Source organism: Cellulosimicrobium sp. BMG9.22 (assembly GCF_059159975.1).
Genome location: NZ_JBZGBY010000008.1, coordinates 1 through 55,890, shown reverse-complemented (window position 1 = coordinate 55,890; position 55,890 = coordinate 1). Strand labels below are relative to the sequence as shown.

Below are 55,890 nucleotides of genomic sequence, written 5' to 3'. Positions count from 1 at the left end.
GCAGCGCCTCGACGTGCGCCGTCGCCCCGTAGCCCTTGTTCTGGTCCCAGCCGAACGCCGGGTACTGCCGCGCGAGGCTCGTCATGAGCGCGTCGCGCTCGGTCTTCGCCAGGACGCTCGCCGCGGCCACGGACGCGCACTGCAGGTCGGCCTTGACCAGGGTCCGCACGCGGGGGTCGACGATCCGGTCCTCGTCGACGGGTTCGAGCTCGAACGCCTCGAACAGGTCGACCGCGGACGGACGGCTGAGCCAGTCGTGCTTGCCGTCGAGCAGGACGGCGTCGACGTCCCCGACGCTCCGCCGCACCTGGGCGAGCGCCCGCCGCCCCGCGAGGCGCAGGGCGCCGACGATGCCGTGCGCGTCGATCTCGGCCGGCCCGGCGTGGCCGACGGCCCAGGCGAGGCACCACGCGCGGGCGAGCGGGACGAGCGCCTCTCGCGCCGCCGCCGTGAGGAGCTTCGAGTCGGTCAGACCGGGCGGGCACGGCTTGGTCCCGAGGTCGACGACCACGACGCCCACGGAGACAGGGCCCGCGAGGGCTCCGCGCCCGACCTCGTCCATGCCGGCGACGAGCCGCGCGCCGTCGCGCAGCATCGTGCGCTCCTGGCGCAGGTCCGGTCGCCGCCGCATGGTGCCCCGTGCGGCCGCCGCGCGGGGCGACGACGGCCGGACGGGCCGGGCAACCTCGCCCAGGGTCACGGCTCCACCTCGGGCACGCCGGCGAACACGTCGCCGGGGTTGCGCAGGAGCCCCACGTGCGAGAGCGGCCAGACCTTGACGAACGCCGTCCCGACGACGTTGCCCATCGGCACGAACCCACCCCCGGGCTTGCCCGTGTTGTAGCGCGAGTCTGCCGAGCTCGACCGGTTGTCCCCCATGACGAAGAGCATGTCGGCGGGCACGGTCGTGTCGAAGGCGAGCTCGCTGGCGGCCGCACCGGCCTTGATGTAGGAGGACTCGTCGATCGACTCGCCGTTGACGCTCACGCGCCCCTCGGCGTCACAGCACACGACGTGGTCACCGGGCGTCCCGATGACGCGCTTGATGAGGTGCTCGCCCGTGTCCTGGGGCAGCAGGCCGACGAACGTCAGGGCCGCTCGGACCGCCTCGCCGACCACGCTCTCGTCCTGCGGGGCCGGCGGCGGGAGCCAGCCGCCCGGGTCCTTGAAGACGACGACGTCGCCGCGGTGCACGTCGAAGGCGCCCGGCACGAGGCGCGACACCATGACCCGGTCGCCCTCCGTGAGCGTGTCCTCCATGGACGCGCTCGGGATGAAGAACGCCTGCACGAGGAAGGTCTTGATGAGGAGCGAGAGCACGAGCGCGCTGACGACGATGATCGCCGTCTCGCGCAGGAGCGACGACTTCCGCGGTGCCGGGGCGTCGTGCCTGGTCGTCGCTTCCTCAGGATCGTCCGGGACGCGGCCCGCCGGCTCCTGGGTGGGCCCGACGTCGTTCCTCGCCTCGTGGGGGTCGCGCGCCGCGCGCTCGGTGCTGGCGTCGGGTCGCGGGCCTCGGGGCGGGGCGCTGTCGGTCACGCGTTCACAATGCCACCTCGGGAGGTGATCCGGGAAACGGGGCCGTCCCGCGGACCGCGTGTCGACCCGTGCGGGAACGCGAACGGGCGGCCGCCCCGGAAGGACGGCCGCCCGTCGTGTCGAACGGGTCGATCAGCGAGTGTGCGCGGTGTCGCGCTTCTCCTTGATCTTCGCCTTCTTGCCGCGCAGCGCGCGGAGGTAGTACAGCTTGGCGCGACGCACGTCACCGCGCGTCACGACCTCGGCCGACTCGATGGAGGGCGAGTGCACGGGGAACGTGCGCTCGACACCCACGCCGAAGCTGATCTTGCGGACCGTGAACGTCTCGCGGACGCCGCTGCCCTGGCGCGCGATGACGACGCCCTGGAACGCCTGGACGCGGGAGCGGGTGCCCTCCACGACCTTGACGTTGACCTTGAGGGTGTCACCGGGACGGAAGTCCGGGACGTCGCTGCGCAGCGATGCTGCGTCGACGCTGTCCAGCGTGTGCATGATGCTCTCCTCGCCCGCCACAGGTCGGACGCGCTCGTGGCCGGGCGGCAAGCCTGGCCGTTCTCGTCAGGAAGGTGGGCGGCGCCGTGCGGGTCGCGTCGCGAGTCGCACGTCCCGATGCGTCCCCTGTGGCAGAGACCGGGAGTGAGCGCACACCGATCGACCATTCTGCCACACGGACGCGCTCAGCGTTCCCCGGGCGGGCTCCCGAGCAGGAGACGACCCTCCTCGACGAGCCAGCCCGCCTCCGCGAGGACCTCGAGGTCGTGCCGGTCGAGCGCGTCCGCGTCGAGCGCGCGCACCATGTCGGGCCGGCGGGCCGCCGTCCGGCGCAGCGCCTGGTCTCGCCGCCAGCGGTGGATGCGGGCGTGGTGACCCGAGAGGAGCACGTCGGGCACCTCGAGCCCGTCCCAGGCCGGCGGCTTCGTGTACACGGGGTACTCCAGCAACCCCGCGGCGCCGTGGGACTCCTCGACGAGCGACTCGGGGTTGCCGACGACCCCGGGCAGCAGCCGTGCCACGGCCTCGACCATGACGAGCGCGGCGACCTCCCCGCCGTTGAGCACGTAGTCGCCGATCGACAGCTCGCTCACCCGCAGCCCCGCCGCGCGGTAGTGCTCCGCGACACGCGCGTCGATGCCCTCGTACCGGCCGCACGCCACCACGAGGTGCTCCTCCTCGGCCAGCGCCTCGGCGGTGCGCTGGGTGAACGTCGCACCCGACGGCGTCGGGACGACCAGGTGCGCGGGAGCATCCGGGCGGGGGATACCGGCGGTCGCGGAGGACGTCGGCGCGGCCGACCCGAGCCCGGACACCTCGTCGATCGCGCGGCCCCATACGTCCGGACGCATGACCATGCCCGCCCCGCCGCCGAACGGGGTGTCGTCGACGGTGCGGTGGCGGTCGGTCGTCCAGTCGCGCAGGTCGTGGACCCGGAGGTCGAGGATCCCCGCGGTCCGCGCCTTGCCCACGAGCGACAGGTCGAGCGCGGCGAGGTAGTCGGGGAAGATCGTGACGACGTCGATCCGCACGTCAGGCCTCGTCCTCGTCCGTCGCCCGCGCGGCCTCGTCCTCGGGCACGGGGCCCGGGAGCGCGACCTCGAGGTGCTCGGCGTCGGAGGCGAGCAGCCCGCCCGGCGGGTCGAGCACGACACGACCCCCGGCCACGTCCACGACGGGCACGATCTGGCGAACGAACGGGACGAGCGTGCGTGTCCCGTCGGGCTCACGCAGCACGAGGGCGTCGTGCGCGGGCAGGTGCTCGAGGCCCTCGACACGGCCGAGGTCGCGCCCGTCGGTGTCCTCGGCGCGCAGCCCTGCGAGCTCGTGCGGGTACCAGGCGTCCTCCTCGGCGGAGGCCTCGGCCTCCACGACGAGCTCGACACCGCGCAGCGCCTCGGCGTCGGTGCGGTCCCGCACCCCCTCGAAGGCGACGAGCCAGCGGCCCTGGTGCACGCGGACCCCGCCCACGGTGAGCGGCCCGGCACCGACGGGACGCGTCTCGAGACGCGTCCCGACGGCGAGGCGCGCCTCGGGGTCGTCGGTGCGCAGGTCGAGCGCGACCTCGCCGCGCAGCCCGTGCGGCTTGCCGACACGGGCGACGGTCAGCTCCATCGTCGTGACTCCTCCGGTGGTCGTCTCGTCCCGCCCCGGCCGGGGCGGGACGCAGGAAGGCCCGGTCCGCCGGTCGGCGGGCCGGGCCTTGCCCGTCGCCCCACGAGGGGGCGGGGTCGGTGCGGGCGTCAGCGGCGGTCGACGTCCACGACGTCGACGCGCACGGGCCCGTCGGTCGCGAGAGCGCCGATCACCGTGCGCAGCGCGCGCGCCGTGCGCCCACCGCGGCCGATCACACGGCCGAGGTCGTCCGGGTGGACCCGGACCTCGAGCAGGTCACCGCGCCGGAGCGACTTCGCGTTCACCCGGACGTCGTCCGGGTTGTCCACGATGCCGCGCACGAGGTGCTCGAGGGCCTCGGCGATCATCAGGCCTGCTCGTCGCCGGCGGCTGCGTCGTCAGCAGCGTCCGCGGCGGCCGGGGCCTCGGACTTCTTCTGCGCGGCGTTCGCCTTGACCTTCTCGGCGTCCGCGGCGGCTGCCTCGATCGCAACGGCCGGGTCGGCCTTCTCGCCCTTGACCCGGAGGGTGCCCTCGGTGCCGGGCAGACCCTTGAACTTCTGCCAGTCACCCGTGATCTTGAGGAGCGCGAGCACCTGCTCGGACGGCTGTGCGCCGACGCCGAGCCAGTACTGGGCGCGGTCCGAGGTGATCTCGATGAACGAGGGCTCCTCGGTCGGGTGGTACTTGCCGATCTCCTCGATGACGCGACCGTCACGCTTGGTGCGCGAGTCCGCGACGACGACACGGTAGTACGGCGCTCGGATCTTGCCGAGACGCTTCAGACGAATCTTGACGGCCACTGTGGTGGTCTCTCCTGGTTCTGGTATGGGTGAACCCGGTCGCATCCCGTGGGGACAGGACGAGGTGGGGTTCAGGACACGGCACGCGCCGGAGAGAGGGGCCGGGGCACACCGAGTACCGGGTCATTGTGCCAGACCCGTGGGTCACCGACCAACCCGGCTCAGGACGCCGGGGCCACGATCTCGCCGCGCAGGACGACCGCCGTCGGCGCGCGCAGGACGCCCACGTCCTCGCGGGGGTCCTGGGGGTAGACGACGAAGTCGGCGGACGCGCCCTCGACGAGCGACGTGTAGCCGAGGTACTCGCGCCCCTGCCAGCTCGCCGCCGCGACGACGGCCGCCGTCGGGATTCCCGCCGCGACGAGCTCCGCGCACTCGTCCGCGAGGCGCCCGTGGCCGATCGTCCCGCCCGCGTCGGTGCCGACGAGTATCTGGATCCCCGCCTCGTACAGCGCACGGGCCTGGTCGTAGCGGCGGGCGTGCAGGCGACGCATGCGGTCGGCGAAGACGGGGTACTTCCCGTCGGCCTGCTGCGCGATCGCCTCGAACTGGCCCACCTGCAGGAGCGTCGGGGTCACCGCGACCCCCCGCTCGGAGATCTCGTACATGAGGTCGGGATGGATGCCCGTGCCGTGCTCGATGCCGTCCACGCCGGCGGCGAGCAGCGAGGGGATCACCTCGTCCGAGAAGGCGTGGACCGTCACCCGGGCGGCCTCCGCGTGGGCGGCGGCGACCGCCTCGGCGAGCACGTCGTCGGGCCACAGGGGGCGCAGGTCGGCGTCCGCGCCGAGGTCCCGGTCGATCCAGTCCCCCACGAGCTTGACCCAGCCGTCGCCGTGGCGCGCCTCGCGGCGCACGGCCTCGGGGAGCTGCGCGACGTCGTCGAGCTCGAGACCGTAGTGCCGCAGGTAGCGCTTCGGGCGGGCGAGGTGCCGGCCCGCGCGGACGAGGCGCGGCAGGTCGCGGCGCCCGTGGACCCACCGCGTGTCGAGCGGGGAACCCGCGTCGCGCACCAGCAGGACGCCGCTGTCGCGGTCCGCGGTGGCCTGCGCCTGCGCCGTCGCCGCGTCGACCGCGCCCTGGGCGCCGAGGCCGACGTGGCAGTGCACGTCGACGAGTCCCGGCAGCACCCAGCCCTCGAGCTCGACCATGTTGGTGCCCTGGGCCGACGGGCGGGTGAGGCTGATCCGCCCGTCCTTGACCCAGAGATCGCCGACCTCGCGGTCGTCGCCGACGACGACGCGGCCGCGGACGTGCAGCGAGGGGCCTTCCAGCGCGGACATGCGGCTCCTGGGTGAGGTCGGGCAGGACGAGCCCGCTCGCGGGCGTAGTGCGGCACCGGGTCGGTACCACGGACACAACCTAGCGTCCGGGCGGCTGCGGGTCGCACCCGTGGCGGGGCACGGGCGCCGCTCCGGACGGCCCCGAGGTCAGCGACCGAGCAGCTTCTCGAACCCGGGAGGGAGCTGCAGGTCGTCCGGCGTCGAGGGCGCGGGTCCGTCCGTCCTGCCCACCCCGAACGCCGAGCCGGCGGATGCCGGCGGCCCCGTGACCTCGCCCGCCGCCCGCGCCGCGGCAGCACGCTCCTGCGCCGCCCGCTTCGCCGGGTTGCCGGACTTGCCCTTGACCTTGCGCTGCGGCGCCTGGCGAGCCCGGGCCTTCTTACCGCCCATGCCCGGCAGGTTGCCCATGCCCGGCATCCCGGGCACGCCGCCGCCGCGGCTCATCTGCCGCATCATCTTCTGCGCGCCGGCGAAGCGCTCGAGGAGCTGGTTGACGTCGCTCGTCCTGACGCCGGACCCCCGCGCGATGCGTGCGCGGCGCGAGCCGTTGAGGATCTTCGGGTTGTCGCGCTCGGCGGGCGTCATCGAGCGGATGATCGCCTCGATACGGTCGACCTCGCGCTCGTCGAAGTTGTCCAGGGCCTCCCGCATCTGGCCCATGCCCGGCAGCATGCCGAGCATCTTCTTCATCGAGCCCATGTTCTTCATCTGCTGCATCTGCACCAGGAAGTCCGCGAGCGTGAAGTCCTCGCCGGAGGCGACCTTCTCCGCCATCTTGGCGGCCTCTTCGGCGTCGAACGCCTTCTCGGCCTGCTCGATGAGGGTCAGGACGTCGCCCATGTCGAGGATGCGCGAGGCCATGCGGTCCGGGTGGAACGCCTCGAAGTCCGTGAGCTTCTCACCGGTCGACGCGAAGAGGATCGGCCGTCCCGTGACGCCGCGGACCGACAGCGCGGCACCACCGCGCGCGTCGCCGTCGAGCTTGGTGAGCACGACGCCCGTGAAGTCGACGCCCTCCTCGAACGCCTTCGCGGTCGTGACGGCGTCCTGGCCGATCATCGCGTCGATGACGAACAGGACCTCGTCCGGCCGGACCGCGTCGCGGATGTCCGAGGCCTGCTGCATGAGCACGGCGTCGAGACCGAGGCGGCCTGCGGTGTCCACGATGACGACGTCGTGCTGGCGCTGGCGGGCGGCGTCGACGCCGTCGCGCGCGACCGAGACGGGGTCGCCGATGACGTCGTCGACCTCGACGCTGCTCTGGTTGCCGGGGTGCGGCGCGAACACCGGCACGCCGGCACGCTCCGCGACGACGGTGAGCTGCGTGACAGCGTTCGGGCGCTGGAGGTCGGCCGCCACGAGCAGCGGCGTGTGGCCCTGCTCGCGCAGGTGCAGCGCGAGCTTGCCTGCGAGAGTCGTCTTTCCCGCGCCCTGGAGGCCCGCGAGCATGATCACCGTCGGCGGGTTCTTCGAGAACCGCAGCCCGCGGCTCTCGCCGCCGAGGATGCCCACGAGCTCCTCGTTGACGATCTTGACGACCTGCTGCGCCGGGTTGAGCGCGCCGGAGACCTCGGAGGAGAGCGCCCGCTCGCGCACGGTGGCGCTGAACTCTCGGACGACGGGCACCGCGACGTCGGCGTCGAGCAGCGCACGCCGGATCTCCCGGATCGTCGCGTCGATGTCCGCCTCGGACAGCCGACCCTTCGCACGGAGGTTCTTGAAGGTCGAAGTCAGTCGGTCCGACAGCGTGTTGAACACCGCGTCATCCTCACCAGTCGCCGGAAGTCTCGTCCGCGGGGCCTGCGCGCCCGAGGGCGCGGCACGGACCGTCCGCGAGGGTCCAGCCTACCCGGCTGCGTGCGGGTCCTTCAGCACGCGCAGCGTCTCGCCCACGAGGTCGTCGACGAGCCGTGCACGCCACGCGGTCCACGCGCTCGGACCGAGCGACGACGCGTCGGCCTCGGTGAGCGCGCGCAGCACCTCCAGCAGGTCGGCCCGGTGGTCGACCGCCTCGGCGAGCTCCGCGACCGTCGCCGGGTCGTCCGGGTCCTCGCTCACCGCGAGCCGCGAGAGGGTGAGGTGGTGGCGGACGAGCCGCTCGACGTCGGACACGACGTCCGGGTCGAAGCCCATGCGCCCGAGGATCACGGGCACCAGGCGCGCGCCCTCGACGGAGTGGTCGGCGGCACCCGCGCGCTTGCCGATGTCGTGGAGGACCGCCGCGAGCAGGAGCAGGTCGCCCCGGTCGACGTCCTTGCGGTCGCGGGCCGCGCGCGCCACGACCTCGACGAGGTGGCGGTCCACCGTGTGGCGGTGCACCGCGGCGCGCTGCGGCCGGTTGCGCACGCCCGCCCACTCGGGGATCCAGGTCGTGACCACGCCCGCCAGGTCGAGCGCCTCCCACACCGCGACCTGGGCCTGGCCGGACCCGAGCAGGGAGAGGAGCGCCGTCCGGGCGGCCTTGGGCCACGGCTCGGGCAGCGGCGGGCACTGGGCGAGGCTCGTGACGGAGACCGGCGAGAGCGTGAGTCCCGTGCGGGCGGCGGTCGCGGCGGCGCGCAGCGAGAGCAGCGGGTCGGTGGCCGGGTGGGCGTCGACCGCGAGCACGAGCTCACCGTCGTGCTCCACGAGACCGTCCCCGACGGACCGGAGCCGGGGTGCGGCCCGGCGCCCGCGGATGAGGACCGGACGGCGCGAGACCGACGGGCGCTGGAGCGCCTGGCGTGCACGGCGGACCGTCGTGTCGAGCGCGTAGGAGATCTCGCGTCCGGCCTCGGCGAGGCTCGCGAGCAGCTCGTCGGGGTCGTCGAACCCGGAGAGCGCGGCGACCTCGTCGAGGTCGGCGAGCAGGAGCCGGCTCGTGTGCCGGCCGGTGACCACCTGGAGCGAGTCCCGCACGTCCAGGAGGTGCGCGTGGGCGCGGTCGACCGACCCGTGCGGGCGGTCGGTGAGCCAGGTCGCGGCCAGCGCGGACAGCACGACCGCGTCCCGGATCCCGCCGCGCGACTCCTTGAGGTCCGGCTCGATGAGGTAGGCGAGCTCGCCCGAGCGCTCGGCGCGCTCCCGGGTCGAGGAGAGCAGGTCGGGCAGCCGGCGTCGCGACGCCGAGCGCCAGTCGGTCAGCACGGCGGAGGACGCCCGGTGGACGACGAGCGCGTCCCCGGCCACGGCGCGGACGTCGAGCCAGCCCACCGCGGCCGGGACGTCCTTCGACGCCACCTGTCGGCACTGCGAGAGCGACCGCACGGAGTGGTCGAGGTCGACGCCGGCGTCCCACAGGGGGTACCAGAGCCGCTCGGCGACCCGCGCGACCTCCTCCGTGGAGTGGCTCCGGCCGTCGTGCACGAGGACGAGGTCGAGGTCGCTCGCGGGACCCATGTCGCCCCGGCCCAGGCTGCCGACCGCGGCGAGCGCGATCCCGTCGGGGGCGACGTCGTCGGTCGCGTCCGTCCAGAGGTGCTGGAGCGCCGTGGTGACGAGGTCGACGACGGCTGCGCGGCGGGCGACCCCGCTGCGGCCCGGTCCGCTCATGGACCGGGCGAGCTCGAGCATGCGCGCGCGGAGGCCCCGCACCCCCTCGGGGTGCGGGACCTGCACGCTCTGCTCGACCGCGAGCCGGTCCGAGCCCTCCGCCGATCCCCCCGCGACCCCGTCCGTGGCCGGGGTGTCGACGTGCTCGGTCATCCGGGGTACCGCCTCCTCAGAGCGCGCCCGGGCCGTGCTCGCCCGTGCGCACCCGGGCGACGTCGTCCACCGTGACGGTCCAGACCTTGCCGTCGCCGATCTTGCCGGTCTGCGCGGCCTTGACGATGACCTCGGTGACGGCCGTCGAGTCGGCGTCGTCGACGAGGACCTCGATGCGGACCTTGGGGACCAGGTCGACCGTGTACTCGGCGCCGCGGTAGACCTCGGTGTGGCCCTTCTGGCGGCCGTACCCGCTGGCCTCGCTGACCGTCATGCCCCGCACGCCCGCGGCCTCGAGGGCCGACTTCACGTCGTCGAGACGGTGCGGCTGGATGATTCCCGTGACGAGCTTCATGCTCGCACCTCCTTGATGACGCTGCCCTGGGGGATGTTCTCGTAGCCGGTCTCGCCGTGCACCGCGAGGTCGATGCCGCCGACCTCGGCGTCCTCGCTGACCCGCCAGCCGACGACCGCCTTGAGGGCGATCGCGATGACGAACGTGACGACGAAGGAGAAGGCGAGGGCCACGACCGCGACGATCACCTGTGTGACGAGCTGCGTGACACCGCCTCCGTAGAAGAGGCCGTTGAGCGCGCCGTCCGGGTACCACGCCGAGTTCTGGTCCGTGGCGAAGAAGCCGATGAGGACCGTGCCCACCAGGCCACCGACGAGGTGCACACCGACGACGTCGAGCGAGTCGTCGAAGCCGAAGCGGTACTTCAGGCCGACGGCGAGGGCGCACAGCGCGCCGGCGACCAGGCCGATCGCGATCGCGCCGAAGGTGTCGACCGCCGCTGCCGCTGGCGTGATGGCGACGAGTCCTGCGACGACACCCGACGCGGCACCGAGCGAGGTCGCGTGACCGTCGCGGAGCTTCTCCGTGACGAGCCACGCGAGCATCGCCACGCCGGTCGCGACGAGGGTGTTGAGCCAGGCCCGGCCGGAGACGCCGTCGGCGCCGAACTCGGAGCCCGCGTTGAAGCCGAACCAGCCGAACCACAGCAGCGCGGCGCCCAGCATGACGAACGGGAGGTTGTGGGGTCGCATGGGCTCACGACCGAAGCCCTTGCGCTTGCCGACCACCAGAGCCAGGGCGAGGCCGGCGATGCCGGCGTTGATGTGGACGACCGTGCCGCCGGCGAAGTCGATCGGCGTCGAGAGCCCGCTCGTGATGCCGTCGGCGCCGAGCAGCCCACCGCCCCAGACCATGTGCGCGACGGGGATGTAGACGAGCGTGACCCAGATCGCGGTGAATGCGATCCACGTGCCGAACTTCACGCGGTCGGCGATCGCGCCGGAGATGAGGGCGACGGTGATGATCGCGAAGGTCGCCTGGTATCCGACCGCGACGAGGGCGGGGACGCCGGTCGCCGCCATGAGGCTGTCCTCGTCCGTCATCCCGGCGAGCCCGAAGTACTCGGTGGGGTTGCCGATGATGCCGCCGAGGTCGCTCCCGAACACACCGGAGTAGCCGTAGAGGACCCACACGAGCCCGGTGACCCCGATGGCACCGAAGCTCATCATCATCATGTTGAGGACGCTCTTGCCGCGCACCATGCCGCCGTAGAAGAACGCCAGCCCCGGCGTCATCAGCAGCACGAGCGACGCGGACGTGAGCATCCACGCCGTGTTCCCAGTATCCAGCTCGAACATCGAACCGCCCTCTCTCCTCGCACTCCGACCCCTCCGGCCGGCCGAGGTCAACGTTCGAGGTCGGGCGTTTCCGGCGGACGGTCGTCGTGTTACGTCCACGTGACACGACGCGGGCGCCGGTAAACGTTGCGTTACCGACGCCCGCAGGGTGAGACGACGGGCGCTTCCGTGACCTGCCCGTGATCCGCCGCTCAGGCTCCCAGGAGCCCGTCGACGAACTGCTCGGGGTCGAACGGCGCGAGGTCGTCGGGACCCTCGCCGAGCCCGACGAGCTTCACCGGGACGCCGAGCTCGCGCTGCACGGCGACGACGATCCCCCCGCGCGCCGTCCCGTCGAGCTTCGTGAGCACGATGCCCGTGACGCCCGCGACCTCGCCGAAGACGCGCGCCTGGTTGAGGCCGTTCTGACCCGTCGTCGCGTCGAGCACGAGGAGCACCTCGGACAGCGGTGCCTCCTTGGTGATGACGCGCCGGATCTTGCCGAGCTCGTCCATGAGGCCCTGCTTGTTCTGCAGCCGCCCTGCGGTGTCGACCAGCACGACGTCCACGCCCTCGGTGCGGCCTCGGCGCACGGCGTCGAACGCGACCGCCGCCGGGTCCGCCCCGTCGCGGTCGGAGCGCACGGTCGGCACGCCGACCCGCGACCCCCAGGTCTCGAGCTGGTCCGCGGCCGCGGCACGGAACGTGTCGGCCGCGCCGAGCACGACGCTGCGGTCCTCCGCGACGAGCACGCGCGCGAGCTTGCCGACGGTCGTCGTCTTGCCCGTGCCGTTCACGCCGACCACCAGGACGACGGCCGGGACCGGCCCGTCCTCCCCGGCGACCGGGGTCGTCGCGAGGCTCCGGTCGAGCGACGGGTCGACGAGCTCGACGAGCTCGGTGCGCAGCAGCGCGCGCACGCTCGCCGCGTCCCGCACGCCCAGCACGCGCACCTTCGTACGCAGCGACTCGATGAGCTCCCCCGCGGGACCGGCACCGACGTCGGCGAGCAGGAGCGTCTCCTCGAGCTCGTCCCAGTCGTCCTCCGACAGGTGGTCGCGCGAGAGCACCGACAGCAGGCGCGCCCCGAACGGCGAGCCGGACCGCGCGAGGCGGTCGCGCAGGCGGACGAGACGCCCCCCGACCGGCTCGGGCCGCTCGACGGTGGGCGCGGCGGCGTCCGGCACGACGTCGGGCGCGGTCTCAGGAAGGACGGGCGGTGCGGTCTCGACCGACGTCGCCGCCTCCACGTCGACCGGTGCGCTGCCGCGCGGGACGGTCGCACGCGGGGCGGGCGGGGTGGGCCCACCCCGCCCGCGCCGTCGGACGGAGACGGTCCCTGCGACGACGAGGCCGAGGAGGATGACGCCGAGGACGATCCAGAGCGGGAGGAGGTCGTTCACGCGGGCAGTCTCTCAGACGAGGGCCCCGGTGGCCGCCCGGCGACGGCAGCGCCGACAGCCGGTCAGGCGTCGCGGGACCGGCCGCCGCCGGTGTGGAACGGGCGCGAGGCCCGCTCGCGCGCGTGGTGCAGGACGTCGGTGAGCTCCTCGGCGTCGACGTAGGCGCGTGAGCTCACCTCGGTCGCCGTGAAGAACTCCTCGATGCCGGTGTCCACGGGCTTCGGCATCCGCACCGTCCCGACGTGATGGCCCTCGATACGACCCCGCGGACGCCCGCGCCGCATGCCCGAGCGGAAGTTGCGCCAGAACCCCCGCAGCCCCTGGTCGTCGGACGCACTGCCCGCAGCGGGCGCGTCCGATCGCGCGACGACGCTCGCGAAGAGGAACACGACGGCGGCGACGCCGAGCGTGATCAGCAACCACACGAACATCCAGACCATGCAGCCAGTATCCGGGCACGAGGAGCGTCCGCGAGCCGAGCCACGCCGGGCCGTCCGATCAGCACCACATCTTCACAAGGCCCGGAATTGCAACGATCCTCGGCCATCGGCCCACGTCAGGGCAGGTGCCGGGAAGGGCGTGAGACGGCTCACACCGGGGCGTCCTCCAGGACCTCGCGCATCCGCTGGCTGATCACCGTCGTCACCCCGTCGCCGCGCATCGTCACGCCGTAGAGCGCGTCGGCGATCTCCATCGTGCGCTTCTGGTGGGTCACGACGATGAGCTGCGAGTCCTCCTGCAGCTCGCGGAAGATCTCCAGGAGGCGACCGAGGTTCACGTCGTCGAGCGCGGCCTCGACCTCGTCCATGACGTAGAACGGCGACGGCCGCGCCTTGAAGATCGCGACGAGCAGCGCGACCGCGGTCAGCGAGCGCTCGCCGCCGGACAGGAGCGAGAGCCGCTTGACCTTCTTGCCCGCCGGCCGCGCCTCGACCTCGATCCCCGTCGTGAGCATGTCGTCCGGGTCGGTGAGGACGAGGCGTCCCTCGCCGCCGGGAAACATGCGGGCGAACACGCGCTCGAACTGCTCGGCGGTGTCGCGGTAGGCATCGGTGAACACGCGCTCGACGCGCTCGTCGATCTCCTTGACGATCTCGAGCAGGTCGGACCGCGACTTCTTGAGGTCGGCGAGCTGGTCGGCGAGGAACTTGTGCCGCTCCTCGAGCGCCGCGAACTCCTCCAGGGCGAGCGGGTTCACCTTCCCGAGGCGCCCGAGGTCGCGTTCCGCGGCCTTGAACCGCTTCTCCTGCTGCGACCGGTCGTAGGGCACCGCGCGGGGCTCGTCGTCGTCCGGCCCCGGGCCCACAGGGACGTCGCGGTGGGGACCGAACTCCTCCACGAGCGCGTCCGGGTCGATACCGAGCTCGTCGACGCTGCGCGCCTGGAGCTGCTCGATGCGCAGCTGCTGCTGGGTCCGTGCGACCTCGTCGCGGTGCGCGACGTCGGTCAGGTCGCGCAGGCGCCCCGCGAGCGCGTCCACCTCGGCCCGCGCGGCGGTGATCGCGGCGTCGCGCTCCGCGCGGGCCGCCTCGGCCGCGTCACGCTCACCGCCGGCACGGACGAGCGACCGCTCGAGCACCGCGAGGGCGCGCGCCGCGCCGTCGCGCACGGTCGAGGAACGCTGCGCCTGACGGACCCTGACCGCCTCGCGCCGGGCCGCGCGCTCGCGCGCCTCGCGCTCAGCCGCGGCCGCGCGGGCGAGCGACTGGGCACGCCCGGCGACGGCGCGCGAGCGCTCTTCGCTCGTGCGCAGCGCGAGCCGTGCCTCCGTCTCGCGCGCCCGTGCGGCGGACGCGTGCGCGGCGAGCCGGTCGCGGTCCGCCGTCGCGTCCGAGACCGCGTCCTCCGTCTGCTCGGGGGTGGTCTCCGCGGCGTCGAGGCGCTCGACGAGCGCTGCGAGCGCCGCGCGCGCCTCGTCCAGCCCCTGCGACGCCCGCTCGAGCGTCGAGCGCGCCCGCTCGGCCTCCGCGGCGGCGGACCGCGCGGACGCGCCGAGGTGCCCGAGCTGCTCGGCCACCGCCGCGAGCCGGGCGTCGGACTCGTTGAGCCGGTCGAGCGTCTCGTCGTAGCGGGCCCGGGTCTCCTCCTGCGCCTCGCGTGCCCCGACGAGCCCGAAGCGTGCCCGCTCGGCGCGCGCGACGGCGTCGGCATGCCCCGCTCGCGCCTCGTCGAGCGCCGACTGCAGGTGCAGGACGCTCGGGGCCGACGCCGAGCCGCCCCACGCCCGCGCGGCGGCGAGCAGGTCTCCCCCGCGCGTCACGACGGCGACCCGCGGGTGCGCGGCGACGACGGCACGCGCCTGGGCGAGGTCGTCGACCACGGCGACGTCGGACAGCAGGTCGCGCACGGTGTCCCCGACGCCGCCGGCCGCCGTGACGACGTCGACGGCCCACCGCGCGCCGTCGGGCAGCGCGACCTCGGACCGCGCGCTCGCGTCCGTCGCCGTGCCCGTGCCGTCAGCGCCGTCAGTGACGAGCAGGCCCGCGCGCCCGGCGTCCTCCGTGCGCAGGTACCGCAGCGCGTCGACCGCCGCGTCGACCGACTCGACCGCCACGGCGTCCGCAGCGGGGCCGAGCGCGGCGGCGATCGCGTCCTCGTAGCCGGCCTCGATGCCCAGCAGCGCGGCGAGCGACCCGACGATGCCGATCCCGTCCGCCGCGAGGAGCGCTCCGGCGCCGTCCTTGCGGTCGAGGCTCAGCTCGAGCGCCTCGATCCGCGCCGCCCGGGCCGCGCGCTCCTGCTCCGCCGCCGCGGCCTCCTCCTGCAGGGCCGTCACGGCGGCCGTCGTCCGCTCGACCTCGTCAGCCGCGGCCTCGTGCTCGGCGTCGAGCCCCTCCTCGCCCTCCTCGACGCCGACGACCTGCGTCTCGAGGACCGCGAACTCGGTGCTCGCCTGCGACCCGCGCCGCTCGGCCTCCGCGAGCGACTCGCGCAGGCGCCCGATCTCGGCCTCGGCCGCCTCGACGCGGCTGCGCTGCGCGGCGACCTGGCCAGCGAGCCGCGCGAGACCTTCGCGACGGTCGGCGGCGCCACGCAGGAGCGTCGCCACCGCCCGCTCGGCCTCGCCCGCGTCGCGCTCGGCGTCCTCGCGCTCGCTCACGACCGCGGCGAGAGCCGTCCGCGCGCGCTCGACCTCCGCCTCGAGCTCTGCCTCCGTCACGCGCACGCGCTCGGCCTGGGCCTCGAGCTCGTCCGGGTCCTGGCCGCGCTGCGCGGGCTCGGGGCTCCCGAGGAGCCGTACGCGCTCCTCGGCGAGCGTCTGGGTGCCGCGCAGCCGCTCGCGCAGCGAGGACAGCCGGTACCAGACGTCGGTCGCGGCCCCGAGCGCCGGGGCCGCCTCCGCGGCCTCCCGCTCCAGTGCACCGAGGCGGTCGCGCGCCGCGGCGAGGTCACGCTCGGCGTCCGCCTGCTTCGCGCGCAGCGCGGCCTCGTCCGCGATCTCCTGCTCCAGCGTGGCGGTCAGCTGGGCGAGGTCGTCCGCGAGGAGGCGTGCCTTCGCATCACGCAGGTCGGACTGGATCGTCGCGGCCTTGCGCGCGATCTCCGCCTGCCGCCCGAGCGGCCCGAGCTGTCGCCGGATCTCCGTCGTGAGGTCGGCGAGGCGGGTGAGGTTGGCCTGCATCGCGTCGAGCTTGCGGAGCGCCTTCTCCTTGCGCTTGCGGTGCTTGAGCACCCCGGCGGCCTCCTCGACGAAGCCGCGCCGGTCCTCCGGCGTCGCGCGCAGGACGGCGTCGAGCTGCCCCTGCCCGACGATCACGTGCATCTCGCGGCCGAGTCCCGAGTCGGACAGCAGGTCCTGGATGTCGAGCAGCCGGCACGGCGACCCGTTGATCGCGTACTCCGACCCGCCGTTGCGGAACAGCGTCCGCGAGATCGTCACCTCGGTGTACTCGATCGGCAGCGCGCCGTCGGTGTTGTCGATCGTCAGCGCCACCTCGGCACGGCCGAGCGGAGGCCGCCCCGACGTCCCGGCGAAGATGACGTCCTCCATCTTCCCGCCGCGCAGCGTCTTGGCGCCCTGCTCCCCCATGACCCACGCGAGCGCGTCGACGACGTTCGACTTGCCCGACCCGTTCGGCCCGACGACGCAGGTCACCCCGGGCTCGAAGCTCAACGTCGTCGCCGAGGCGAACGACTTGAAGCCCCGGAGCGTCAGCGTCTTGAGGTGCACGGGCCCGAGCCTAGTGCGCGCTCCCCACGAAGCCGCGGACCCACGCCCCGCGCGGCCGCACGCGGGCCACCCGCACGACGGAACCCCTGGTTTCATGCCAGGACAGTCTCGAACTACCCCGCATGCCCGGGTTCGGCGGGTGGAGAGCCATCACCGGATTGAGGGGTGACGCGGGCGGGGCGACACGACGGGGAGCCGACGCCCGAGCGGGGGTGGGGCGGACCGTGGCGGGTCGTGGTGGGTCTGGCGGGAGCCCGCGAGGAACGAGCGGGCGGATGGTAGACCCGCCACGGTCCGCCCCACCCTCGCGCAGGCGTCGGCGGAGGAGAGGCGAAAGCGGCGAGGTGTCAGCCGAGCTCGGGGAACCAGAGCGCGATCTCGCGCGCGGCGGACTCGGGCGAGTCGGAGCCGTGGACGAGGTTCTGCTGGACCTTCAGACCCCAGTCGCGGCCGAGGTCGCCGCGGATCGTGCCGGGCAGCGCCTCGGTCGGGTTGGTCGCGCCGGCGAGGGACCGGAAGCCGGGGATGACGCCCTGGCCTTCGGCGACGACCGCGAGGATCTTGCCCGAGAGCATGAAGTCGACGAGCGGCTGGTAGAACGGCTTGCCCTCGTGCTCGGCGTAGTGCGCGGCGAGGGTCTCCGGGGAGGCGTCGAGGAGCCGGACGGCGGCGAGGGTGTACCCCTTGGCCTCGACGCGCCGCAGGATCTCGCCGGACAGGCCGCGGCGGACGCCGTCGGGCTTGACGAGGATGAGGGTGCGCTCGATGGTCTCGGTCAGTGCGGGTGCGACGTCGGTCATGGTCGCCGAGCCTACCGGCCGCGCTGCCCTGGTCCGGGAGCCGGTCTCAGCCGGCGTTGGGCGCGGTGTCGGGGTGCTCGGCGTCGTACGCAGCGCGCTCGCGGTCGATGCGCCCGCCGAGCCGGATCGCCACGATCCACAGCACGACGAAGATCCCGCCGACGACGAACATCATGGGCACCACCAGCCCGAACGCGAGCACCGGCACCTGCACGACCGAACCGGCGACGTACCCGCCGGGCGTGCCGACCATGCGGGAGAGCACGAGGAGGACGAGCGCGAGCGCCCCGCCCACGACCCAGATCGCCGTCGCGCTGGGCAGCTCGAGGGGGCCCCGTGAGTACGGGACGTCGCGCAGCCCGTAGGCGGCGAGGGTGGCGAACACCACGACGAACGCCTCGAGCACGAGGGTCGTCGAGGCGAACTGGACCTTCGCGGGCTTCTTGGGCTTGATCCGGTCGCCCGGGGACGGGCGCACCGGGCCCGCCGCGCGTCCGTAGCGGGACGGCTGCGCGGCGGGCTGCGACGGTGGGGTGCTCACCCCGTCAGGATACCGGCGCGTCGTCGCGCGCCCGGTCGCGAGACGCCCCGCCGTCGGGGGCCGTCGCCTGCGCCGTGGCCCCGTCCGACGCGGGTGCCGAGGACGCCGCCACGGCGACGGTCCCGCCCTCGACGAGGTCTCCGTGGTCGGCGACGGCCTCGCCGCGCGCGACCATCCCCGCGACGTCGGAGAGCTTGACCTCACGCAGGAACAGCGCGAGGACGAAGCCGACCAGCACGAGCGGCACGAGGTACCAGAACGCCGGGGCGAGGGCGTCCGTGAACGCGTCGACGACCCCGGTGTGGATCGGCTCCGGGAGCTGCTGGACCATCTCGGGGGTGAGGGACGAGCCCTCCGCGCCGGCGGGCACCGATCCGGCAGGCAGTCCTGCGAAGACGCCCTCGAGGTTGTCGGCGAGGCGCGACGTGAAGATGGTGCTGAACAGCGCCGTGCCGACGGCGGCGCCGATCTCGCGGAAGAAGTTGTTCGCGCTCGTGGCGGTGCCGAGCTCGTGCGGGTCGACGGAGTTCTGCACGGCGAGGACGATCGTCTGCATCACGAGGCCCATGCCGGCGCCCATGACGAAGATCATCGCTCCGAACAGCAGCATCGACATGTCGCCGGTGATCCGGGTGAGCCACATCATGCCGGCGGCGGTGATCGCGAGGCCGAGCACGGGGTAGATCTTGTAGCGGCCGGTCTTCGTAATCGCGATACCGGAGCCGATGGCGGTGAGCATGACGCCGACCATCATCGGGAGCATGAGGAAGCCGGACTCGGTGACCCCGGCGCCCGTCGACATCTGCAGGAACGTCGGGAGGAACGCGAGGGCGGAGAACATGCCCATGCCGAGCACGAGGCCGATGAGGGTCGCGATCGTGAAGGTGCGGTTCTTGAACAGGTGCAGCGGGAGCAGCGGTTCCTCGGCGCGGTTCTCCACGAGGATGAACGCGGCGACCGACACGACGACGGCGGCGACGAGGCCGATCAGCCACGGGTCGGACCAGTCGTAGCCGGCGGAGGTGGTGAGGGACTCCCAGCTCGTGACGAGGACGATGCCGGACGTGGCAACGACGAGGAAGAAGATGCCGGCGACGTCGATCTTGCGGCCCGAGCGGTGCGACGGGAGCTTGAGCGCGACCCACGCGACGACGAACGCGGCGACGCCGATGGGGACGTTGATCCAGAACGCCCAGCGCCAGCCCGGGCCCTCGGTGAACCAGCCGCCGAGGAGCGGGCCGATGACGGCGGCGATACCGAACAGGGCGCCCATGGGGCCCATGTACTTCCCGCGGTCCTTCGCGGGGACGATGTCGGCGATGATCGCCTGCGACAGGATCATGAGGCCGCCGCCGCCGAGACCCTGCACGCCGCGCCAGGCGACGAGCTCGGGGAACGACTGCGCGAAGCCAGCGCCCGCGGACGCGATCGTGAAGAGCCCGATCGCGACGAGGAACGGCCAGCGCCGCCCCCACAGGTCGCCGAACTTGCCGTAGAGCGGCATGACGATCGCGATCGCGAGGATGTAGGCCGTGATGACCCAGCCCTGGTGCTCGACGCCGTGGAGCTCGCCGACGATCGTCGGCATCGCGGTGCCGACGATCGACTGGTCGAGCGAGGACAGGAACATCGACGCCATGAGCGCGCCGAAGATCACCCACACGGTGCGCGGGGTCAGGACGATGAGCGGCTTGCCGCTCTCGGTCGGCGCCGGGGGCGACGCCGTGGTGGGGGAGGCCATGGGGTTCCGCTTCGGTTCGGGACGGTCCGGTGCGCGCCGCGACGGGCGCGAGCCGGGCCCGTCGTCGGGTGGGAGGTGCTGGACGAGGCCGGACCGTGGGGCCGCCTCGACGATTCGTGCGCGACGCCGGAGCGTCGCGCGGATACCGGCTCAGGTCCGGGCGGTGTCCTGCAGGAGCGCTCGGAGCTGGTCGACGACGTTCCGGAGGTGGGCGACCATCGCGGCGTCCTGGTCCTTGTGCCACTCGCGCGTGCTCGCGTGGAGCAGGCTCATGACGACCAGCGCGAGGAGCTCGGGGTCGGGGACGAACGGGTGCGCGTGACGACGTGCCTCGAACAGCTCGATGAGCTGCGCACGGTGGCCGTCCATCCAGGTCATGTGGTGCGTGAGGAGCCGAGGTTCGCGCTGCAGGAGCTCGAGCGTGCGGGCCATCCGCTCGGGCGTCAGGGGCTGGTGCACGAGCAGGTCGGCGACGACGACCTCGAGATCGTCGAGCAGCGCGCCGGTCGGCCCGCCCGCGACGAACGCGGCCGCGGTCTCCGGTCGCACGGCGACGTCCTCCGCGCCCAGCACGGCGTCGTCCTTCGACGAGAAGTAGTTGAAGAACGTCCGCGGCGAGACCCCGACCTGGGCGCAGATGTCCTCGACCGTCACGGCGTCGAGCCCGCGTTCGAGGACGAGCTCCTGCGCGGCGTCGACGAGCGCCTCGTGACGCTGCTGCTTCTTGCGCGCGCGCAGCCCGCCGGGCGCGGGCGCCAGGCAGGCTGCGGCGCGCTCCGTCAGCGCGGCCACCGGGCCGCGCGCAAGCGCGGGCGCGGCGGAAGAGGTCGTCTGCACGTCCACTATTCTTGCATCCCGTGCAAATTTGCATCAACTGCAATACCGCGTGACGACCGTCACACGGTCAGGCCTCTCCGAAGCCTCCGTCGACCGCCTCGACGACGGCTCGCACCGCCTCGACCGCCTGCGCGCCCTCCCCCGACACGACGAGCTCCTGCCCGCCGGTCGCGCCCAGCTTCATGAGCTCGAGCACGCTCGCGCCGTTGACACCGTTGATCGACACGCTCGCGTCGAACCCCGCGGCGAGACGGGCGAGCACCGCGGCCGGTCGCGCGTGCAGACCGAGCGGGTTGCGCAGGGTCACGGTCGCACGGGCCGCGCCGTCGCCGTGCGGCGACTCCGTCCCGACGGCGGTCGCGGCCTCGTCGACCGCGGCGACCGCGAACGTGCTCCCTGCGTGCTCGGCGGACGCGTGCACAGCGGCGACGTCCCCGCCGCCGTGGGCCGTGACCGCCGCGGCGACCGCCCCCTCGACGAACGGCGCGTCGGCGAGCCGGACGCGGCCGTCGTAGCCGTCCTCCAGGTCGAGGACCGACTCGACCGTCATGACCGCCGACCCGAGGTCCGCCAGCAGGACCACGCCGTCGGCGGCGGCGAGCGCTTCCCCGATCGCGCCGGAGACCCGGTCGTAGCTCGTCCCGAGTCCGCCGTCGTCGGTCCCGCCCGCGGCGAGCAGCAGGACGCCCGGTGCCATCTGGGCCGACAGCTCGACCGCTCCCTGCGCGAGACGCTGCGAGTGGGAGACGAGGACGAGCGCCACCCGGGCGCGCCCGACCGGGGCGATCGCGGGACCTTCCGTCACGCCGACCGCTCCGGGGCTCACGCCGCCGCCGCGTCGCGCGCGGCCTCGAGAAGGATCGCGGTGGACGTCGCACCAGGATCCTGGTGACCCGCGCTGCGCTCCCCCAGGTAGCTCGCGCGGCCCTTCGTCGCGACGAGAGGGACCGTCGCCTCGGCACCCGCACGCGCTGCCGTCGCCGCAGCGGCGAGCACCTCGGCCGTGGTGGCGCCCGCGTCGGCGGCCGACTCCGCGGCGTCGACGGCGGGCTGCCACGCGTCGACCATCGTCTTCTCGCCGACCTGGGCCTTGCCGCGGGCGGTGATGCCCTCGAGCGCCCCCTCGAGCAGCGCGACCGCCCCGTGGGCGTCGAGCTCGGCGAGCCCGGTCACCTTGGCCGCACGCAGGTACGCCGTGCCGTAGAGCGGTCCTGACGCGCCACCCACCGACGACATCAGCGTGGTGGCCACGAGCTTCAGGAGGTCGCCGATCTGGTCCGGGGACTCGGCACCGTCGAGCTTGGCGACCACCGCTCGGAACCCCCGGTCGAGGTTCTCGCCATGGTCTCCGTCACCGATCTGCCGGTCGAGCTCCGTCAGCTCGCCGCGTGCCGCGGCGATGCGCTCCGCGCTCAGCCGAGTCCATCGGTCCGCCCAGGCCACGTCCAGCGTCATGCCCCACCTCTCTCGCCGTCGAGCCGGTTGTACCACCGGCTCCGGAGACCACCCGAACAGGTCCCCCGACCCGTCACCAGCGCATCGCGGCCGTGTGGACGGGAGCGTCCCACAGAGCGGTGAGCTCGTCGTCCAGGCGCAGCACGGTGACCGAGGCACCCTGCATCTCCAGCGACGTGACGTAGTTGCCGACGAGCGAGCGCGTCACCCGTACGCCGCGCCCCTCGAGCAGCCTCCTCGCCTGACGATAGACGACGTACAGCTCGGACGACGGCGTACCGCCCATTCCGTTAACGAACAGCAACACGTCCTCGCCGTCCGTGAGACCGAGGTCGTCCGCGACGGGGTCGACGAGGCGCTGGGTGATCTCGTCGGCGGTCGCGAGCGGGATCCGGTGCCGGCCCGGCTCGCCGTGGATGCCGATGCCGATCTCGACCTCGTCGTCGCCGAGGTCGAAGCTCGGCTTGCCGACGTGCGGCACCGTGCACGCGGTGAGCGCGACGCCCATGGAGCGCACGTTCGCCACCACGCGCCCCGCGATCTCGGTGACCGCCCCCAGGTCGTCACCGCGCTCGGCGGCCGCGCCGGCGATCTTCTCGACCGCCACCGTCCCGGCGACGCCGCGGCGCCCCGCGGTGTACAGCGAGTCCTCGACCGCGACGTCGTCGTTGACGAGGATGCTCGTGACCTGCGTCCCCTCCGCCTCGACGAGCTCGACGGCCGTCTCGAAGTTGAGGACGTCGCCCGTGTAGTTCTTGACGATCACGAGGACGCCCGCGCCCGAGTCCGCGCCGAGGACCGCCGGGGCGATCTGGTCGGGCGTGGGCGAGGTGAACACCGCACCCGGGACGGCGGCGTCGAGCATGCCGAGCCCGACGAAGCCCGCGTGCAACGGCTCGTGGCCTGAGCCCCCGCCCGAGACGAGCCCGACCTTGCCCGGGACCGCACCCCCGGCGCGCGACACGTACGGTGGCGCGAGGTGCACCTCGACGAGGTCGGCGTGCGCCTGACCGAAGCCCTCGAGGGACTCCGTCACCGCGTCCTGGGGGTCGTTCAGCAGCTTCTTCACCGGTCATCCCTCCGTCGGTCCGGTCCTCCGGCGCTCCGGAGCGCCGGTGTCCCCCCGCGCGACCCGGCCGTCCTGCGGCCTCGTCGAGACCATCAAACAACACCCCGGCGGCGCGCGCCGCACGGCACGCGTCACCGGGGCACCGTACGACGGTCGGCGCGAGGTCAGCCCCGCCCGAGGAGGATCCGCGCGTCCGCGACGGTCACGACGGACCCCGTGACGAGGACGCCCGAGCCCACACCGACGCCGACGGTGTCGCCGCGCTCCGCGAGGTCGACCGCCATCTGGAGGGCCGCGTCGAGGCGCTCGGTGCTGTGCACGCGGTCCTCGCCGAAGATGTCGGCGGCGAGCTCCGCGAGCTCCGTCGGGTCGGCGGAGCGGTCGGAGCTGTTGCGGGTCACGACGACCTCCGCGAGCACCGGCTCGAGCGCGGCGAGGAGAGCCTCCGCGTCCTTGTCCCCCATGATCGCCACCACGCCCACGAGGCGGTCCAGGTCGAACGCCTCGTCGAGAGCGGCCACGAGCGCCTCGGCGCCCGCGGCGTTGTGCGCGGCGTCGACCAGCACGGTCGGGCTGGACCGCACGACCTCGAGCCGGCCTGGGGACGTCACGTCGGCGAACGCCGTCTCGACGATCTGGCCGTCGAGGGAACGCCCGCCGAGCAGCGCCTCGACGGCGGCGAGACCCAGCAGCGCGTTGTGCGCCTGGTGCGCACCGTGCAGCGGGAGGAAGATCTCGGTGTAGAGCGCAGCAGGGGTGCGCAGGTCGAGCAGCTGCCCGCCCACGGCCACGTGACGCTGCGCGACCTCGAGGTCCACGCCCTCGCGGAGCAGGTGCGCGCCCACACGCTCGGCGCGGGACCGCAGCACCTCCTCGACCTCCGGGCGCTGCTCCGCCGAGACGACGGTCGCGCCGTCCTTGACGATCCCCGCCTTGACGGTGGCGATCTCCTCGAGCGTGCTGCCCAGCCACCGTTCGTGGTCGAGCGCGACGGGCGTCACGACGGCGACCTCGGCGTCGACCACGTTGGTCGAGTCCCACTCGCCGCCCATGCCGACCTCGACGATCGCGACGTCGACGGGCGTGTCGGCGAACGCCGCGAAGGCGACGCCCGTGAGCACCTCGAAGAAGCTGAGCTGCGACTGCCCCACCGCGGCGAGCTCCGCGTCGACCACCTGCACGTAGGGGTACACGTCGTCCCACACCTCGACGAATCGCCGGGGTGAGAGCGGCTCCCCGTCCACGACGATGCGCTCGGTGACGCTCGTCAGGTGCGGGCTCGTGAACAGTCCGGTCCGCAGGCCGTGCTCGCGCACCAGCCGCTCCGCGACGCGCGCGGTGCTCGTCTTGCCGTTGGTGCCCGTGAGGTGGATGGACCGGAACGAGTGCTGCGGGTCGCCGAGCAGCTCGAAGAGCCTGCGCACCCGGTCGATCGTCGGGTCGAAGTCGTGCTCGGGCGCGCGGGCGAGGATGTGCCCGTAGACCCGGTCCAGGTCCGCCTGCGCGGCGGCATCCTCCGCTGCCGCGCGGGCGTCCCGGCGTGCGGACCCCGCGTCCTGCCGGCGCCCCGCGCCACCGCGAGCCGCGCTCACAGGTTCGCCCCCTCGACCATGTCGAAGTCCTGCGCGGTTCCCGTCGACGTGCCGTCGACCTTCTCCACGCGGACCGCGCGCGCGTCCGTCGGCGACGTCTCGACGACGACCTCGACAGCGAGAGTCTCGCGGGCGACGAGCTCCCGGTGCTCGTCGACCGCGACGAGCCACTCGCCCGGCACGTCGAGCGCGAGGCGGATGCGGTCCGCGACGTCGAGACCGGCGGCCTTGCGCGCGTCCTGCACGTCACGGATGACGTCGCGCGCGTAGCCCTCGGCGAGCAGGACGTCGTCGAGCACGAGGTCGAGCACGACGAACCCTCCGCCCGCGAGCACCGCGGCCGCGACGCCCGGCGCCTCGGCGCTGGCCGCGCCCGCGGCCGCGACGACGGTCGTCAGCTCGTACTCGGCGGGCAGCAGCGCGACGTCGCCGTCGTCCGTCGTCACGACGACGACGTCCGAGTCGTCCACGCGCCACGCGCCGGCCTTCGACGCCTTGATGACGGCCTGGACGCCGCGACCGAGCCGCGGACCCGCCGCACGGGCGTTGACCGCGAGGCGCTGCGTGACGCCGAACCGCTCCGCGGCGTCGGAGTCGGTCGACTCGAGCTCGACGGCCTTGACGTTGAGCTCGCGCGCCAGCAGGTCCGTGTACGGCGCGAGCGCCTCGGGGTCGTCGACGACGACGGTCAGCCGCGCGAGCGGCTGGCGCACCCGGAGCTGGTGGGCCTTGCGCAGACCGAGCGCTGCCGACGCGACGGCGCGCACCTCGTCCATCGCGGCGACGAGCGCGTCGTCCGCCGCGAGGGCCGCGTCTGCCCCCTCGCCGGGGGTGGCCCAGTCGGTGAGGTGCACCGACCGCCCGCCCGTCAGGCCGCGCCACACCTCCTCCGTGAGCAGCGGGGCGAGCGGCGCCATGACGCGCGTGAGCGTCTCGAGCGCGGTGTAGAGCGTGTCGAACGCGTCGGCGTCCTCGGCCCAGAACCGGTCGCGCTGCGTGCGCACGTACCAGTTGGTCAGGACGTCGAGGTGCTCGCGCACGCTCTCGCACGCGCCCGCGATGTCGTACGCGTCGAGCTGCTCGGTCACGCGCACCACGAGGTCGTGGGTGCGCGCGAGCAGGTAGCGGTCGAGCGCCGGGAGCCCGGCCACGCGCTCGGGCGACACCTTCCGCGCGACGTACCCGCCGCCGTCGGGCACCGCGCCGCCGCTCCGCGCCTGCGACTTCGAGCTGTTCGCGTACAGGGTGAAGAAGTAGTACGTGCTCCACAGCGGGAGCAGCACCTGGCGCACGGCGTCGCGGATCCCGTCCTCGGTGACGACGAGGTTGCCGCCGCGCAGGATGGGCGAGCTCATGAGGAACCAGCGCATCGCGTCGGAGCCGTCGCGGTCGAAGACCTCGTTGACGTCCGGGTAGTTGCGCAGCGACTTGCTCATCTTGCGGCCGTCGGAGCCGAGCACGATCCCGTGCGAGACGGCCGAGCGGAACGCGGGGCGGTCGAACAGCGCCGTGGCGAGCACGTGGAGCGTGTAGAACCACCCGCGCGTCTGGCCGATGTACTCGACGATGAAGTCGCCGGGGTTGTGGTGCTCGAACCAGTCGGTGTTCTCGAACGGGTAGTGCACCTGCGCGTACGGCATCGACCCCGAGTCGAACCAGACGTCGAGGACGTCCTCGACGCGGCGCATGGTCGCCCGGCCCGTCGGGTCGTCCGGGTTCGGCCGCGTGAGGCGGTCGACGAACGGGCGGTGCAGGTCCGGCCGGCCGTGCTCGTCGCGCGGGAGCGTGCCGAAGTCGCGCTCGATCTCGTCGAAGGACCCGTAGACGTCGACGCGCGGGTACGCGGGGTCGTCCGACTTCCACACCGGGACGGGGCTGCCCCAGAAGCGGTTGCGCGTGATCGACCAGTCGCGCGCGTTCTCGAGCCACTTGCCGAACTGGCCGTGCTGGATGTGCTCGGGCGTCCAGGAGATCTGCTCGTTGAGCTCGACCATCCGGTCCTTGAACGTGGAGACCGCCACGAACCACGACGACACGCCCATGTAGATGAGCGGCTGCCGGCAGCGCCAGCAGTGCGGGTAGGAGTGCGCGTACGACTCGCGGCGCAGCAGCACCGTGCCCGGGCTCGTGGCGCCCAGCGCGACGTCGGGCACCTCCTCGCTCTCGCGACCGTGCTGCGCGACGACGGCGTCGTACCGCGTGCGCCCCTTGAGGTGGTCGATGATGAGCGCGTTCGCGTCGAAGACCTGCAGGCTCTCGTAGTCGACGACCGGGAACGTGAACCTCCCGTCCGGCCCGACGGGCAGCACCGGCTCGATGCCCTCGCGGTCCGAGACGACCTTGTCGTCCTCGCCGAACGCTCCGGCGCCGTGCACGAGGCCCGTGCCGTCCGTCGTCGTGACGAAGTCGGCCTCGACGACGCGGTGCGCGTTCGTGTGGCCCGCGTAGTACGAGAACGGCGGGGTGTAGGAGCGCCCGAGGAGGTCGGAACCCTTGAGCCGCTCGACGACCTGCGTGCTCACGTCCTCGACGCCCTCGTCGGCGAGCTCGCGCGCGTACGCCGCGAGGCGCTCGGCGGCGAGGACGTACCGCTCCTTCGTGCCTGTCGCCGACGACTCGACGACGACGTAGTCGATGTCCGGGCCGACCATGACGACGAGGTTCGAGGGCAGGGTCCAGGGCGTCGTCGTCCAGACGAGCGCGAGCTCGCCCGTCTCGAGCCGCAGGCCGACCGTCACGGCCGGGTCCTGGCGGGCCTGGTAGACGTCCTCGTCCATGCGCAGCTCGTGGTTCGACAGCGGCGTCTGGTCGTTCCAGCAGTAGGGCAGCACGCGGAAGCCCTCGTACACGAGGCCCTTCTCGTGGAGCTGCTTGAACGCCCACAGCACCGACTCCATGAAGCGGGGGTCGAGCGTCTTGTAGTCGTTGTCGAAGTCCACCCAGCGCGCCTGGCGGGTCACGTAGTCGCGCCACTCGCTCGTGTACTTGAGCACCGACGCGCGGCACGCGTCGTTGAACCGCTCGATCCCCAGCTCGAGGATCTCCTCCTTGGTCTTGATCCCGAGCTGGTCCATCGCCTCGAGCTCCGCGGGCAGGCCGTGCGTGTCCCAGCCGAAGCGGCGCTCGACGTGCCTGCCGCGCATCGTCTGGTAGCGCGGGACGACGTCCTTCGCGTACCCCGTGAGCAGGTGCCCGTAGTGGGGCAGCCCGTTGGCGAACGGCGGGCCGTCGTAGAAGACGAACTCGTTGTCGCCGTTCTCCCCGGCAGGGTTGCGCTCGACCGAGGCGCGGAACGTGTCGTCCGTGTCCCAGTACGAGAGCACCTCGCGCTCGAGCGCGGGAAGGTCCGGTGAGGCGGGGATGCCGAACGCGGCGCCCGGGGTCTGAGTCTTCTCGGGTGCGCGGTGCAGCGGGTAGGCCATGGGTCTCATGCTCCGATGAGTAGCGGTCGGCGTCCGGGACGCCGCGGTGGTACGGGTCGGTCGTGCTCTCCTGCGAGGACGACTCCCCCACCCAGGGGCGGGCTCGCCGCGGTACCACCTCGCTTGCCGACGTCCGCGCCCGGCTGCCCGACGACGTCGGGCACCACGGGCGGTCGCCGACCGCTCGTCGCAGGCTGTGACGGGCCCACCCGTCCGGTTCTAGTGAGGACCTGGCCGCGGGCCGTCAGGCCTGCCCGACGGCGCGGGTCCCGTTCTTCCGGAGGCTCACCGGTGATGGCCGGGTCGACGCCTGTGCGTCCATGGTAACCAGTCCGGCGGGCGGCGCGCCCCGGTCAGGACTGGTCCCACTCCTCCACCCGGACGGTCGTGCCGGGCGGCAGAGCGACGAGAGCCCGCACGAGCGCCTCGGCGTCGATCGGCGCATCAGTGAGCGAGCACTCGCGGAGCTCCCCGGCGGCCGGGGAGCGGAGGAGGTCGACGAGAGCACTCACGTGCACGTCATAGACGCTCGGGTAGCCCTGCCCGGTCATCGCGAGGACCCCTCGGAGGGTGACGAGCCCGAACCACGACCCGTCGTCCCGTTCGCCCCCCACGCACCCGCGCGACGTCCAGCCCGGCAGGCGGTGCACCTCGCCCGCCCCGTCACGCCACGTGAGGGAAGCCGTGAACCCGATCACCGGGCAGCGCCGTCATCGATGCCGCGGTACGGCTCGGACCGGGACAGGAAGGCGCCGACGCTCTCGGGGTGGTCGGACGGCACGGGGCGCAGGCGGTCGGGGAGCGGGACGAGCGGCGGCGCGCCACCCGGGTCGAGAGGACGCCCGACCTCGTCGCTCCGATACGCCCGCACGAGGTCGTCCGCCGTGAGGATGCCGCGGGCGATCTCGGTCAGACGTTGGATCCGGTCCCGACCTGGCCATGGCCCGCCCTCGTACATCCGGCACACCGTCTGCGTCACCTCCCACCGCTGCTCGCGGGTCAAGGGTGCGAACAGGTCCGCGCACCAGACGTCCAGGTACTCCTCGAGGTCGGTCGGCAGTCCGTCGGGTGTCGGCACAAGGCTCCGTTCGTCCGGGAGTCCCGAGCGTCTCACGAACCACCGACACCCTCGGTGCTCAGCGCCGCACCCGCGACCAGCGGCGCGCCGTGTACGCGTCGATGTCACGCGCCACGAGCCACTCGAGGGTGAGGGGCGGCGTGGACGCCCCGGTGGGGAGCGCCGTCTGGTCGGCATCGGGCCGGGCCACGGCAGTGGCAGTCGCCGCGCGCGCGACGACCATGCCCGGTGTCGCCGATGTGGCCGGCCGGTGGCGGGGGAAGTGCTCGGGAACGTACATCGTGGTCTCGCGTCCTGTGCTCGTCGGGCGTCCGTGGTGCAGACCCGGGCGACGTGCGGGACTCATCGATGAGCCCGTGGCACGAGACCGGCGACCGTCACGCCCCTGTGCGAGGAGGGAGGGGCGGGAGGCTGCTCGCGGACACCAGGTCGAGGCTGCGCAGGGCGCCGCGAGCCCTCAACAACAGGAGACGGCGTGGACCCGCGGGCGCGCGAGGACGAGCGTGCTGCTCGTGGGGCGCGCGGTGGAGGTCACGCGGACATGGTGCCAGGGCGCCCTCGACCGGACAACCCCGGTCCCACGCACCGGACGGCTGCGCCCGCTCACGCCACGCTGACGGTCACCTCGTGCCACCCCGACGCGCCGTCGGGCGCCGGCCGCGCGACGTCGGACGTCTGGACCTGCCCGTCGGCGTCGGTCGCGCGGACGGAGAGCCGGTGCTCGCCCGCGCCCGCCGCCGCGGTGTCCCACGCGAACGACCACTGGCGCCACGTGTCCGCGCCGACCGTCTCGGCGAGGGTCGCCGGCTCCCACGGGCCGTCGTCGACCCGGATCTCGACCGCCTCGATCCCGGTGTGCTGCGCCCAGGCGACGCCCGCGACGACCGCCTCGCCGGGTTCGAGCGACGTGCCCGCGCGCGGGGTGTCGATGCGGGACGCGAGCTTGATCGGGCCGCGCTCGGACCAGCCGCGGGGCGTCCAGTACGCGACGTCGTCGGCGAACGTCGTGACCTTGAGCTCGGTGACCCACTTGGTCGCCGACACGTACCCGTAGAGACCCGGCACGACCATCCGCACCGGGAACCCGTGCGCGGGCGGGAGCGGCTGCCCGTTCATGCCGACGGCCAGCAGGCACGCGCGGTCCGGGTCCTGGAGGACGTCGAGCGGCGTGCTCGCGGTCCAGCCGTCGGCGCTGGTCGACAGGACCATGTCCGCGCCCTCCTGGACACCTGCGCGGGCGAGGAGCTCGCGCACCGGGTAGCCCAGCCAGAGCGCGTTGCCCACGAGGTCGCCTCCGACCCCGTTCGACACGCACGTGAGCGTCAGGTGGTGCTCGACGAGCGGCAGCGCGAGCAGCTCGTCGAACGTGATCTCCACCTCGGAGTCGACGAGGCCCGTGATCCGCAGCGTCCACGCGTCCGGGTCGACCTGCGGGACGCGCAGCGCGGTGTCGATCCGGTAGAAGTCGCCGTTCGGGGTGACGTAGGGCGCGAGCCCGGGAACGCCGAGGTCGGCGCCCGCCGGCACGGCGGGCGCCGGGGCGGCGGCGGCCGGGAGCCGCAGCGCGTCGCGCGCCGCCGTCACGACGCGCGTCCCCGTCGACACGGCGCGCGACGCCGCGAGGGCGACGACGCCTGCCGCGACGGCGAGGCCGGTCACGAGGAGGAACCGGCGGCGGTCGATCCGGTCACCGCCCGGCCGCCCGCCGGGGACCGCTGCACCGTCCAGGACCGGCACGTCGCCCGACAGCTCGGCCGGCCTCCGCACCCGCAGCGTGCCGACCGCCGCGCGCAGCAGGAGGATCGCCACGGCGACGCCCACGAGCGACGGCAGCGCCCACGCGAGGCTCCCACCGGGACGGGCCACCGCGACGACGGCGCCGACGACACCTACGACACCGAGCAGCACCGAGCCCGCCGGCGCGCGGCGCAGCTCGAGCCGGCCCGCGAGCGCCGCCCCGGCCGCGAGCACGACGGCCATCCCGCCGAGCAGCACCGCCTTGTCGGCAGTCCCGAACGTCGCGATCGCCCAGTCCTTGACCGGTGCGGGCACCGAGTCGACGACGCCCGCGCCCGCGGCGAACAGGGGGCTGGAGCCGGGCGCGACGAACGCGGCGACGAGCTCCGCGACCGCGAACCCCGAGGCCGCCGCGGCGACGCCCGCGAGCGCCGCCCACAGGCCGGCGCGAGGTCGGGCGGCCGGGCGCGGTGAGGTCACACCCCAGGGTGCGCCTCCGGCGGGCACCGACGCCACCTCCGACCCGCTCGCGACGGCACCCGTCAGGCAGCCGTCAGGTCGGTCGCGGGACGCGCGCGAGGTCGGACCGGCCGATCCACCCCGGCACGGCCCGCCGGACCGCCGTCGCGCCGTCGAGCACGACGGTGCCCGACCGGAGCGCGTGCTCCCACGTCGTGTCGCCGCGCCACAGCCGGGTGAGCGCGCGCAGGCCCGAGCGCACCACGACGACCGACTCGATCCCCGGGTCCACGTCGCACAGGTCCGCCTCGCCGTCGCGCACGACGAGCCACCAGCGTGCGACCGCGGGCTCGACGTCGTCGAGCCAGAACTCGACGGATGTCGGCTCGTGCGGCCACGCGGCGACCGGGACCGTCCGCCGCACGTCCCAGAACAGCAGGTGCGGGTCGAGGTCCTCCTCGCCCAGGTCGGCGATCCACCGCACTCCCCACGCCCCGAGCGACTCGACGACGGGCCGCAGCTCCTCCCCGGCCCGCGTCAGGCCGTACGCGGGCCGGCCGCCGTCGTCGTGGCGCCGCACGACGCCGGCACGCTCGAGCGAGCGGAGGCGCTTCGCGAGGAGCGCGGGCGACATGCGCGGATTCCCGCGCCGCAGCTCGTTGAACCGGGTGCTGCCTGCGAGCAGCTCGCGGACGACGAGGAGCGTCCAGCGCTCGTCGAGGATCTCCATCGCCTTGGCCACCGGGCAGAACTGGCCGTAGGTCGCCATGGTCGTCTCCCTCGCGCGCTACAGATCCGGTACTGGATCCCACCGGGAGGGAGGGCGAGCCTGGACGGACGTGACCCCACCGCAGGCCCGTGATCGCGGGCCGGACAGCAGGAGACGAACATGACTGAGACCGTGGTCCTCTCGGACCTCAAGGCCAGGCACCGCGCGATGTGGGCGTCCGGGGACTACCCGGCCGTCGCGGCCGACGTGGTGGCCGAGCTCGGCGAGACGCTCGTGGACGCGGTGGGGGTGCACGCCGGCCAGCGGGTCCTGGACGTCGCCGCCGGCACCGGCAACGCCGCGATCGCGGCCGCGCTGCGGGGCGCGGACGTCGTCGCGTCGGACCTCACGCCCGAGCTGCTCGACGTCGGGCGGCGCCTCGCGAGGGAGCGCGGCGCCGAGCTCGCGTGGGAGCAGGCGGACGCGGAGGACCTGCCGTACACCGACGCGTCGTTCGACGTCGTGCTCTCCTGCATCGGGGCGATGTTCGCGCCGCAGCACCAGCGCACCGCCGACGAGCTCGCGCGCGTGCTGCGCCCGGGCGGCACGCTCGGGCTCGCGAGCTGGACGCCCGGCGGCTTCATCGGGCAGATGTTCGCGACGATGAAGCCGTACGCGCCCGCGCCCCCGCCCGGCGCGCAGCCGCCACCGCTGTGGGGCGACGAGGAGCAGGTGCGCGCGCTGCTCGGCGACCGCGTGACCGACGTCCGCACCGAGGTGCGGAGCCTGCCGGTGTCGCTCTTCACGGACGGCGAGGCGTTCCGCGCGTACTTCGCGGACCGCTACGGGCCCACGATCGCGGTGCGCCGGAGCCTCGCCGACGACCCCGACCGCCTCGCCGCGCTCGACACCGCGCTGCGCGACCTGGGCGACCGCCACCTCGACGACGGCGTCATGGGCTGGGAGTACCTGGTCCTCGTGGGGACGCGCGTCTGACGCCCCCGCGCTCAGCCACCGTCGACGAGTCGCACGTAACCGGCTCGCGCGGGGTCGGGTTCCAGGACGGCGTCGGCCGGGAGGAGTGCCTCGTACTCCCCCGTGAAGACGTCGGGGGACGTGACGAGGAGGCGTACCACCTTCCCGTCGTCACGGAAGACGAAGAGGTCCGTGGGATCCGTGAACCGCGTCGCGTCGAGCCCGGTATCACCCACGACGAGCTCGATGTCGTCGACCTTCGCCCCCTGGTGGAAGAGCGCCACCTCGTCCCAGTCGAAGTCGGTCCGGTCCGCGAGGGGGACGGTGGTCCCGGTGTCGGCGACCTCCAGGATCGCCTCGTCCAGCGAGGGCGCTGCCTTGGGGGACGGCACATCGGCTCCCTTCCCGCTGCAGCCTGCAGCGACGAGGACGAGCGCAGGGACGAGCAGTGACGCGGCCTGGGGGCGCCTCACGACTCCCAGCTCTCGTCGTTGAACTGCGGATCCTGGCCGGGGAGCGGTTCCGCGCGCGGCGCCTCTCCCGTCTCGCCGACCGCGACCTGGTCGGAGTGTGCGAGGTTGCCCTCGCGATCGACGACGACGGTCTCGCCGTCGCGGACGGCCTTCTCGACGAGGTCGGCGAGCTGGTGGACGTCCGCGTGCGGGTTCTCGGCAGCGATCCGTCGCCCCACCTCGTTGTTGTACAGGTCCATCGCCTCGCGCGCAGGCGGGTTCCCAGGGAGCTGCTCGTGCGCCGTGGCGTAGTCCTCCGCCCAGGCCTCGCCGTACTTGCGCGTCATCAGTGCGTTCCAGTAGGCGTGGCGGAAGGCGTCGAGCACGTTCTCCCCCTCCGACGTGACCTCGGTCGCTCAACCTACCGGCGCGAGAGCGCCCGCAGGCAGGTCAGCGCACACCCATGGGCTCCAGGGGCGCGCGCCACAGCGAGTACGTCGACGCCTGCGCGACCGGGCGCAGGATGAGCGAGTCGATGTTCACGTGGTGCGGTCGCGTGACGGCGAACGTCACGACGTCGGCCACGTCGTCCGCGGTGAGCGGGTCCTCGACGCCCGCGTACACGGCGTCGGCCCCGGCCTGGTCGCCGTGGTAGCGGTTGAGCGAGAACTCGGGCGTGTGCACGAGGCCGGGCGCGATCTCGATGACGCGGATCGGCTCGCCGACGAGCTCGAGCCGCAGCGTCTTCGCGACGCCGAGCAGCGCGTGCTTCGACGCGACGTAGCCAGAGCCGCCGACGTACGTGTCGTGCCCCGCCGTCGAGGTCATGAGCACGATGTCGCCGCGACGCGACGCCCGCAGCAGCGGGAGGAACGCCTTCGTCACCCGGACGGTGCCGAGCACGTTCGTCTCGTACATGTCGCGCCACTCGTCGACCTTCGCCTCGTCGACGTGGTCGACGCCGAGACCGTACCCGGCGATGTTGAGCAGGGCGTTCACCGGCCCCCGGGCGCCCGCCTCCGCGACGAGCCGCGAGACGTCGTCGTCGGACGTCACGTCGCCGACGACCGGGTGCGCGCCGGTGCGCGCCGCGAGGTCGGCCAGCCGGTCGGCACGGCGCGCGAACGCGACGACGTCCCAGCCGCGGGCGCGCAGGAACCGCACGCACGCCTCGCCGATGCCCGACGACGCGCCGGTCACGACCGCGCGCAGCGGCCCGTCCGCGCCGGGCCGGGCGCGCCCCGCGCCGTGGTCAGTGCTGGGTTGGTCCTTGCTCGGGGTGGTGTCGAGGTCGCTCACGAGCGCCACTGTGCCACCTCGCCGCACGCGATCGCCTCACGCGTCCCATCCGCTGGGACGTCGCGACGGCGACGCGTCCGCCGAACCCTCCGCCGAACCCCGGATCTCTCCTCACGGCGAGCGCCGGCTGGGGGAAGACCCCGGGTTCGGCGCCGGACCGGGAGGTGGACGCGTCGTCGTACTAGGCTGGACGAGGATCGCGAGCCCTCCCTGGCTCGTCGGGCGGCACCGGATCTGTGCCGCGGGTCCGTGCGACGCGAGATGACGCGTCGGTCCCGGTCGGGGACCTCCCGGCGGGCATCGAGAACGCACCGTGGCACCGGCGCGCCCCAGGGCGTCCGGGCCGCGCCCGGACCCCGGAGATCCCACCCGTGCCTGAACCCCGTACCGCTGCGCCCTCCTCTCTGCACGACCGCCGGTCCGCCCGCCGACGCGCCCTGGTCCTGCCGACGGCGGTCCTCGCCCTCGTGCTCGGCGCGTGCTCCTCCAGCACGGCGCCGGGAGGCGACGCGACCTCCACGGTCGACGCCCCGCCGTCGGGCACCGCGGCGAGCACGACGTACCCCCTCACGCTCGACGACTGCGGCTTCGAGGTGACGTTCGACGCGGCGCCCGAGCGGGTCGTGACGATCAAGTCGAGCACCACGGAGATGCTGCTCGCGCTCGGGCTCGGCGACCGGATCGTCGCGACGGCGTTCGCTGACGGCCCGGTGCCGGAGTCCCTCGCGGACGCCGCCGACGACGTCCCGGCCGTCGCGGAGCCGATGTCCGACAAGGTCCCCGGGGCCGAGGCCGTGCTCGAGACGGAGCCGGACCTCGTCTACGCCGGGTGGGAGTCCAACCTCACCGCCGAGGGGGCGGGGGATCGCGAGACCCTGGCCGCGCTCGGCGTCGCGACGTACGTCTCCCCCGCCGCGTGCAAGGCACCGGGGTACATGCCCGACCCCCTGACGTTCGACGACGTGTTCGCCGAGATCACCGAGGTCGGCGCGATCTTCGACGCGCAGGAGGCAGCGGCGGACCTCGTCGCGGAGCAGCGCGCGACGCTCGACGGCGTGACCGCGGACGACCGCGGGCTCACTGCCCTGTGGTACTCGTCGGGCGACGACATCCCGTACGTCGGCGCCGGGATCGGCGCGCCGCAGATGATCATGGACGCGGTCGGGCTCGAGAACGTCGCGGGCGACGTGCACGACACGTGGACCGCGTTCGCGTGGGAGGAGGCGATCGCCGCCGACCCCGACGTGCTGGTGCTCGTCGACGCCGCGTGGAACACCGCCGAGTCGAAGATCGAGCGGCTCGAGTCGAACCCTGCGACCGCCGAGATGACGGCCGTGCGCGAGGGCCGCTACCTGACGATCCCGTTCCCGGCGAGCGAGGCGGGCGTGCGCAACGTCGACGCCGTCGTGGACCTCGCGGCGCAGCTGGAGGCGCTCGACCTGTGACCGCCGTCGACCGTGCGACCGGCACCGCGCCGCACGCGAGCCCGCCGAGAAGTGGGCTTCCGCCCCGAGAACACTCGGATCCGGGGCGGAAGCCCACTTCTCGGCGCGCGCGGCGCGGGGCCGCGTGGTGGGTGCCCGTCGGGGTGGGCGCGCTCGTCGTGACCGTTCTCGTCGCGGTGACGATCGGCCCCGCGGACCTCGCTGTCGGGGACGTGTGGCGCTCGATCGCGACGCACCTCGGGCTGGGCGGGCTGCTCGGTCTCGAGCCGCTCGGCACGCTCCAGGACGGGATGGTGTGGCAGCTGCGGCTCCCGCGCGTGCTCACCGCCGCTGCGGTCGGCGCCGGGCTCGCGGTGTGCGGCGTCGTCATGCAGTCCCTCACGCGCAACCCGCTCGCGGATCCCTACCTGCTCGGGCTGTCGTCGGGCGCGTCGCTCGGTGCCGTGCTCGTGCTCGTCGCCGGCCTGACCGTGCTGTTGCCCGTCGCGGCGTTCGGCGGCGCGGTGCTCGCGCTCGCGGCGGCGCTCGGGCTCGCGGGCGCGCTCGGCTCGATCACCCCGACGCGCACCGTGCTCGCCGGTCTCGCGGTGAGCCAGCTCGCGGCCGCCGCGACGAGCTTCGTCATCTTCTGGTCCGCGACCGGCGACTCGTACCGCGAGATCCTCTCGTGGCTCATGGGGTCCGTCGCCGGGGCGACGTGGACGTCGATCGCCGTCGCGGGCATCGCGACCCTCGTGCTCGGGACGCTGCTCGCGTCGACCGGCTCGGTGCTCGACGCGTTCACGTTCGGCGACACCGCGGCGTCCGCGCTCGGGGTGAACGTGGCCCGCGTGCGCTGGACGCTGCTGATCGGCGTCGCGTTGCTCACCGGCGCGCTCGTGTCCCAGTCCGGGTCGATCGGGTTCGTCGGGCTGATCCTCCCGCACGCCGTCCGCCTGCTCACGGGCGCGCGGCACCGGCTGCTCCTGCCGCTGTCCGCGCTCTTCGGCGCGACGTTCCTCGTCTGGGCGGACACGCTCGCGCGCACGGTGTTCGCGCCGCGCGAGCTGCCCGTCGGGATCGTCACCGCGGCGATCGGCGCGCCCGTGTTCGCGCTGCTCCTGTGGCGCGGGAGGAGGATCGCGTGACCGAGACGCTCCGCACGACGCCGGACCTGCACGACGCCCGGCAGGACGGCGACGCCCGCACCGACGCTCCGGCGGCCGGCGGGCTCGGCGGCGGGCTGGAGGTGTCGCGCGTGTCGTGGTCCGTCGACGGGCGGCTGATCCTCGACGGCGTCGACTGCACCGCGCCCCCCGGCGCCGTGAGCGGCCTGCTCGGCCCGAACGGGTCGGGGAAGTCGACGCTCCTGCGCGTTCTCGCCGGTGTCACGGCCCCGAGCGCGGTGCGCGCGACCGTCCAGTTCGGCGACGTCGACCTGCTCGGTCTCCCCCGCCGCCGTCGCGCCCGAATCCTCGCGCTCGTGGAGCAGGACGCGACCACCGACCTGCCGCTCACGGTCCGCGACGCGGTGCTGCTCGGCCGCATCCCCCACCGCTCGTTGCTGGCGGGCGACTCCGACGCCGACCGCGCCGCGGCGCTCGCTGCGCTCTCCCGTGTCGGGATGGCCGAGTTCGCGGAGCGCGAGGTCGCGACGCTCTCGGGCGGAGAGCGCCAGCGCGTGCACATGGCTCGCGCACTCGCCCAGGAGCCCGCGCTGATCCTGCTCGACGAGCCGACGAACCACCTCGACATCGCCGCCCAGCTCGACGCGATGCGCGTCCTGGGTGAGCTCGCCGACGAGGGCGTGACCGTCCTCGCCGCGCTGCACGACCTCAACCTCGCGGCCCAGACGTGCGACCACGTCGTGGTGCTGTCCGCCGGCCGCGTCGTCGCGGCGGGCGCCGCGCGCGACGTGCTGGTGCCCGAGGTGCTCGACCCCGTCTACGGCGTGCGGTGCGAGGTGCTCACGCACCCGCGCACGGGACGGCCCGTCCTCACCTTCGCGCCGCGGGACTGACCGCGACCACTCGCGTAGCCTCGGCGGGTGCACTGCTCCCTGGTTCCCCACGCTCTTCGGACGGTCGTTGCGGTCGGTCTCGCCGTCACCTGTGTCGTGTCCGTCTCCGGCTGCGCCGTGCTCGACGGGCGGTCCCCGTTCGACACCTCGGACGTCTCGTACGCCGACGTCGAGCAGGCCCTGCCCGCCGTCCAGGACGCCCTGGACGAGGCGAACCTCCCGGTCGAGGTCACCTCGTACACCGGCGCGAGCAACTGCGAGGGAGCCTGCGACCTGGGCGTCGGGGTGGCGCTGCACCCCACCGAGAGCAATCGTCCAGAGCTGGACCCGGACGTGCTGGCCGAGGTGCTGGTGGTGGTCCTGCCCACGGTGTCGGGCATGCCCGTCTACGTCGGGGGCGACGTCGACCACGGTGACGGAATCGACCTGGAACCTGCAGCGAGGGCGCTCGGGCTTGACGAAGAAACCTTCTCGGTGTCGCTCGGCGAGCTGCACATCCCCGAGGACGAGATCGACACGGCACTCGACCAGGCGACCGCCCGCCTCGACCGTTGAGCCCGGCAGCGACGGTTCACGCAGTCGGCGCTCAGAAGCCGCGCAGACGGTCGAGATGGATCCGGAGCGTGACGGCGTAGTCGGCGTGGAAACCGTCGGGCGTCATGCCGAGGCCGCCGATACCGGCGTCGTACTTCGCGTCGTAGCCGGCGCGCTCGTCGGCGGCGGTGCCGTCGTCGTCGATCGTCGCGGTCCCGGTGAGGACGACGACGTCGCCGCCCGACCGCGTGCTGTTGAGGTGGACGGCGACGCGCGGGTTCCCGCGGACGTTGCGGAGCTTCGCAGTGCGGGGCTGGCTCTTGACGACGACGCCGTCCGCGCCGTCCCACCAGAACCACACGGGCGTCGGCTGCGGTGTGCCGTGCGGGTCGACGGTGACGAGCCAGAGGACCTGCTCGTCGGCGAGGCGCTTGGCCGCGCGAGCACCGAGGTCGGTCGAGGTGTCGATCACGAGCATGGTCATGCCTCCTTGGTCGTCGCGGCGAGCCGCGGGAGCTCGATCGCCGGGCACCGGTCCATGACCATGTCGAGCCCGGCGTCGCGCACGCGCCGCGCCGCATCCTCGTCGATCACGTCGAGCTGGAACCACACGGCCCGCGCGCCGATCGCGACGGCCTGGTCCGCGACGTCGCCCGCGAGCTCGGAGCGCACGAACACGTCGACGACGTCGACGGGGAACGGCACGTCCGCGAGGCTCGCGTACCCCTGCTCGCCGTGCACGGTCTCGGCGGACGGGTGCACCGGCACGACGCGCTTGCCGTGCTGCTGCAGCACGCGCGCGACGCCGTAGGCGGCGCGCGCGGTGTTGTTCGACAGGCCGACGACGGCCCAGGTCTCGGTGTCCTCGAGGACCCGACGGATGGTGTCCTGCTCGCCGGTCCCGGACTCGGCGGGTGCGTCATCGCTCATGACGGCGGCAACAGGGCCTCGACCAGCGCTATTCCGATCCGAGCCGCCCGGGGTGTCAGATCCCCAGGTCACCCGGGCGTCACGTGATCCTGAAACCGGCCGGGTACGGCGTCCATGGCAGGACGTGGTGACGCCCGGGTGACCTGTCGACCTGACAGTGCTCTGGCGCCGTCAGACCAGGGCGAGCGCCAGGAGCGCGGTGGCGACCGCACCGGCAGCGGTCCGCACGTGGTTCCACGCGAGCCAGCGCGGCACGAACGTCTGCCACTCGGACGCCGGGTCGGCGGCCCGGTCGAGCCGCTCGTTGAGCGGGACGTTGCCGACGCCCGTGACGCCGAGGACGCCGACGAGCGAGACGACGGCGCCCGCGAGCGCCCACCCCGCCCCGTCCTCGCCGCCCACGAGCCCGACGACGGTCGCCGCCGCGGGAACGAGCACCGACGCGAGGAGCAGGAGCATGAGCGGGGGGCGCAGCGCGTCGCGGTTGATCGCGATCATCGCGGCGGCGCCGTCGGCAGCGGGCAAGCGCCGCAGGCCTGCCATGACGAAGGCCGAGAAGGCGTACAGCACCCCGCCGGCGAGCCCGGTCGCGACCGCCCCGGCGACGACGAGCACCGTGAACGCGTCGAGCCCGCTCACGCGGTCGCCCCTGCCTCGTCCGCGGCGCGCCAGGCCGCGGCCTCGCGCGCCGCGTACGCTCCGAAGCTGCGGGGCTCGCGGCCGAGCGCACGCTGCACGCCGTCCGTCACGGGCGTCCCGCGGCCGTCGAGCACCTCGGTGAACAGGTAGCGCATGAGGCCGACGACGTCCTCGGGCAGACCGGCGGCGAGCAGACCCCCGGTGAACTCGTCCATCGTGATCGGGACGAACCGCACGTCCCGGCCGCTCGCGGCGGTGATCTCGGAGACCGCCTCCGCAAAGGTCAGCGCGCGCGGGCCGGTGAGCTCGTAGACCTGGCCGGCGTGGGAGTCGTCGGTGAGCGCGGTGACCACGACATCGGCGACGTCCTCGAGGTCGACGAACGGCTCCGCGACGTCGCTGACGGGGAGCGCGAGCACGCCGTTGAGCACGGGCTCGTACAGGAAGCTCTCGCTGAAGTTCTGGGCGAAGAACGCGCACCGGACGACCGTGCGGGCGGGGAACGCCTCGGCGACCAGCGCCTCGGCCCGCTGCGCCTCCTCCTCGCCGCGACCCGAGAGCAGGACGAGCCGCCGCACGCCCGCCTCCCGCGCGACCGCCGCGAACCGCATGACGGTCTCGGGCGACCCGGGGATAGCGAGGTCGGGGACGTACACGACGTACACCGCCTCGGCGCCCTCGACCGCCGGCGCCCACGTCGCGTCGTCCTCCCAGTCGAAGCGGACGTCGCCCGAGCGCGACGCGCGGCGGACGGGTACCCCGAGCGCGTCGAGGCGGTCCGCGACCCGCCGGCCCGTCTTGCCGGTCGCGCCGAGGACGAGGACCGTCCCCGGCACCGGGTCGGACGTGGTCTTTGCGTCGTGACCCGTGGTGGTGGTTGCCGTCGTCGTCATGGTGAGCTCCTGTCGAGGTCGGTCGGTGGTGATGCTCAGAGTCAACCGGGGTCGCACGAGACGTTCCATGGCTCAGACGCTCGTCTGCATGCGTGATCGTCTCGCCGTCGCGAACGCGCGGGTCTACCCTGGCGGGATGGACGTCGTCGCCGGACTGCTCGACGGACCTCGCGCGCGCGGGGCCTTCCTCCTGCGGAGCCATCTCCGTGCGCCCTGGGGCATGCGGATCGAGGACGAGGCGCCGCTGACGATCGTGCCCGTCCTGCGCGGGTCGGGCTGGGTCGGGCCGGCCTCGGGCCCCGACCGTGCGGACGGGCCCGGCCGCACCGACGGGGGCACGCGCGTCGAGGCGGGGGACGTCGTCCTGCTCCGCGGCCCGGACCACTACGTCGTCGCCGACTCCCCGACCACCGCGCCGCAGGTGGTCATCGGCCCGGAGTCGGACATGTGCCGCGCCGTCGACGGCGGCCCCTCGCCCATGACGGTGCTCGGCGTCCGCTCGTGGGGCAACGACCCCGACGGCGAGACCGTGATCATCACGGGGACGTACCCGCTCGACGGCGAGGTCGGGCGTCGTGTCCTGCGGGTCCTGCCCCGACGCGTCGTCCTGCGGCGCGACGAGGTCGACTCCACGCTCGTCGAGATGCTCGCGCGCGAGGTCGTGCAGGACCTGCCCGGGCAGGAGGCCGTGCTCGACCGTCTGCTCGACCTGCTCCTCATCTCGTGCCTGCGCACCTGGCTGTCCCGCGACGACGCGCCCGGCTGGTACCGGGCCGACGCCGACGCCGTCGTGGGCGCGGCGCTGCGGCTCATCCACCACGACCCGGCGCGGGCGTGGACCGTCGACTCGCTCGCGCGCGAGGTTGGGCTCTCGCGCGCCGCGTTCTCGCGCCGGTTCACGACGCTCGTCGGCGAGCCGCCCATGAGCTATCTCACGGGCTGGCGCCTCGACCTCGCAGCCGACCTGCTGCTCGAGCCCGACGCGACGCTCACGTCGGTCGCACGCGCTGTCGGGTACGCGTCGCCGTTCGCGCTCAGCGCCGCGTTCAAGCGCGTGCGCGGCGTGAGCCCGGCCGCGCACCGTCAGCGCGTGGGCGCGGCCTGACGCCCGCCGGACGCCCGGTGCCTCCGCCCGTCAGCGCTCGACCGGGACGAGCACGACGTCGCGCAGCGCGCCGTCGTCGACCGTCGCCGTGAGGAACGTGCCGACCGGCTGACGCCGCCGGTCGCTCGGCGACCCGGGGTTGAGCAGGCGCATCCCGCTCGGCGCGGTGGTGTCCCACGGGATGTGGCTGTGCCCGAAGACGAGGAGGTCGGTGTCGGGGAACGCGACGTCGGCGCGGCGTTCGCGCCCGTCCTTGCCGCCCGTCTCATGCACGACGGCGATGCGCAGCCCGTCGATCGTCGTCCGGGCCACCTCGGGGAGCCGGTCGTGGAGCTCGGGACCGTCGTTGTTGCCCGCGACGCCGACGAGCCGCTGCGCCCGTGACTCGAACGCGTCCAGCAGATCGACGCTCACCCAGTCGCCCGCGTGGACGACCACGTCCGCCGCGTCGACCGCGCGCCACACCTGTTCCGGGAGTCCGCGCGCCCGCACTGGCACGTGCGTGTCGCTGAGGAGGAGCAGTCGCGTCGGCACGGGCCCACGATAGGCCGCGGGGACCCGGTCGCGAAGGAGCACCCACCGCGCGACGATGGGGCATGCCGATGCCGCACTGGGTCACCCAGAGCAACAAGCGCTTCCTCAACCCGGTCATGCTGCGCGTCGCGACGGGCACCGGGCCGATGGCCGTCGTCCGCCACGTCGGGCGGCGCAGCGGACGCGAGTACCGCACTCCCGTCTTCGCGTTCGCGTACCGCGACGGACCCGACGTGCGGGTGGTGCTGGCGCTCACGTACGGGCCCGACGTCGACTGGTTGCGCAACGTCGAGGCCGCCGGCTCGTTCGTGCTCGAGCGGCGCGACGAGGAGTTCGTCGTCGACGACCTGCGCCGCGTCACCGGGGAGGACGGCCTGCGCCTGCTGCCCGGCTGGACGAGCGCCGTGCTGCGCCGCACGGGCGTGGACGAGTTCCGCACCGGACGGCTGCGCCGCGCCCTGCCATGATGGACGGCATGGCAGACCAGCTGTGGATCACCGGTGACCCCGAGAGCGACGCCCTGCTGAGCGACGACGCGTTCGCGCTCCTCGTCGGGATGCTTCTCGACCAGCAGTACCCGATGGAGCACGCGTTCGCCGGGCCGCGCAAGATCCGCGACCGGCTCGGCTCGATCGACCCGCGCGCCGTCGCCGACGCCGACCCGGACGCGTTCGTGACGCTCGCGACGACGCCGCCCGCGATCCACCGGTACGGGCGGTCGATGGCCGGGCGCATCCAGGACCTGGCGCAGGTCGTCGTCGACGAGTACGACGGCGACACGAGCGGCATCTGGACGGTGCCGGGCGCCGCCGGAGCCCCGACCGGCTCCGAGGTCCTCGCCCGGCTGCGGGCGCTCCCCGGCTTCGGGGAGCAGAAGGCGAAGATCTTCCTCGCCCTCCTCGGCAAGCAGCGCGGCGTGCAGCCCGCCGGGTGGCGCGACGCCGCGGGCCACTACGGCGACGACGGCTCCCGCCGATCCATCGCCGACGTCACGAACCCCGAGTCCCTCGCCGAGGTGCGCGCCTTCAAGAAGGAGCAGAAGGCCGCCGCGAAGGCAGCCAAGGGCTGACCCGAGCAGGCCCCGGGGTTCGCTAGGGTCGGCGCGTGACCACGACGACGCCCCGCGCCTCGGCGCTGCCGCCCGCCACACGCACGCTCCTCGCCCTGGCTGCGAGCGTGGTCGTGCTCGCGGGGGTGCACACGGCCCGCGAGGTGCTCGCGCCGATCCTCCTCGCCGCGGTGATCATCATCATCTGCCACCCGGTGCGCTTCCCGCTCGAGCGTCGCGGCTGGCCGCGCTGGGCCGCGACGACGGCCGTCGTCGTCCTCGCCTACCTCATCCTCGCGGCGCTCGTGGCGATGCTGGTCTTCGCGGGGTTCCGGTTCGCGGACCTGGTCCGGGAGTACCTCCCGGCGCTCGTGCGCTCGGTCGAGGACGTCGTCGAGCAGCTCGCGGCGGCGGGCATCGACACGGACATCGCGGAGGCTGCGACGTCATGGCTCGAGCCCGGCCGCGTGCTGAGCCTCGCCGGCGACGTCTCCGGGATCGTCCTCGGCATCGCGACGGCGTTCTTCTTCGTCCTCGCGTACGCGATCTTCATGGCCGCGGACGCCGCGCGGTACTCGACGGCCGGCGCGGTCTTCGGGTCGGGGCGCGCCGCCACGATCGACCGGGCGTCGCGGTTCTCGGGCGGCGTGCGGCGCTACTACGTGGTCAACGCGTCCTTCGGCGCGGTCGTCGCGATCGTGGACGGCGCGGCGCTCGCCCTGCTCGGGGTGCCGGCCCCGGTGGTGTGGGCGATCCTCGCCTTCGTCACCAACTTCATCCCGAACATCGGCTTCGTCCTCGGACTCGTGCCGCCGGTGATCATGGCGTTCGTCGTCGGCGGGTGGCAGCTCGCCCTCGCCGTCGTCGCGGTCTACTGCGTCGTGAACGTCGTGCTGCAGGTGCTCGTCCAGCCGAAGTTCGTCGCCGACGCGGTGAACCTCAGCCTCACCCTGAGCTTCGTCTCCGTCGTGTTCTGGACGTTCGTCATCGGCCCGCTCGGCGCGATCCTCGCGATCCCGCTCACGCTCCTCGTGCGCGCGCTCGTCCTGGAGCCCGACCCCGGCTCGGGCTGGCTGCGCTGGCTCTCGGGCGACGAGGTCGGGTCGAGCGCGACGGAAGCCGGCGACGCGCCGTCAGCCGCTGCAGAGCCAGATGACGCGCCGTCGGACGTGACGACGCCCGTGGCACCGGAGGTCGGGACGGCAACTCGCGCAACGGACTGACACAGCCGGAGCTCCTACAGTCCGAGGCGCCTCGCGAGGTCGGGGATCCGCCTCTCGAGGGCAGCGAAGACGAGCCGGTCGTCGACCTTGTCGTAGTGGTGCGCGATGAGGCTGCGCATGCGGGCGATCGCGACCCACTCGACGTCGTCGTGCGCGTCCTTGAAGGACTGCGGCAGCTTCTCGACCACCGTCGCCACCTGGACGAGGACGTGCCGTCCGCTGTTGCGCAGCACGCGTCCCTGAGGGGTGTCCTCAAGGTAGGCGTCGAGGCCGAGACCGACCGTGTACGACGCGTCAGCGGCGAACTCCGCGAGATCGCCGAGGCGGCGTCGGAGCCGGTCGGCGTCCCTGTTCTCGTCGATCGTCACAGCGGAACCGCCTCGGACGCAGCTCGCCGGGACACCTCTGAGTCGGAGCGGGCATCCACGATGTCGACGTGCACCGTGAGCAGCTCCTCGAGCTCTACCTCGAGCGTCAGCAGATCGACGATGTCGTGCTGGTCCCCGAACTCGACGAGCAGGTCGACGTCGGACGTCAGGTCGTCCTCATCGCGAGCCACCGAACCGAAGACGCGCGGCTCGGCCAGCCCGGCCCGAGCGAACAGGGCTCGGACCTCGTTCCTGCGGGCGGCGAGCGCCGTCGAGGGCCTCAGGGCCAGCGCGTGGTCCAGGGCGGCACGCGCCGCGTCGGACGGCTGGCGCCTACCCGTCTCGATCGCGGCGACAAGAGGCTGCTTCACCTGCGCACGTCCGGCGAGCTCGCGCTGGGAGAGCCCGAGGATCCTGCGACGAGCCCGGAGGACGTCCCCGTACGATCTGGTCACGGCCCGATGATAACTCGAGCCGTTATCGCCCTGCCGGCAGTCCGCCGATCATCATGCCCCGGCCCAGCACTGGTGATCCTGACCTTGCCGCCTTAGCGTGAGAGCGGCGGGCGGACCGCCCGCCCAGGACGTCCTGGAGGAAGCCATGGCGCACGGAGACATCACGCACACCGACATCCCGGTGAGCGACAGCGGCCGGGCCACGCAGTTCTACGGCCAGCTGTTCGGGTGGCAGATCGCCGAGGTGCCCGGGTTCGAGGGCTACCCGATGTGGCGAGCGCCGAACCAGGTCAGCGGCGGCGGCCTCGCGCCCCGGTCGGAGGGATTCACGAGCCCGCGCAGCTACGTCGAGGTCGACTCGATCGACGAGACGCTCGCCAAGGTCCGCGAGCTCGGGGGGACGGTCGTCATGGAGCGTTCCGAGATCAGCCCGACCTCCTGGTGGGCGATCTTCGAGGACGACGACGGCAACCAGATCGGTCTGTACGAGGGCACGACGGACGCCGGCTGACGGCCTGGCGTGAACCGAGGGCGTGGGTTCCGACCGACCTCACGCCCTCAGTCCCGGCGCCCGGGCCAGACCCGCCCGTCGGGGTCGTCCGGTCGTCGCGGACGCAGCGTCGCGGGCGGCGGCCACGACAGCGAGAACCGCTCGACCGGGACGTCGATCGCGCCGAAGTCGTCGGTCTGCACGACGACGCCGTCCGGCGTGACCTCGACGAGCCGGACGCGCAGCGGCTCGCCGCCGTCCTGCTCGAGCATCCAGACGTCGGCGAACCAGGCGAGCGAGGCGGCGTCGAGCGCCTCCTCGGCCGCGAGCCAGTCGACAGGCTCCGTGAGCTCGCGCCCGAGCAGGTTCACCGCGACCCAGCCGTCGCCCGCCGGGCGGATCCACCCGACGTGCTCGCGGTCGTCCGGGCGGCGGTGCGGGATCCAGTCGGCGGGCAGCATCCCGGCAGGCTAGCCGTCAACGGGGAGCCGGGCCAGAAGAATGCCGGGAAGGTCCCGTCCGGCCCACGTCGTTCCCCGCGCCCGCCGGTTCAGCCGCGCACGGGCTCGTTGCCCGAGCCCTCGCGGTACCCCTCGGCGAACCCCGCCCGGTAGCCGTCGGCGTACGCGGCGTCGGGCGCCGGCTCGACGTGGGCCTGCCCCGCCCGCCCGTCCACGAGGCCGCGCGCGTACGCCTCGGCGCTGCCCTCGCGGAACAGGTCGTCCGCGGAAGGCCGGACGAGCGTGCGCGCCCCCGGGCCGTCGTCGGTCACCACGTACCGGTCGAGCCCGCGGACGACCGCCACCGGCCGACCGGCCGTCTTGCCGCGGACGAGCTCGCTCGCGGCGGCGACCTCGTCCGCGACAGCGGTGACCGTCACCGAGATCGGGCGCCCGTGCGCGTCCACACCCCCGCGCAGGTCCTCGGCGACGACGATCCCCGCCGCCCCGATCGCGACGTCGACGAGACCGTCGCGCCACGCGCGCCCCATGGTGTCGGTCACGACGACCCCCAGTCGGTCGACCCCGAACCGGTCGCGCAGCGCCGCGCGCAGCGACCGGGCCGACGCGTCAGGGTCGACGGGCAGCAGCAGGACGGTGCCGTCGGGCGTGTTCGACGCGTCGACCCCGGCCGCCGCCATGACGAGGCCCAGACGGTTCTCCACGATGCGCAGCGGGGGCAGCCCGGGCCGCTCGCGCGTCGCGACGACGCGCACCGTCTCGTCGGTGATCGCCTGCTCGCGGTCGTCGGCCGCGACGACGCGGCCCTCTGCCTTGGACACGATCTTGCTCGTGACGACGACGACGTCCCCGTCCGCGAGCGCGTCTCCCGCGGCGAGCGCGTCAGCCGCGAGCAGGTCTCCGACCAGCACGGCCAGGTCGTCGCCCGGGCCGACCTCGCCGAGGCCCGACGGCGCCCAGACGCTCAGGCGCGCGGCGTCGTCGTCGCTCATCGAGAGAGCTTCGGCAGGACGTCGCGCCCGAAGGTCTCGATCCACTCGCGCTGGTTGCGGCCCACGTTGTGGAGGTAGATGCGGTCGAAACCGAGGTCGACGAACTTCTGGATGTACGCACGGTGCTCGTCCGGGTCGGCCGAGATGACCATGCGGCCCTCGAAGTCCTCGGGCCGCACGAGCTTGGCCATCTGCTCGAAGTCGTGCGGGGAGCGGATGTCCGCCTTGGGGAACTTCATGCCGCCGTTGGGCCACTCGGTCATCGCGTTCGCGAGCGCTTCCTCGTCCGTCGCCGCCCACGAGAGGTGGAGCTGGAGCACCTTGGGCATCGCCTCGGGGTCGCGGCCGGACTCCCGGACGCCGTCGTCGAACTTGCCGAACAGCATGGAGATCTTCTCCAGCGGCGCGCCGACCGTGATGAGACCGTCGGCGTGCTTGCCCGCCCGCTTGGCCGTCACGGGCCCGGCGGTCGCGACGAGGATCTCCGGCGGCACCTCGGGCATGGTCCACAGCCGCGTGGACTCCATCTTGTAGAACTGCCCCGCGTGCTTGACGTCCTTGCCGGCGAGCGAGGCGGTGAAGAGCTTCTTGATGACGTCGATGGCCTCGAACATGCGGTTGATCCGCTCCGGCGCCTCGGGCCAGTAGCCCGCGACGACGTGCTCGTTGAGCGCCTCGCCCGAACCCAGACCGAGCCAGTGCCGGCCCGGGTACATCGCCGCGAGCGTCGCGGACGCCTGCGCGACCATCGCGGGGTGCCAGCGGAACGTCGGGGCCGTGACGCCCGGCCCGAGGTCGCCGCGCGTGCGCTCGCCGAGCGCGGTGAGCACGTTCCACACGAACGAGGACTGCCCCTGCGCGGGGACCCACGGCTGGAAGTGGTCGGCCGCCATGGTGCCCGAGAAGCCGTGCTCCTCGGCGAAGGCCGAGAGCTCGACGGCCTCGGTCGGGTGGAACTGCTCCAGCATGGCGGCGTAGCCGACGGTGAGGTCTGAGGACATGGCCACGAGCCTATGCTCCGCCTGCGCGATCGTCGCAGACATCGGTGGCGGTCTCGCGGCGAGACGCCGTCCGTCCACGCCCCGGGATCTGGGAGAATGGGCGACCATGAGCGACTTCCCGACGAACGCGCCGACGGGCGCGACCGAAGCCACCGCAGCAACGACCACCGCCCCCGGGTACGTAGCCGGCGACGTCGTCCGCGCGGTGGTCGCGGGAGTACCGGACCGTGTGAGCCTCGACGGCCTGGAGGACACGCACGGCGCCCGCTGGACCGAGCGGGGCACGTACGCGTTCGACCGCTCGAAGACCCGCGAGCAGGTCTTCTCGATCGACACCCCGCCGCCGACGGTCTCGGGCTCCCTGCACGTGGGTCACGTGTTCTCCTACACGCACACGGACGTCGTCGCGCGGTACCGGCGCATGTGTGGCCTCGAGGTGTTCTACCCCATGGGCTGGGACGACAACGGCCTGCCCACCGAGCGCCGCGTGCAGAACTACTACGGCGTGCGCTGCGACCCGACGCTTCCCTACGTCGAGGGCTTCGAGCCCCCGCACGAGGGCGGCGAGGGCAAGTCGGTCAAGGCCGCGGACCAGGTGCCCGTGAGCCGCCGCAACTTCATCGAGCTGTGCGAGCGCCTGACCGCCGAGGACGAGAAGCAGTTCGAGGCGCTGTGGCGTCGGCTCGGGCTGTCGGTCGACTGGGCGCAGCACTACCAGACCATCGACGCGCGGTCGCGGACCGCTGCGCAGCGCGCGTTCCTGCGCAACCTCGGCCGCGGCGAGGCCTACCAGGCCGAGGCGCCGGGCCTGTGGGACGTGACGTTCCAGACGGCGGTCGCGCAGGCCGAGCTCGAGGCCCGCGACTACCCCGGGCACTTCCACAAGGTCGCGTTCCACCGCGTCGCGCCCGGCACGCCCGACGACGGGACGCCCCTCTACATCGAGACGACGCGCCCCGAGCTGCTCGCCGCGTGCGTCGCGCTCGTCGCGCACCCGGACGACGAGCGCTACCGGCACCTGTTCGGGTCGACGGTGCGTTCGCCCCTCTTCGACGTCGAGCTGCCCGTGCTCGCGCACCCCGCCGCCGAGCGCGACAAGGGCGCGGGCATCGCGATGTGCTGCACGTTCGGCGACCTCACCGACGTGCAGTGGTGGCGCGAGCTGCAGCTCCCGACGCGCTCGATCATCACGCGCGACGGTCGCATCGTGCGCGAGACGCCGGAGTGGATCACGTCGCACGCGGGTCAGGGCGTCTTCGCCGAGCTCGCGGGCAAGACGACGTTCTCCGCGCGCCAGGTCGTCGTCGATGCGCTGCGCGACACGGGCGACCTCGACGGCGAGCCCGTGGCCACGCAGCGCAAGGCGAACTTCTTCGAGAAGGGCGACAAGCCGCTCGAGATCGTCACGTCGCGCCAGTGGTACATCCGCAACGGCGGCCGCGACTGGGTCGCCGAGGACGGCACGCGCCGCGACCTGCGCGCCGAGCTGCTCGGCCGCGGCAAGGAGCTCGACTTCCACCCCGACTTCATGCGCGTGCGCTACGACAACTGGGTGGGCGGGCTCAACGGCGACTGGCTCGTCTCGCGCCAGCGCTTCTTCGGCGTCGCGATCCCGCTGTGGTACCCGGTGCTGGAGTCGGGCGAGGTCGACCACGACCACCCGCTCGTGCCCTCCGAGGCGGCGCTGCCGGTCGACCCGTCGTCCGACGTGCCGGACGGGTTCACCGAGGACCAGCGCGGCGTGCCGGGCGGCTTCGTCGGCGAGAACGACATCATGGACACCTGGGCGACATCCTCGCTCACGCCCCAGATCGCGGGCGGCTGGGAGGTCGACCCCGACCTCTTCGAGCGCGTGTTCCCCATGGACCTGCGCCCGCAGGGCCAGGACATCATCCGCACGTGGCTCTTCTCGACGGTCGTGCGCTCGCACCTCGAGTTCGGCACCCTGCCCTGGAAGAACGCCGCGATCTCGGGCTGGATCCTCGACCCCGACCGCAAGAAGATGTCGAAGTCCAAGGGCAACGTCGTCACGCCCATGGGCCTGCTGGAGGAGCACGGCTCGGACGCGGTGCGCTACTGGGCCGCGTCGGCCCGCCTCGGCACCGACGCCGCGTTCGAGGTCGGCCAGATGAAGATCGGGCGTCGCCTCGCCATCAAGATCCTCAACGCGTCGAAGTTCGCGCTCACATTCGGCACGGACCCCGAGACGGGTACCGGCGAGATCGTCCTGGACCCCGCGGCCGTCACCGAGACGCTCGACCGCGCGATGCTCGCGGGCCTCGCGACCGTCGTCGAGAAGGCGACCGAGGCGTTCGAGGCGTACGACCACACGCGCGCCCTCGAGACCACGGAGACCTTCTTCTGGACGTTCTGCGACGACTATCTCGAGCTCGTCAAGGACCGCGCCTACGGGGCGGGCGCCGCGACGTCCGACGTCTCGCCCGAGACGCGGTCCGCGCGCGTCGCGCTCGCGATCGCGCTCGACACGCTCCTGCGCCTCTTCGCGCCGTTCGTGCCGTTCGCGACCGAGGAGGTCTGGTCGTGGTGGCGCGCGTCGGAGGGCTCGATCCACCGCGCGCCGTGGCCCACGTCCGACGTCGCGCGCTCGGCTGCGCAGGGCGCCGACCCGGCCGTGCTCACCGCGGCGGGCCACGCGCTCGCGGCGCTGCGCAAGGTCAAGTCGGAGGCCAAGGTCTCGATGCGCACGCCCCTCCTCGCCGCACAGGTTGCCGTCCCGGCGGCGTCGCTGACCGGCGTGGAGGCCGCGGTCGTCGACGTCCGCAACGGCGGCCGCGTGACCGGCACGCTCGACCTGGTCGAGGCGACCGCCGGCCAGGGCGACCCGGCCGTCCAGGGCGGCATCGTCGTCGTCTCCTCCGAGCTCGGCGAGCCCGAGGCCCGCAAGAAGGCCTGAGCAAACCGACCGCCGCACCGCACGACGGGCCCCGACCGCGAAGGTCGGGGCCCGTCGTCGTCCACGCACCAGCACACGAGGAACCGCGAGAACGCTCCTTCCCGCGAGATGATCGCTCCCGAGGGGCGGAACGCGACCCGGGCACCGAGGGGAGGCGCGAGGGGGCGGCGGCGGGTCGTGGCGGGTCTGGCGGGAGCCGCGAGGAACGAGCGGCGGATGGTAGACCCGCCGCCGCCCCCTCGCGCCTCCCCGGACCCGACCACGACCACGACCACGACCACGACCACGAAACGCGCCGCAAACCGTCAGATGATCTCGCCGCGCAACCGCGAGTCGTCCCCGGACATCGTCGCCGCGACCTCGCGCGGCGTGCCCTCGTCGGTCCACCGCAGCGTCGCCCCGACGCCCTCGATGAGCTCGACGCTGCCCTCGGGCGCGAAGGTGAGCCCGGCGTCCTGACCGACCGCCGCGCGGACGAGGGCGACGGTCGCGGGCAGCTTCTCGAACCCCTCGGTGACGCCGAGGTCCTCGATCGCCTCCTTGGACGCGGCGATGTGCAGGGGGCTCGGCCCGATCCAGAGCGTGCGGCCGTCGAGCGCGGTGTCCTGGCCGTACTCGTCGGCCAGGACGAGCTCCTTGACCTGCCCGCGCGAGAGGACCGCCACGACGTCCTCGACGGACGTCACCGCGCCGGACTCGCGCCCCTGCTCCTGACGGAACTCGGCGAGGACCTTCTCCCGCCGCCGCTCCCGGAAGCTGTCGAGCGCGTCGGCGACGTTCGCCTCGAACGCCGCCTCGTTGATGCCCGGACCGCGGCCTCCACCCGGAACCTCCACGACCAGCTCCGCCGTCGTGCGCCCGAGCGCGCCGCGCACGAGCGGGACCGCCCGCACGTCGCCGGTCAGCAGCACGAGCTCCGGCCGGTAGTCCGCCGCCTGGCGCTCGATCTCCGCGGCGACGGCCTCCGCGTTCCGATCCCAGGAGTCCTCCGCACGCGACTCGATGCGCTTCTGCGAGAGTCCGCCGGTGCTGACCTTGTTGATGACGTCGTGCCCGCCCTCGACCGACTCCGCGTCGCCGTAGGGCAGGTGGCCGCCGGCGACCGACCACGTGAGGTCGGCGCCCTGGCGGTCGACGACGACCCGGACGTAGTCGACCGACTCGTCGGCGGCGCGTGCTGCCTGGAGCAGGGCCGGGACGGGGCCCCACGAGCCCTTGGTGAGCGCCGGAGGGTCCTTGACGACCCGGTCGACGAGCACCCCCGTGTCGTCCGCGATCAGCACGCGCCCGTGCGCGCCCGCGACCCGCATCGGCCGGAGCACCACCTCCTCGAGGTCGTCGAGCACGGCGTCGGGCGCGCCCTCCTGGCGCAGCTGGCGCCGTACGCCCTTCCAGCGGTTCTCGACCTCGCGGTCCCCGGCCTCGTTGGCCCGCGTGGCGTCTATGTACACCGTCGCGAAGGGACCCCGGTGGCCGAGGAGCGGCTTGAGCCAATCGATCTTCATGCGAACACCTCATGACGTCCGTCGGCAGTGGGGCGGGACGCCTGGCCCACGGGGCTGCGCCCGTGAGGGCCCGCCCTCGGTCTTCTCCAGGGTCCGTCAGATCGACCGGCGCCGCCACCGCGCGTCGGGCCGGCGGGCGGCCGTCAGAAGGAGGTGTCGAGGACCGGTGCACCCTCCCCGGATGCGGCGTGGTCGGCGGCGATGAGCTCGTGGTGGCGGATGACCTCGTGCACGATGAAGGCCCGGAACTGCTCCGCGAACTCCGGGTCCAGCCCTGCGCCCTCGGCGATGCCCGTGAGCCGCTCGATCTGCTGGCGGTCGCGGTCGGGGTCGGCGGCCGGCATCCCGCCCTGCGCCTTGAGCTCGCCCACGCGGCGCGTGAACTTGAACCTCTCCGCGAGCAGGTGCATGAGCGCCGCGTCGATGTTGTCGATGCTCGCGCGCAGCGTGAGAATCTCGGGCGGGAGGTCTCGTGGGGGGTTCGCGCCCGACGGCGTACGTGGCTCGGGGTGGTTCGTCACCCACCGATCCTAGGCGCCCGTTCGACACCGTTCGTGGTCCGAGGAAAGCGATACTCGGGGTACGGGGTAAAGTGGCTCGCCGTCCCTACAGAGCCGTCCACTCAGCGGAGAGTCCCATGACGGAACACGCGTCGCCGAGCCTCGTCGAGGTCTCCCCCACGGCGACCATCAGCACCCTCCTGACCGACCGCGTCGCGCGCTCCCCCCGCGCCACGCTCGTCGAGCGGCGCAGCCCCGCCGGCGACGGCTGGGAGCCCGTGACGGCGCAGGAGTTCGAGGCAGACGTCGTCGCCGTGGCGCGCGGTCTGGTCGCGCGAGGCGTCCGGCCGGGTGACCACGTCGCCATCATGTCGCGCACGCGCTACGAGTGGACGCTGCTCGACTTCGCCGTGTGGGCAGCCGGTGCCGTACCCGTCCCGGTGTACGAGACGTCGTCGGCCGAGCAGGTGCACTGGATCTGCTCCGACGCCGCGGTCCGGCTCGCGATCGTCGAGACGTCCGAGCACGCCGCCGAGGTCGCTCTCGTGCGGCATGAGCTGCCCGGGCTCGAGGACGTCCTCGTCCTGGACGACGGCGCGGTCGACGCCCTGCGCACGGCGGGGCGGGACGTGCCCCCTGAGGAGATCGACCGTCGTCGGGCGGCGCAGCGCGTCGACGACCTCGCGACCGTCATCTACACATCCGGGTCGACGGGCCGGCCGAAGGGCGTCGAGCTCACGCACCGCAACTTCGTCCACCTCGCGCTCAACGGCCGCGCCGGGCTGGCCGAGATCCTCGACGCACCCGGCGCGCGCACGCTGCTGTTCCTCCCCCTCGCGCACGTCTTCGCCCGGTTCATCCAAGTGGTCGTGGTGGCGTCGGACGCCGTCCTCGCGCACAGCTGGGACACGAAGAACCTCGTCACGGACCTCGGGACGTTCCACCCGACGTTCCTCCTCGCCGTGCCGCGCGTGTTCGAGAAGGTCTACAACTCCGCCGAGCAGAAGGCCGGGACCGGCGCGAAGAGCGTGGTGTTCCACTGGGCGGCCAAGGTCGCCATCGCCTGGTCGCGCGCGCTCGACACCACGAGCGGTCCGTCGGCCGCGCTGCGCGCGCGGCACGCCGTCGCGGACCGCCTCGTCTACTCGACGCTGCGGGCCGCGATGGGCGGGCAGCTCACGTACTCCATCTCGGGCGGTGCGCCCCTCGGCGAGCGGCTCGGTCACTTCTACCGCGGCGTCGGGCTGCGCATCCTCGAGGGCTACGGCCTCACCGAGACGACGGCGCCCACCGCCGTGAACCTGCCGGGCCTGACGAAGATCGGCACCGTCGGGCCCGCGTTCCCCGGCACGGCGCTGCGCATCGACGACGACGGCGAGCTCCTCGTCAAGGGCGACCACGTGTTCCGCGGCTACCGCAACCGCCCCGATCTCACCGCGGAAGCGTTGCAGGACGGCTGGTTCCGCACCGGCGACCTGGGCGCGTTCGACGCCGAAGGCTACCTGCGCATCACCGGCCGCAAGAAGGAGATCATCGTCACGGCCGGCGGCAAGAACGTCGCCCCGGCCCTGCTCGAGGACCGCCTGCGCGCCCACCCGCTCGTGAGCCAGGTCGTCGTCGTGGGCGACCAGCGCCCCTTCATCGGCGCCCTCGTCACGCTCGACGAAGAGATGCTCCCGGGCTGGCTCTCCACGCACGGCCTGCTGGCCATGGACGTCGAGACCGCGGCGCAGAACGCGGACGTCCTGGCCGCGCTCGACCGAGCCGTCACCCACGCGAACGAGGCCGTCTCCCGCGCCGAGTCGATCCGCAAGATCACTGTCCTCATGATGGACTTCACCGAGCAGAACGGCTACCTCACCCCGTCCCTCAAGGTAAAGCGCGCCCGCGTCATCGAGGACTTCTCCGACACGATCGACACCCTCTACGGCGCCAAGGTCGGCGCCGACGCCTGACCCGCACCGGCCGAGGTAGAGCCGTGGTCTTCCGAGGTAGAGCCATGGTCTGCCGAGGTAGAGCCGTGGTCTGCCGAGGTAGAGCCGTGGTTCCTTGTCTGACGGCGGTGGTC

Annotated in this window: 56 protein-coding genes (1 of these 56 only partly in view); 12 read left to right on the top strand and 44 right to left on the bottom strand. The window is 73.5% G+C overall.

Annotation, left to right across the window (positions count from 1 at the left end):
- From rnhB to AC4H2H_RS08010, 29 genes are all read right to left on the bottom strand, one after another.
- Positions 1-631, bottom strand: the 5' portion of a protein-coding gene (gene rnhB / locus AC4H2H_RS08150; protein WP_494370358.1) for a ribonuclease HII. 140 nt of this gene lie to the left of the window's left edge; the window shows 631 of its 771 coding nt (coding positions 1-631); it begins with the start codon at positions 629-631; the stop codon falls past the left edge of the window.
- A gap of 65 nt (positions 632-696) precedes the next feature.
- Positions 697-1,539: a signal peptidase I gene (gene lepB, locus AC4H2H_RS08145; protein ID WP_494370301.1), complete on the bottom strand. Its 843-nt coding sequence runs from the start codon at positions 1,537-1,539 to the stop codon at positions 697-699.
- A 132-nt stretch (positions 1,540-1,671) separates the two neighbouring features.
- Complete coding sequence (rplS, locus tag AC4H2H_RS08140; RefSeq protein WP_494370300.1) at positions 1,672-2,031, bottom strand: 50S ribosomal protein L19; 360 nt, start codon at positions 2,029-2,031, stop codon at positions 1,672-1,674.
- 185 nt (positions 2,032-2,216) lie between these two features.
- Positions 2,217-3,062 carry a tRNA (guanosine(37)-N1)-methyltransferase TrmD gene (gene trmD / locus AC4H2H_RS08135; RefSeq protein ID WP_494370299.1) on the bottom strand — a complete coding sequence of 282 codons (846 nt, stop codon included), beginning with the start codon at positions 3,060-3,062 and terminating at the stop codon, positions 2,217-2,219.
- Between the two features lies 1 nt (position 3,063).
- Positions 3,064-3,645, bottom strand: coding sequence for a ribosome maturation factor RimM (gene rimM, locus AC4H2H_RS08130; protein WP_494370298.1), 582 nt, complete (start codon positions 3,643-3,645; stop codon positions 3,064-3,066).
- 128 nt (positions 3,646-3,773) lie between these two features.
- Positions 3,774-4,013: an RNA-binding protein gene (locus AC4H2H_RS08125; RefSeq protein WP_494370297.1), complete on the bottom strand. Its 240-nt coding sequence runs from the start codon at positions 4,011-4,013 to the stop codon at positions 3,774-3,776.
- On the bottom strand, positions 4,013-4,447 hold the full coding sequence (rpsP, locus tag AC4H2H_RS08120) for a 30S ribosomal protein S16 (protein ID WP_494370296.1): 435 nt from the start codon (positions 4,445-4,447) through the stop codon (positions 4,013-4,015). The genes AC4H2H_RS08125 and rpsP overlap by 1 nt, the downstream gene beginning before the upstream one ends.
- A 161-nt stretch (positions 4,448-4,608) precedes the next feature.
- The gene (locus AC4H2H_RS08115; protein WP_494370295.1) at positions 4,609-5,730 is read right to left on the bottom strand and encodes an amidohydrolase family protein; all 1,122 of its coding nucleotides are present in this window, start codon (positions 5,728-5,730) and stop codon (positions 4,609-4,611) included.
- A gap of 147 nt (positions 5,731-5,877) precedes the next feature.
- Positions 5,878-7,488 (bottom strand): signal recognition particle protein, encoded by a 1,611-nt coding sequence (ffh, locus tag AC4H2H_RS08110; RefSeq protein WP_494370294.1) that lies wholly within the window; start codon positions 7,486-7,488, stop codon positions 5,878-5,880.
- An 87-nt stretch (positions 7,489-7,575) separates the two neighbouring features.
- On the bottom strand, positions 7,576-9,414 hold the full coding sequence (locus AC4H2H_RS08105) for a [protein-PII] uridylyltransferase (protein ID WP_494370293.1): 1,839 nt from the start codon (positions 9,412-9,414) through the stop codon (positions 7,576-7,578).
- Between the two features lie 16 nt (positions 9,415-9,430).
- Entirely contained in the window at positions 9,431-9,769 is a 339-nt protein-coding gene (locus tag AC4H2H_RS08100; protein ID WP_494370292.1) for a P-II family nitrogen regulator, read from the bottom strand.
- Positions 9,766-11,067 (bottom strand): ammonium transporter, encoded by a 1,302-nt coding sequence (locus AC4H2H_RS08095; protein ID WP_494370291.1) that lies wholly within the window; start codon positions 11,065-11,067, stop codon positions 9,766-9,768. The genes AC4H2H_RS08100 and AC4H2H_RS08095 overlap by 4 nt, the downstream gene beginning before the upstream one ends.
- Before the next feature lie 191 nt (positions 11,068-11,258).
- The gene (ftsY, locus tag AC4H2H_RS08090) at positions 11,259-12,449 is read right to left on the bottom strand and encodes a signal recognition particle-docking protein FtsY (protein ID WP_494370290.1); all 1,191 of its coding nucleotides are present in this window, start codon (positions 12,447-12,449) and stop codon (positions 11,259-11,261) included.
- Positions 12,450-12,511: 62 nt separating this feature from the next.
- Positions 12,512-12,889, bottom strand: coding sequence for a hypothetical protein (locus AC4H2H_RS08085; protein WP_494370289.1), 378 nt, complete (start codon positions 12,887-12,889; stop codon positions 12,512-12,514).
- A 149-nt stretch (positions 12,890-13,038) separates the two neighbouring features.
- Positions 13,039-16,620 (bottom strand): chromosome segregation protein SMC, encoded by a 3,582-nt coding sequence (smc, locus tag AC4H2H_RS08080; RefSeq protein ID WP_494370288.1) that lies wholly within the window; start codon positions 16,618-16,620, stop codon positions 13,039-13,041.
- A gap of 347 nt (positions 16,621-16,967) precedes the next feature.
- Entirely contained in the window at positions 16,968-17,420 is a 453-nt protein-coding gene (ndk, locus tag AC4H2H_RS08075) for a nucleoside-diphosphate kinase (RefSeq protein WP_494370287.1), read from the bottom strand.
- Between the two features lie 46 nt (positions 17,421-17,466).
- Entirely contained in the window at positions 17,467-17,961 is a 495-nt protein-coding gene (locus tag AC4H2H_RS08070) for a DUF4233 domain-containing protein (RefSeq protein ID WP_494370286.1), read from the bottom strand.
- 4 nt (positions 17,962-17,965) lie between these two features.
- Positions 17,966-19,702 (bottom strand): MDR family MFS transporter, encoded by a 1,737-nt coding sequence (locus AC4H2H_RS08065; protein ID WP_494370285.1) that lies wholly within the window; start codon positions 19,700-19,702, stop codon positions 17,966-17,968.
- 150 nt (positions 19,703-19,852) lie between these two features.
- Entirely contained in the window at positions 19,853-20,539 is a 687-nt protein-coding gene (locus AC4H2H_RS08060; RefSeq protein ID WP_494370284.1) for a TetR/AcrR family transcriptional regulator, read from the bottom strand.
- Between the two features lie 67 nt (positions 20,540-20,606).
- Positions 20,607-21,344 (bottom strand): dihydroxyacetone kinase phosphoryl donor subunit DhaM, encoded by a 738-nt coding sequence (gene dhaM, locus AC4H2H_RS08055; protein WP_494370283.1) that lies wholly within the window; start codon positions 21,342-21,344, stop codon positions 20,607-20,609.
- Positions 21,345-21,361: 17 nt separating this feature from the next.
- Positions 21,362-21,994: a dihydroxyacetone kinase subunit DhaL gene (gene dhaL / locus AC4H2H_RS08050; protein WP_494370282.1), complete on the bottom strand. Its 633-nt coding sequence runs from the start codon at positions 21,992-21,994 to the stop codon at positions 21,362-21,364.
- A gap of 73 nt (positions 21,995-22,067) precedes the next feature.
- A complete protein-coding gene (gene dhaK / locus AC4H2H_RS08045) occupies positions 22,068-23,063 on the bottom strand; it encodes a dihydroxyacetone kinase subunit DhaK (protein WP_494370281.1) in 996 nt (331 codons plus the stop codon).
- A 164-nt stretch (positions 23,064-23,227) separates the two neighbouring features.
- Positions 23,228-24,655, bottom strand: a complete 1,428-nt coding sequence (locus AC4H2H_RS08040; protein ID WP_494370280.1) for a bifunctional folylpolyglutamate synthase/dihydrofolate synthase — start codon at positions 24,653-24,655, stop codon at positions 23,228-23,230.
- Complete coding sequence (gene ileS, locus AC4H2H_RS08035; protein ID WP_494370357.1) at positions 24,652-28,077, bottom strand: isoleucine--tRNA ligase; 3,426 nt, start codon at positions 28,075-28,077, stop codon at positions 24,652-24,654. The genes AC4H2H_RS08040 and ileS overlap by 4 nt, the downstream gene beginning before the upstream one ends.
- A 353-nt stretch (positions 28,078-28,430) precedes the next feature.
- Positions 28,431-28,775, bottom strand: a complete 345-nt coding sequence (locus AC4H2H_RS08030) for a hypothetical protein (protein WP_494370279.1) — start codon at positions 28,773-28,775, stop codon at positions 28,431-28,433.
- A complete protein-coding gene (locus AC4H2H_RS08025) occupies positions 28,772-29,155 on the bottom strand; it encodes a hypothetical protein (RefSeq protein WP_494370278.1) in 384 nt (127 codons plus the stop codon). Before AC4H2H_RS08025 ends, AC4H2H_RS08030 begins: the two co-directional genes overlap by 4 nt.
- A gap of 58 nt (positions 29,156-29,213) precedes the next feature.
- Positions 29,214-29,435 (bottom strand): hypothetical protein, encoded by a 222-nt coding sequence (locus AC4H2H_RS08020; RefSeq protein ID WP_494370277.1) that lies wholly within the window; start codon positions 29,433-29,435, stop codon positions 29,214-29,216.
- Positions 29,436-29,758: 323 nt separating this feature from the next.
- On the bottom strand, positions 29,759-31,372 hold the full coding sequence (locus AC4H2H_RS08015) for a molybdopterin-dependent oxidoreductase (RefSeq protein ID WP_494370276.1): 1,614 nt from the start codon (positions 31,370-31,372) through the stop codon (positions 29,759-29,761).
- A gap of 73 nt (positions 31,373-31,445) precedes the next feature.
- The gene (locus AC4H2H_RS08010; RefSeq protein WP_494370275.1) at positions 31,446-32,120 is read right to left on the bottom strand and encodes a winged helix-turn-helix transcriptional regulator; all 675 of its coding nucleotides are present in this window, start codon (positions 32,118-32,120) and stop codon (positions 31,446-31,448) included.
- A gap of 120 nt (positions 32,121-32,240) precedes the next feature.
- Here AC4H2H_RS08010 and AC4H2H_RS08005 point away from each other — a divergent pair, with 120 nt between their 5' ends.
- Positions 32,241-33,056: a class I SAM-dependent methyltransferase gene (locus tag AC4H2H_RS08005; RefSeq protein WP_494370274.1), complete on the top strand. Its 816-nt coding sequence runs from the start codon at positions 32,241-32,243 to the stop codon at positions 33,054-33,056.
- An 11-nt stretch (positions 33,057-33,067) separates the two neighbouring features.
- Here AC4H2H_RS08005 and AC4H2H_RS08000 read toward each other — a convergent pair whose 3' ends face one another.
- The 3 genes from AC4H2H_RS08000 to AC4H2H_RS07990 all read right to left on the bottom strand — a co-directional run bounded on the left by AC4H2H_RS08000 (position 33,068) and on the right by AC4H2H_RS07990 (position 34,699).
- Positions 33,068-33,427, bottom strand: a complete 360-nt coding sequence (locus tag AC4H2H_RS08000; RefSeq protein WP_494370273.1) for a hypothetical protein — start codon at positions 33,425-33,427, stop codon at positions 33,068-33,070.
- 77 nt (positions 33,428-33,504) lie between these two features.
- Complete coding sequence (locus tag AC4H2H_RS07995) at positions 33,505-33,873, bottom strand: DUF6973 domain-containing protein (protein WP_494370272.1); 369 nt, start codon at positions 33,871-33,873, stop codon at positions 33,505-33,507.
- 64 nt (positions 33,874-33,937) lie between these two features.
- Positions 33,938-34,699 (bottom strand): SDR family oxidoreductase, encoded by a 762-nt coding sequence (locus AC4H2H_RS07990; protein ID WP_494370356.1) that lies wholly within the window; start codon positions 34,697-34,699, stop codon positions 33,938-33,940.
- Positions 34,700-35,157: 458 nt separating this feature from the next.
- Here AC4H2H_RS07990 and AC4H2H_RS07985 point away from each other — a divergent pair, with 458 nt between their 5' ends.
- From AC4H2H_RS07985 to AC4H2H_RS07970, 4 genes are all read left to right on the top strand, one after another.
- On the top strand, positions 35,158-36,231 hold the full coding sequence (locus tag AC4H2H_RS07985) for a putative F420-0 ABC transporter substrate-binding protein (protein ID WP_494370271.1): 1,074 nt from the start codon (positions 35,158-35,160) through the stop codon (positions 36,229-36,231).
- 131 nt (positions 36,232-36,362) lie between these two features.
- Positions 36,363-37,358 (top strand): putative F420-0 ABC transporter permease subunit, encoded by a 996-nt coding sequence (locus AC4H2H_RS07980; RefSeq protein WP_494370270.1) that lies wholly within the window; start codon positions 36,363-36,365, stop codon positions 37,356-37,358.
- Positions 37,355-38,230 (top strand): putative F420-0 ABC transporter ATP-binding protein, encoded by an 876-nt coding sequence (locus tag AC4H2H_RS07975; protein WP_494370269.1) that lies wholly within the window; start codon positions 37,355-37,357, stop codon positions 38,228-38,230. The genes AC4H2H_RS07980 and AC4H2H_RS07975 overlap by 4 nt, the downstream gene beginning before the upstream one ends.
- Positions 38,231-38,326: 96 nt before the next feature.
- The gene (locus AC4H2H_RS07970) at positions 38,327-38,785 is read left to right on the top strand and encodes a hypothetical protein (RefSeq protein ID WP_494370268.1); all 459 of its coding nucleotides are present in this window, start codon (positions 38,327-38,329) and stop codon (positions 38,783-38,785) included.
- A gap of 31 nt (positions 38,786-38,816) precedes the next feature.
- Here AC4H2H_RS07970 and AC4H2H_RS07965 read toward each other — a convergent pair whose 3' ends face one another.
- The 4 genes from AC4H2H_RS07965 to AC4H2H_RS07950 all read right to left on the bottom strand — a co-directional run bounded on the left by AC4H2H_RS07965 (position 38,817) and on the right by AC4H2H_RS07950 (position 41,226).
- Positions 38,817-39,248, bottom strand: coding sequence for a TIGR03667 family PPOX class F420-dependent oxidoreductase (locus AC4H2H_RS07965; RefSeq protein WP_494370267.1), 432 nt, complete (start codon positions 39,246-39,248; stop codon positions 38,817-38,819).
- Positions 39,245-39,694, bottom strand: a complete 450-nt coding sequence (locus AC4H2H_RS07960) for a CoA-binding protein (RefSeq protein WP_494370266.1) — start codon at positions 39,692-39,694, stop codon at positions 39,245-39,247. Before AC4H2H_RS07960 ends, AC4H2H_RS07965 begins: the two co-directional genes overlap by 4 nt.
- 171 nt (positions 39,695-39,865) lie before the next feature.
- The gene (locus AC4H2H_RS07955) at positions 39,866-40,333 is read right to left on the bottom strand and encodes an anthrone oxygenase family protein (protein WP_494370265.1); all 468 of its coding nucleotides are present in this window, start codon (positions 40,331-40,333) and stop codon (positions 39,866-39,868) included.
- Positions 40,330-41,226, bottom strand: a complete 897-nt coding sequence (locus tag AC4H2H_RS07950) for an NmrA family NAD(P)-binding protein (RefSeq protein ID WP_494370264.1) — start codon at positions 41,224-41,226, stop codon at positions 40,330-40,332. The genes AC4H2H_RS07955 and AC4H2H_RS07950 overlap by 4 nt, the downstream gene beginning before the upstream one ends.
- Before the next feature lie 67 nt (positions 41,227-41,293).
- Here AC4H2H_RS07950 and AC4H2H_RS07945 point away from each other — a divergent pair, with 67 nt between their 5' ends.
- A complete protein-coding gene (locus AC4H2H_RS07945; protein WP_494370263.1) occupies positions 41,294-42,331 on the top strand; it encodes an AraC family transcriptional regulator in 1,038 nt (345 codons plus the stop codon).
- Positions 42,332-42,361: 30 nt separating this feature from the next.
- Here the strand turns inward: AC4H2H_RS07945 and AC4H2H_RS07940 are convergent, their stop codons facing one another.
- Positions 42,362-42,865 (bottom strand): metallophosphoesterase family protein, encoded by a 504-nt coding sequence (locus AC4H2H_RS07940; protein WP_494370262.1) that lies wholly within the window; start codon positions 42,863-42,865, stop codon positions 42,362-42,364.
- A 62-nt stretch (positions 42,866-42,927) separates the two neighbouring features.
- On the opposite strand from AC4H2H_RS07940, the gene AC4H2H_RS07935 reads away from it, so the two are divergent.
- The 3 genes from AC4H2H_RS07935 to AC4H2H_RS07925 are packed head-to-tail and all read left to right on the top strand — an operon-like array spanning position 42,928 to position 45,136.
- Positions 42,928-43,332: a PNPOx family protein gene (locus tag AC4H2H_RS07935; protein ID WP_494370261.1), complete on the top strand. Its 405-nt coding sequence runs from the start codon at positions 42,928-42,930 to the stop codon at positions 43,330-43,332.
- Positions 43,333-43,340: 8 nt separating this feature from the next.
- Positions 43,341-43,934, top strand: a complete 594-nt coding sequence (locus AC4H2H_RS07930; protein WP_494370260.1) for an HhH-GPD-type base excision DNA repair protein — start codon at positions 43,341-43,343, stop codon at positions 43,932-43,934.
- Positions 43,935-43,969: 35 nt separating this feature from the next.
- Positions 43,970-45,136 carry an AI-2E family transporter gene (locus AC4H2H_RS07925; protein WP_494370259.1) on the top strand — a complete coding sequence of 389 codons (1,167 nt, stop codon included), beginning with the start codon at positions 43,970-43,972 and terminating at the stop codon, positions 45,134-45,136.
- 14 nt (positions 45,137-45,150) lie between these two features.
- Here the strand turns inward: AC4H2H_RS07925 and AC4H2H_RS07920 are convergent, their stop codons facing one another.
- Together AC4H2H_RS07920 and AC4H2H_RS07915 are read right to left on the bottom strand one after the other, a co-directional pair.
- Positions 45,151-45,504 carry a HepT-like ribonuclease domain-containing protein gene (locus AC4H2H_RS07920; RefSeq protein ID WP_494370258.1) on the bottom strand — a complete coding sequence of 118 codons (354 nt, stop codon included), beginning with the start codon at positions 45,502-45,504 and terminating at the stop codon, positions 45,151-45,153.
- The gene (locus AC4H2H_RS07915; protein ID WP_494370257.1) at positions 45,501-45,959 is read right to left on the bottom strand and encodes a helix-turn-helix domain-containing protein; all 459 of its coding nucleotides are present in this window, start codon (positions 45,957-45,959) and stop codon (positions 45,501-45,503) included. Before AC4H2H_RS07915 ends, AC4H2H_RS07920 begins: the two co-directional genes overlap by 4 nt.
- A 145-nt stretch (positions 45,960-46,104) precedes the next feature.
- On the opposite strand from AC4H2H_RS07915, the gene AC4H2H_RS07910 reads away from it, so the two are divergent.
- Complete coding sequence (locus tag AC4H2H_RS07910) at positions 46,105-46,470, top strand: VOC family protein (protein WP_494370256.1); 366 nt, start codon at positions 46,105-46,107, stop codon at positions 46,468-46,470.
- A 47-nt stretch (positions 46,471-46,517) separates the two neighbouring features.
- Here AC4H2H_RS07910 and AC4H2H_RS07905 read toward each other — a convergent pair whose 3' ends face one another.
- The 3 genes from AC4H2H_RS07905 to AC4H2H_RS07895 all read right to left on the bottom strand — a co-directional run bounded on the left by AC4H2H_RS07905 (position 46,518) and on the right by AC4H2H_RS07895 (position 48,903).
- Positions 46,518-46,910 carry a hypothetical protein gene (locus AC4H2H_RS07905; RefSeq protein WP_494370255.1) on the bottom strand — a complete coding sequence of 131 codons (393 nt, stop codon included), beginning with the start codon at positions 46,908-46,910 and terminating at the stop codon, positions 46,518-46,520.
- An 89-nt stretch (positions 46,911-46,999) separates the two neighbouring features.
- Positions 47,000-47,902 carry a coenzyme F420-0:L-glutamate ligase gene (cofE, locus tag AC4H2H_RS07900; RefSeq protein WP_494370254.1) on the bottom strand — a complete coding sequence of 301 codons (903 nt, stop codon included), beginning with the start codon at positions 47,900-47,902 and terminating at the stop codon, positions 47,000-47,002.
- Complete coding sequence (locus tag AC4H2H_RS07895) at positions 47,899-48,903, bottom strand: TIGR03557 family F420-dependent LLM class oxidoreductase (RefSeq protein ID WP_494370253.1); 1,005 nt, start codon at positions 48,901-48,903, stop codon at positions 47,899-47,901. The genes cofE and AC4H2H_RS07895 overlap by 4 nt, the downstream gene beginning before the upstream one ends.
- Before the next feature lie 106 nt (positions 48,904-49,009).
- Here AC4H2H_RS07895 and valS point away from each other — a divergent pair, with 106 nt between their 5' ends.
- Positions 49,010-51,817 (top strand): valine--tRNA ligase, encoded by a 2,808-nt coding sequence (gene valS / locus AC4H2H_RS07890; protein ID WP_494370252.1) that lies wholly within the window; start codon positions 49,010-49,012, stop codon positions 51,815-51,817.
- 305 nt (positions 51,818-52,122) lie between these two features.
- Here valS and AC4H2H_RS07885 read toward each other — a convergent pair whose 3' ends face one another.
- Complete coding sequence (locus tag AC4H2H_RS07885) at positions 52,123-53,322, bottom strand: baeRF2 domain-containing protein (RefSeq protein WP_494370251.1); 1,200 nt, start codon at positions 53,320-53,322, stop codon at positions 52,123-52,125.
- A gap of 143 nt (positions 53,323-53,465) precedes the next feature.
- Entirely contained in the window at positions 53,466-53,843 is a 378-nt protein-coding gene (locus AC4H2H_RS07880; RefSeq protein WP_494370250.1) for a chorismate mutase, read from the bottom strand.
- Between the two features lie 116 nt (positions 53,844-53,959).
- On the opposite strand from AC4H2H_RS07880, the gene AC4H2H_RS07875 reads away from it, so the two are divergent.
- On the top strand, positions 53,960-55,777 hold the full coding sequence (locus AC4H2H_RS07875; RefSeq protein ID WP_494370249.1) for an AMP-dependent synthetase/ligase: 1,818 nt from the start codon (positions 53,960-53,962) through the stop codon (positions 55,775-55,777).
- Positions 55,778-55,890 lie beyond the last annotated feature (113 nt).

What these genes read in the sequence shown, in the direction of transcription:
- AC4H2H_RS08005 (WP_494370274.1), top strand. Translation starts at nt 32,241, where the DNA reads ATGACTGAGACCGTGGTCCTCTCGGACCTCAAGGCCAGGCACCGCGCG.
- AC4H2H_RS07895 (WP_494370253.1), bottom strand. Translation starts at nt 48,903, where the DNA reads ATGTCCTCAGACCTCACCGTCGGCTACGCCGCCATGCTGGAGCAGTTC.
- AC4H2H_RS08085 (WP_494370289.1), bottom strand. Translation starts at nt 12,889, where the DNA reads ATGGTCTGGATGTTCGTGTGGTTGCTGATCACGCTCGGCGTCGCCGCC.
- AC4H2H_RS07930 (WP_494370260.1), top strand. Translation starts at nt 43,341, where the DNA reads ATGGCAGACCAGCTGTGGATCACCGGTGACCCCGAGAGCGACGCCCTG.
- AC4H2H_RS07885 (WP_494370251.1), bottom strand. Translation starts at nt 53,322, where the DNA reads ATGAAGATCGATTGGCTCAAGCCGCTCCTCGGCCACCGGGGTCCCTTC.
- AC4H2H_RS07905 (WP_494370255.1), bottom strand. Translation starts at nt 46,910, where the DNA reads ATGCTGCCCGCCGACTGGATCCCGCACCGCCGCCCGGACGACCGCGAG.
- AC4H2H_RS07965 (WP_494370267.1), bottom strand. Translation starts at nt 39,248, where the DNA reads ATGACCATGCTCGTGATCGACACCTCGACCGACCTCGGTGCTCGCGCG.
- AC4H2H_RS08010 (WP_494370275.1), bottom strand. Translation starts at nt 32,120, where the DNA reads ATGGCGACCTACGGCCAGTTCTGCCCGGTGGCCAAGGCGATGGAGATC.
- AC4H2H_RS07950 (WP_494370264.1), bottom strand. Translation starts at nt 41,226, where the DNA reads ATGACGACGACGGCAACCACCACCACGGGTCACGACGCAAAGACCACG.
- AC4H2H_RS08095 (WP_494370291.1), bottom strand. Translation starts at nt 11,067, where the DNA reads ATGTTCGAGCTGGATACTGGGAACACGGCGTGGATGCTCACGTCCGCG.
- cofE (WP_494370254.1), bottom strand. Translation starts at nt 47,902, where the DNA reads ATGAGCGACGACGACGCCGCGCGCCTGAGCGTCTGGGCGCCGTCGGGC.
- AC4H2H_RS07945 (WP_494370263.1), top strand. Translation starts at nt 41,294, where the DNA reads ATGGCTCAGACGCTCGTCTGCATGCGTGATCGTCTCGCCGTCGCGAAC.
- ileS (WP_494370357.1), bottom strand. Translation starts at nt 28,077, where the DNA reads ATGGCCTACCCGCTGCACCGCGCACCCGAGAAGACTCAGACCCCGGGC.
- AC4H2H_RS07960 (WP_494370266.1), bottom strand. Translation starts at nt 39,694, where the DNA reads ATGAGCGATGACGCACCCGCCGAGTCCGGGACCGGCGAGCAGGACACC.
- AC4H2H_RS08100 (WP_494370292.1), bottom strand. Translation starts at nt 9,769, where the DNA reads ATGAAGCTCGTCACGGGAATCATCCAGCCGCACCGTCTCGACGACGTG.
- AC4H2H_RS08115 (WP_494370295.1), bottom strand. Translation starts at nt 5,730, where the DNA reads ATGTCCGCGCTGGAAGGCCCCTCGCTGCACGTCCGCGGCCGCGTCGTC.
- AC4H2H_RS08125 (WP_494370297.1), bottom strand. Translation starts at nt 4,013, where the DNA reads ATGATCGCCGAGGCCCTCGAGCACCTCGTGCGCGGCATCGTGGACAAC.
- AC4H2H_RS08105 (WP_494370293.1), bottom strand. Translation starts at nt 9,414, where the DNA reads ATGACCGAGCACGTCGACACCCCGGCCACGGACGGGGTCGCGGGGGGA.
- ndk (WP_494370287.1), bottom strand. Translation starts at nt 17,420, where the DNA reads ATGACCGACGTCGCACCCGCACTGACCGAGACCATCGAGCGCACCCTC.
- AC4H2H_RS07875 (WP_494370249.1), top strand. Translation starts at nt 53,960, where the DNA reads ATGACGGAACACGCGTCGCCGAGCCTCGTCGAGGTCTCCCCCACGGCG.
- dhaL (WP_494370282.1), bottom strand. Translation starts at nt 21,994, where the DNA reads ATGACGCTGGACGTGGCCTGGGCGGACCGATGGACTCGGCTGAGCGCG.
- AC4H2H_RS08020 (WP_494370277.1), bottom strand. Translation starts at nt 29,435, where the DNA reads ATGTACGTTCCCGAGCACTTCCCCCGCCACCGGCCGGCCACATCGGCG.
- valS (WP_494370252.1), top strand. Translation starts at nt 49,010, where the DNA reads ATGAGCGACTTCCCGACGAACGCGCCGACGGGCGCGACCGAAGCCACC.
- rplS (WP_494370300.1), bottom strand. Translation starts at nt 2,031, where the DNA reads ATGCACACGCTGGACAGCGTCGACGCAGCATCGCTGCGCAGCGACGTC.
- AC4H2H_RS07910 (WP_494370256.1), top strand. Translation starts at nt 46,105, where the DNA reads ATGGCGCACGGAGACATCACGCACACCGACATCCCGGTGAGCGACAGC.
- AC4H2H_RS07935 (WP_494370261.1), top strand. Translation starts at nt 42,928, where the DNA reads ATGCCGATGCCGCACTGGGTCACCCAGAGCAACAAGCGCTTCCTCAAC.
- rimM (WP_494370298.1), bottom strand. Translation starts at nt 3,645, where the DNA reads ATGGAGCTGACCGTCGCCCGTGTCGGCAAGCCGCACGGGCTGCGCGGC.
- AC4H2H_RS08065 (WP_494370285.1), bottom strand. Translation starts at nt 19,702, where the DNA reads ATGGCCTCCCCCACCACGGCGTCGCCCCCGGCGCCGACCGAGAGCGGC.